The organism is Kitasatospora sp. NPDC087271 (assembly GCF_044744605.1).
In the GTDB taxonomy this organism is placed as follows: Bacteria; Actinomycetota; Actinomycetes; order Streptomycetales; family Streptomycetaceae; genus Kitasatospora.
Genome location: NZ_JBIUYQ010000019.1, coordinates 115,035 through 171,706 on the forward strand (window position 1 = coordinate 115,035; position 56,672 = coordinate 171,706).

At 72.9% G+C, this 56,672-nt stretch carries 44 protein-coding genes and 1 pseudogene (1 of these 45 only partly in view); 30 read left to right on the forward strand and 15 right to left on the reverse strand.

Annotation, left to right across the window (positions count from 1 at the left end; genetic code table 11):
• Positions 1-393 carry the 5' portion of a hypothetical protein gene (locus tag ACIO9K_RS27790; RefSeq protein WP_363624525.1) on the reverse strand. 351 nt of this gene lie to the left of the window's left edge, so the window shows 393 of its 744 coding nt (coding positions 1-393); the start codon lies at positions 391-393; its stop codon lies beyond the left edge, outside the window.
• A 168-nt stretch (positions 394-561) separates the two neighbouring features.
• Here ACIO9K_RS27790 and ACIO9K_RS27795 point away from each other — a divergent pair, with 168 nt between their 5' ends.
• A complete protein-coding gene (locus tag ACIO9K_RS27795) occupies positions 562-717 on the forward strand; it encodes a hypothetical protein (protein WP_400334038.1) in 156 nt (51 codons plus the stop codon).
• Between the two features lie 64 nt (positions 718-781).
• On the opposite strand, the gene ACIO9K_RS27800 is transcribed toward ACIO9K_RS27795, so the two are convergent.
• The 3 genes from ACIO9K_RS27800 to ACIO9K_RS27810 all read right to left on the reverse strand — a co-directional run bounded on the left by ACIO9K_RS27800 (position 782) and on the right by ACIO9K_RS27810 (position 4,126).
• Positions 782-2,482 (reverse strand): DUF885 domain-containing protein, encoded by a 1,701-nt coding sequence (locus tag ACIO9K_RS27800; protein ID WP_400334041.1) that lies wholly within the window; start codon positions 2,480-2,482, stop codon positions 782-784.
• 152 nt (positions 2,483-2,634) lie between these two features.
• Complete coding sequence (locus ACIO9K_RS27805) at positions 2,635-3,576, reverse strand: SDR family oxidoreductase (protein WP_400334044.1); 942 nt, start codon at positions 3,574-3,576, stop codon at positions 2,635-2,637.
• Between the two features lie 121 nt (positions 3,577-3,697).
• Complete coding sequence (locus ACIO9K_RS27810) at positions 3,698-4,126, reverse strand: DUF5997 family protein (protein ID WP_363624519.1); 429 nt, start codon at positions 4,124-4,126, stop codon at positions 3,698-3,700.
• A 67-nt stretch (positions 4,127-4,193) separates the two neighbouring features.
• Here ACIO9K_RS27810 and ACIO9K_RS27815 point away from each other — a divergent pair, with 67 nt between their 5' ends.
• From ACIO9K_RS27815 to ACIO9K_RS27825, 3 genes are all read left to right on the forward strand, one after another.
• Positions 4,194-4,994: a LysR family substrate-binding domain-containing protein gene (locus ACIO9K_RS27815; protein WP_400334134.1), complete on the forward strand. Its 801-nt coding sequence runs from the start codon at positions 4,194-4,196 to the stop codon at positions 4,992-4,994.
• Between the two features lie 107 nt (positions 4,995-5,101).
• Complete coding sequence (locus ACIO9K_RS27820; RefSeq protein ID WP_363624516.1) at positions 5,102-5,683, forward strand: YetF domain-containing protein; 582 nt, start codon at positions 5,102-5,104, stop codon at positions 5,681-5,683.
• A 113-nt stretch (positions 5,684-5,796) separates the two neighbouring features.
• Positions 5,797-6,255: a hypothetical protein gene (locus tag ACIO9K_RS27825; RefSeq protein ID WP_363585791.1), complete on the forward strand. Its 459-nt coding sequence runs from the start codon at positions 5,797-5,799 to the stop codon at positions 6,253-6,255.
• A 53-nt stretch (positions 6,256-6,308) separates the two neighbouring features.
• Here ACIO9K_RS27825 and ACIO9K_RS27830 read toward each other — a convergent pair whose 3' ends face one another.
• Positions 6,309-7,640: a cytochrome P450 gene (locus ACIO9K_RS27830; RefSeq protein ID WP_400334049.1), complete on the reverse strand. Its 1,332-nt coding sequence runs from the start codon at positions 7,638-7,640 to the stop codon at positions 6,309-6,311.
• Positions 7,641-7,880: 240 nt separating this feature from the next.
• Between ACIO9K_RS27830 and ACIO9K_RS27835 the strand changes: the two genes are divergently transcribed.
• Positions 7,881-9,284 (forward strand): amidase, encoded by a 1,404-nt coding sequence (locus ACIO9K_RS27835; RefSeq protein WP_400334052.1) that lies wholly within the window; start codon positions 7,881-7,883, stop codon positions 9,282-9,284.
• Positions 9,285-9,355: 71 nt separating this feature from the next.
• Here the strand turns inward: ACIO9K_RS27835 and ACIO9K_RS27840 are convergent, their stop codons facing one another.
• The gene (locus ACIO9K_RS27840; RefSeq protein ID WP_400334055.1) at positions 9,356-11,305 is read right to left on the reverse strand and encodes an FUSC family protein; all 1,950 of its coding nucleotides are present in this window, start codon (positions 11,303-11,305) and stop codon (positions 9,356-9,358) included.
• A gap of 453 nt (positions 11,306-11,758) precedes the next feature.
• Here ACIO9K_RS27840 and ACIO9K_RS27845 point away from each other — a divergent pair, with 453 nt between their 5' ends.
• From ACIO9K_RS27845 to ACIO9K_RS27870, 6 genes are all read left to right on the forward strand, one after another.
• Entirely contained in the window at positions 11,759-12,853 is a 1,095-nt protein-coding gene (locus ACIO9K_RS27845) for a YbiU family protein (protein WP_363624509.1), read from the forward strand.
• Complete coding sequence (locus ACIO9K_RS27850; protein ID WP_400334058.1) at positions 12,835-14,235, forward strand: DUF6271 family protein; 1,401 nt, start codon at positions 12,835-12,837, stop codon at positions 14,233-14,235. The genes ACIO9K_RS27845 and ACIO9K_RS27850 overlap by 19 nt, the downstream gene beginning before the upstream one ends.
• A gap of 114 nt (positions 14,236-14,349) precedes the next feature.
• Positions 14,350-15,528, forward strand: a complete 1,179-nt coding sequence (locus tag ACIO9K_RS27855; protein ID WP_363624577.1) for a type III PLP-dependent enzyme — start codon at positions 14,350-14,352, stop codon at positions 15,526-15,528.
• On the forward strand, positions 15,525-16,133 hold the full coding sequence (locus ACIO9K_RS27860; protein WP_400334061.1) for a GNAT family N-acetyltransferase: 609 nt from the start codon (positions 15,525-15,527) through the stop codon (positions 16,131-16,133). Before ACIO9K_RS27855 ends, ACIO9K_RS27860 begins: the two co-directional genes overlap by 4 nt.
• A 5-nt stretch (positions 16,134-16,138) precedes the next feature.
• Complete coding sequence (locus ACIO9K_RS27865; RefSeq protein WP_363624505.1) at positions 16,139-17,392, forward strand: MFS transporter; 1,254 nt, start codon at positions 16,139-16,141, stop codon at positions 17,390-17,392.
• Between the two features lie 195 nt (positions 17,393-17,587).
• On the forward strand, positions 17,588-18,337 hold the full coding sequence (locus ACIO9K_RS27870) for a PIG-L family deacetylase (protein WP_363624503.1): 750 nt from the start codon (positions 17,588-17,590) through the stop codon (positions 18,335-18,337).
• A 42-nt stretch (positions 18,338-18,379) separates the two neighbouring features.
• Here ACIO9K_RS27870 and ACIO9K_RS27875 read toward each other — a convergent pair whose 3' ends face one another.
• The 3 genes from ACIO9K_RS27875 to ACIO9K_RS27885 all read right to left on the reverse strand — a co-directional run bounded on the left by ACIO9K_RS27875 (position 18,380) and on the right by ACIO9K_RS27885 (position 19,613).
• Positions 18,380-18,550, reverse strand: a complete 171-nt coding sequence (locus tag ACIO9K_RS27875; protein WP_363624501.1) for a hypothetical protein — start codon at positions 18,548-18,550, stop codon at positions 18,380-18,382.
• A gap of 50 nt (positions 18,551-18,600) precedes the next feature.
• Positions 18,601-18,795: a DUF1918 domain-containing protein gene (locus tag ACIO9K_RS27880; RefSeq protein ID WP_363585780.1), complete on the reverse strand. Its 195-nt coding sequence runs from the start codon at positions 18,793-18,795 to the stop codon at positions 18,601-18,603.
• Positions 18,796-18,935: 140 nt separating this feature from the next.
• Positions 18,936-19,613 carry a TetR family transcriptional regulator gene (locus ACIO9K_RS27885; protein WP_400334066.1) on the reverse strand — a complete coding sequence of 226 codons (678 nt, stop codon included), beginning with the start codon at positions 19,611-19,613 and terminating at the stop codon, positions 18,936-18,938.
• Between the two features lie 363 nt (positions 19,614-19,976).
• Between ACIO9K_RS27885 and ACIO9K_RS27890 the strand changes: the two genes are divergently transcribed.
• The 7 genes from ACIO9K_RS27890 (at position 19,977) to ACIO9K_RS27920 (ending at position 29,593) form a co-directional block, all read left to right on the forward strand.
• Positions 19,977-20,774 (forward strand): phytanoyl-CoA dioxygenase family protein, encoded by a 798-nt coding sequence (locus ACIO9K_RS27890; RefSeq protein ID WP_400334069.1) that lies wholly within the window; start codon positions 19,977-19,979, stop codon positions 20,772-20,774.
• A gap of 80 nt (positions 20,775-20,854) precedes the next feature.
• The gene (locus ACIO9K_RS27895) at positions 20,855-21,445 is read left to right on the forward strand and encodes a DUF6309 family protein (RefSeq protein ID WP_363624497.1); all 591 of its coding nucleotides are present in this window, start codon (positions 20,855-20,857) and stop codon (positions 21,443-21,445) included.
• Entirely contained in the window at positions 21,442-25,764 is a 4,323-nt protein-coding gene (locus ACIO9K_RS27900) for an amino acid adenylation domain-containing protein (protein WP_400334072.1), read from the forward strand. The genes ACIO9K_RS27895 and ACIO9K_RS27900 overlap by 4 nt, the downstream gene beginning before the upstream one ends.
• Before the next feature lie 134 nt (positions 25,765-25,898).
• Positions 25,899-27,173, forward strand: a complete 1,275-nt coding sequence (locus tag ACIO9K_RS27905; protein WP_400334075.1) for an aspartate aminotransferase family protein — start codon at positions 25,899-25,901, stop codon at positions 27,171-27,173.
• 18 nt (positions 27,174-27,191) lie between these two features.
• Positions 27,192-28,052 (forward strand): TauD/TfdA family dioxygenase, encoded by an 861-nt coding sequence (locus ACIO9K_RS27910; protein ID WP_363624492.1) that lies wholly within the window; start codon positions 27,192-27,194, stop codon positions 28,050-28,052.
• A complete protein-coding gene (locus tag ACIO9K_RS27915; protein WP_363585773.1) occupies positions 28,049-28,819 on the forward strand; it encodes an SDR family oxidoreductase in 771 nt (256 codons plus the stop codon). Before ACIO9K_RS27910 ends, ACIO9K_RS27915 begins: the two co-directional genes overlap by 4 nt.
• A gap of 3 nt (positions 28,820-28,822) precedes the next feature.
• Positions 28,823-29,593, forward strand: a complete 771-nt coding sequence (locus tag ACIO9K_RS27920; RefSeq protein ID WP_400334079.1) for a class I SAM-dependent methyltransferase — start codon at positions 28,823-28,825, stop codon at positions 29,591-29,593.
• A gap of 102 nt (positions 29,594-29,695) precedes the next feature.
• Here the strand turns inward: ACIO9K_RS27920 and cpt are convergent, their stop codons facing one another.
• Positions 29,696-30,262 carry a chloramphenicol phosphotransferase CPT gene (gene cpt / locus ACIO9K_RS27925; RefSeq protein WP_400334082.1) on the reverse strand — a complete coding sequence of 189 codons (567 nt, stop codon included), beginning with the start codon at positions 30,260-30,262 and terminating at the stop codon, positions 29,696-29,698.
• Between the two features lie 250 nt (positions 30,263-30,512).
• On the opposite strand from cpt, the gene ACIO9K_RS27930 reads away from it, so the two are divergent.
• From ACIO9K_RS27930 to ACIO9K_RS27940, 3 genes are read left to right on the forward strand one after another with little or no spacing between them, the layout of a single operon-like run.
• The gene (locus ACIO9K_RS27930; RefSeq protein WP_400334085.1) at positions 30,513-31,664 is read left to right on the forward strand and encodes a terpene synthase family protein; all 1,152 of its coding nucleotides are present in this window, start codon (positions 30,513-30,515) and stop codon (positions 31,662-31,664) included.
• The gene (locus ACIO9K_RS27935; RefSeq protein ID WP_400334087.1) at positions 31,661-33,076 is read left to right on the forward strand and encodes a cytochrome P450; all 1,416 of its coding nucleotides are present in this window, start codon (positions 31,661-31,663) and stop codon (positions 33,074-33,076) included. Before ACIO9K_RS27930 ends, ACIO9K_RS27935 begins: the two co-directional genes overlap by 4 nt.
• On the forward strand, positions 33,073-34,470 hold the full coding sequence (locus ACIO9K_RS27940) for an FAD-binding protein (RefSeq protein ID WP_363585768.1): 1,398 nt from the start codon (positions 33,073-33,075) through the stop codon (positions 34,468-34,470). The genes ACIO9K_RS27935 and ACIO9K_RS27940 overlap by 4 nt, the downstream gene beginning before the upstream one ends.
• 150 nt (positions 34,471-34,620) lie before the next feature.
• On the opposite strand, the gene ACIO9K_RS27945 is transcribed toward ACIO9K_RS27940, so the two are convergent.
• Positions 34,621-34,845 (reverse strand): hypothetical protein, encoded by a 225-nt coding sequence (locus ACIO9K_RS27945; protein WP_363585767.1) that lies wholly within the window; start codon positions 34,843-34,845, stop codon positions 34,621-34,623.
• 243 nt (positions 34,846-35,088) lie between these two features.
• Here ACIO9K_RS27945 and ACIO9K_RS27950 point away from each other — a divergent pair, with 243 nt between their 5' ends.
• Positions 35,089-36,429: a GH1 family beta-glucosidase gene (locus ACIO9K_RS27950; protein WP_400334091.1), complete on the forward strand. Its 1,341-nt coding sequence runs from the start codon at positions 35,089-35,091 to the stop codon at positions 36,427-36,429.
• Between the two features lie 613 nt (positions 36,430-37,042).
• On the opposite strand, the gene ACIO9K_RS27955 is transcribed toward ACIO9K_RS27950, so the two are convergent.
• Positions 37,043-38,056: a hypothetical protein gene (locus ACIO9K_RS27955; RefSeq protein WP_400334094.1), complete on the reverse strand. Its 1,014-nt coding sequence runs from the start codon at positions 38,054-38,056 to the stop codon at positions 37,043-37,045.
• A gap of 175 nt (positions 38,057-38,231) precedes the next feature.
• On the opposite strand from ACIO9K_RS27955, the gene ACIO9K_RS27960 reads away from it, so the two are divergent.
• The 3 genes and pseudogenes from ACIO9K_RS27960 to ACIO9K_RS27970 all read left to right on the forward strand — a co-directional run.
• Positions 38,232-38,429 carry a hypothetical protein gene (locus tag ACIO9K_RS27960; RefSeq protein WP_400334097.1) on the forward strand — a complete coding sequence of 66 codons (198 nt, stop codon included), beginning with the start codon at positions 38,232-38,234 and terminating at the stop codon, positions 38,427-38,429.
• A 260-nt stretch (positions 38,430-38,689) separates the two neighbouring features.
• Positions 38,690-42,676: a CHAT domain-containing protein gene (locus tag ACIO9K_RS27965; RefSeq protein WP_400334100.1), complete on the forward strand. Its 3,987-nt coding sequence runs from the start codon at positions 38,690-38,692 to the stop codon at positions 42,674-42,676.
• A 229-nt stretch (positions 42,677-42,905) separates the two neighbouring features.
• A pseudogene (locus ACIO9K_RS27970) lies at positions 42,906-43,034 on the forward strand (family 1 glycosylhydrolase); the annotation flags it as partial.
• Positions 43,035-43,224: 190 nt separating this feature from the next.
• On the opposite strand, the gene ACIO9K_RS27975 reads toward ACIO9K_RS27970, so the two are convergent.
• Positions 43,225-43,854 carry a CGNR zinc finger domain-containing protein gene (locus ACIO9K_RS27975; protein ID WP_400334103.1) on the reverse strand — a complete coding sequence of 210 codons (630 nt, stop codon included), beginning with the start codon at positions 43,852-43,854 and terminating at the stop codon, positions 43,225-43,227.
• 128 nt (positions 43,855-43,982) lie between these two features.
• On the opposite strand from ACIO9K_RS27975, the gene ACIO9K_RS27980 reads away from it, so the two are divergent.
• The 3 genes from ACIO9K_RS27980 (at position 43,983) to ACIO9K_RS27990 (ending at position 49,056) form a co-directional block, all read left to right on the forward strand.
• Positions 43,983-45,050, forward strand: a complete 1,068-nt coding sequence (locus tag ACIO9K_RS27980; protein WP_400334106.1) for an alcohol dehydrogenase catalytic domain-containing protein — start codon at positions 43,983-43,985, stop codon at positions 45,048-45,050.
• A gap of 43 nt (positions 45,051-45,093) precedes the next feature.
• Positions 45,094-46,077, forward strand: coding sequence for an alpha/beta hydrolase (locus tag ACIO9K_RS27985; protein ID WP_400334109.1), 984 nt, complete (start codon positions 45,094-45,096; stop codon positions 46,075-46,077).
• Positions 46,078-46,398: 321 nt separating this feature from the next.
• Positions 46,399-49,056 (forward strand): SpoIIE family protein phosphatase, encoded by a 2,658-nt coding sequence (locus ACIO9K_RS27990; protein ID WP_363588520.1) that lies wholly within the window; start codon positions 46,399-46,401, stop codon positions 49,054-49,056.
• A gap of 76 nt (positions 49,057-49,132) precedes the next feature.
• On the opposite strand, the gene ACIO9K_RS27995 is transcribed toward ACIO9K_RS27990, so the two are convergent.
• Both ACIO9K_RS27995 and ACIO9K_RS28000 read right to left on the reverse strand, forming a co-directional pair.
• Positions 49,133-50,158, reverse strand: a complete 1,026-nt coding sequence (locus tag ACIO9K_RS27995; protein ID WP_400334112.1) for an alcohol dehydrogenase catalytic domain-containing protein — start codon at positions 50,156-50,158, stop codon at positions 49,133-49,135.
• Positions 50,159-50,555: 397 nt separating this feature from the next.
• Complete coding sequence (locus ACIO9K_RS28000) at positions 50,556-51,683, reverse strand: NADH:flavin oxidoreductase (RefSeq protein ID WP_400334115.1); 1,128 nt, start codon at positions 51,681-51,683, stop codon at positions 50,556-50,558.
• Positions 51,684-52,143: 460 nt separating this feature from the next.
• Here ACIO9K_RS28000 and ACIO9K_RS28005 point away from each other — a divergent pair, with 460 nt between their 5' ends.
• Together ACIO9K_RS28005 and ACIO9K_RS28010 are read left to right on the forward strand one after the other, a co-directional pair.
• Entirely contained in the window at positions 52,144-53,823 is a 1,680-nt protein-coding gene (locus ACIO9K_RS28005) for a DUF885 domain-containing protein (RefSeq protein ID WP_400334118.1), read from the forward strand.
• Between the two features lie 199 nt (positions 53,824-54,022).
• Positions 54,023-56,203: a DEAD/DEAH box helicase gene (locus ACIO9K_RS28010; protein ID WP_400334121.1), complete on the forward strand. Its 2,181-nt coding sequence runs from the start codon at positions 54,023-54,025 to the stop codon at positions 56,201-56,203.
• The last annotated feature ends 469 nt before the right edge of the window (positions 56,204-56,672 follow it).

The following is a 56,672-nucleotide window of genomic DNA, read 5'->3' on the forward strand; positions in this document are numbered from 1 at the left end:
CGGCGGGCGGATCGTCGAGGTGTAGCCGCCCGGTTTGCAGATGGTGTCGTTGATGTTGCCCTGGTTGACCGCCGGGCTGATCGCGCCCGGGGTGCACTTCGGGTCGGGCAGCGGCTGCTTGTCCGCGGTGTAGCGGTACGTGCAGCTGCCCGGCGCGGGCTGCGGCTGGACGTCGTAGGAGCTCTTCGGGCCGGCGCCGGTGACGATCGCCGCCGGGGCGGGCGGCGCTCCGGCGGCTGCGGCGTCGGCTGCGGGCGGGGCGCCGGCGGCGGAAGAGGCCGGGCCGTGTCCGGCCGGCCGGGCAGTGTGGCCGCCGCCGGACGAGCAGCCTGAGGCTGCGGCGAGCAGGGCGGCCACGGCTATGGCCAGGGCGGCGCGGGCGGGAGCCGGCACGGGTTCCTCCAGATCGGGGCGGTGGGGCGCGGGGCGGGCCGACGGACCTGCCGGTTGCCGCGCCAGCGGACACTACCGCCTGGAGGGGCCGAAGGGGTGACGGCACGTCCGGGCGCGGGAGGACCGCTCAGGGCGTGCGGAATCGTCGACCGGTACGGTCCCTGGGCCGTGCGCCTGGGCAGCCGAGGCGGCCGGGTTCTCGGCTACGACGCCGTCCAGCGGAAGTTCGCCGGTGCGGTGACCCTGACCGGCTACGAGGTGGCCGAGGTGTACCTGGTCGGGCCCAAGGGCGACGGCTCGTCCCTCCGGGTGGTCGGCTTCTGACCGCGGTGCCGCTGCGGGGCTGAACCCGGCCCCGCAGCGGTGGGCCCCACTGCGTCGACGGGCCCTACCGCGTCGCGATCCAGTCCGTGACCAGCGTGTCCAGCACTCCCAGCGGCAGGCTGCCGTGCCCGATCAGCTGGTGGTGGAACTCCCGGATGTCGAACCGGGCGCCCAGCGACGCCTGCGCGCGCTCGCGGTGCCGGACGATCTCCCGGCGGCCGATCAGGTACGCGGTCGCCTGGCCCGGCCAGGCGAGGTAGCGGTCGATCTCGTTGCGGACGTTGGCCTCGGTGGTGGCCGTGTTGTCCCGCATGAAGGCGATCGCCCGCTCCCGGGACCAGCCGTAGTGGTGCAGCCCGGTGTCCACGACCAGGCGCACGGCCCGCAGCGCGTCGAGCGACAGCATGCCGAAGCGGGAGAGGTCCGAGCTGTACAGCCCCATCTCGTCCGCGAGCCGCTCGGTGTACAGGCCCCAGCCCTCGACGTGGGCGGTCAGCTGGCCGCTCGGCCGGCGCCGGAACTCCGGCAGGTGGTGCAGCGTCTGGGCGACGGCGATCTGCAGGTGGTGCCCGGGCACGCTCTCGTGGAAGGCGATCGCCTCGTACTCGTACCTGAACCTGGTCTGCGGGCGCAGCGTGTTGATCCAGTGGGTGCCGGGCAGGCCGCCCGGGCCCGGCGGCTGGTAGTAGGCCAGTGGCCCGGTCTCCGCCTCGATCGGGTCGATCTCCCGGGTCACGCAGTCGGCGATCGGGTAGGCCCGGAAGTAGTCGGCCGAGGCGCGGCGGGCGCGCTCCAGCGCCTCGTCGACCAGGGTGATGATCTCCTCGGCGCTGTCGAAGCGCAGCGCGCGGTCCTCCCGCAGCGCGGCCAGCACGGCGTCGGGGGCGGTGATGCCGAGCACCTTGCCGCCCAGCTCGGCGAACTCCGCGCGCAGCTGCGCCAGGGTGTCCAGGCCGATCCGGTGGACCTCCTCCGGGGTGAGCCCGGGCCGGGTGTAGCGCGTGACGGCGTCGGCGTAGCCCTCGGTGCCGCCGGGCACGTGGCAGACCCCGGCCCGGTCGTCCGGCCGGGCGTCCGCGGCCAGCCGCTGGGCCAGGCCGGCCCGGTAGCGGGCCACAGCCGGGCGCACGCCGTCGCGGACGATCACCTGGCCCCGGTCGAACTCCGGGCGGCCGTGCAGTGCGCGCAGCAGCTGGTTGTCGTCCGGGCCGGTGACCAGGTACGCGTCGAGCTGGTCGAGGGCGGCGTCGACGCCGCTGCGCAGTGGCGTGCGGCCCTCGGCCGCGGCGTCCAGGTGGAGCTGCAGGGCGGCGTCGAAGTAGCCCGGCAGGCCGGCCAGCCGCTCCAGGTACGCGTCGGCGCCCTCCTGGTCGACGGAGGTCATGGCGAGCGAGGTGAAGGCCTCGTTCTGCGGCGCGGTGATGGTCGCCGAGATGCTGAAGTCGCCCAGCCCGTGGGTGATCCGGCCGGTGCCGTTGTCGATCAGCCGCCCGAGCACGCGGTGGGTGACCAGGTCCTCGCCGGCCAGCGCGTCCACCGGGATCGCGGCCAGTCGCGTCCCGAAGCCCGCCAGCGCGTCCCGGTGGCGCAGCGCGGCCGCGCGGGACGGGTCGGGCACCTCGTGGGCGTAGCCCTCGACCCCGCTCAGCGTCGCGTCGAACGGGGCGTGGGCGTTCTCGGCGGCGAAGTACTCCTCGGCCAGGGCGGCGAGTGCGGTGGGGGCGGTGAGCGCGGCGGGTCCGTCGTGGTGCGGTTGGTCGGTCATGCGCGCTCCCCGGTCCGGTGTGGTCAGAGTGACGGGGGTTGCCTGGGCGCCCCGGTGGCGCCGATTATTCGGAGTCGGCGGCGGCGCGGTCAATACGCGGCGCGGGGAAAGCGGTTCTCCCCGGCGCCCGGTGCGCCGCCGCCGACGCCCCGTCAGCGGTAGCCCTCCGGCGCGGCCGGCTTGCCCGCGTCCTGCACCTCGACCAGGTAGCGCCAGCAGTCCGGCCGGCTGCCGTCGCGGTCGGTGAAGCCGTACTCCAGGGCCAGCTGCCCGCTGGACACAGACCCGCCGTTCCAGCGGGAGACCTCGGGGTCGGCGGCGAGGGCGGCGACCGCCCGGCCGACGAAGTACGGGCTCTCGGAGATGCCGAAGTGCGGCTCCCGGGCCACGGCGTCGCGCCAGTTCTCCTCGGTGACCCCGAAGTGGCCCAGCATGATCTCCGAGCGCATCCAGCCGGGCGTGAGCGCCAGGGCGGTGGCGCCGCGCGGGCCCAGCTCGTGGCCGAGAGCGAAGGCCATCCGCAGCACGGAGGCCTTGGCGAGGTCGTAGAAGAACGAGTTGCGGTAGGTGTCGCGGTTGTACTCGGCGGTGCCGTCGGTCATCTCGACGACCAGGCCGCCCGGGCGGCGCAGCAGCAGCGGGAGGGCGTGGTGGCTGGTGACGGCGTGCGTCTCCACCGCGAGGCGGAGCAGCCGCAGGCCGTCGTCCAGGTCGTGCTCCCAGACCGGGACGTTCCAGCCGAACAGGTTCTCGCCGCCCCAGATGTCGTTCACCAGGACGTCCAGCCGGCCCTGCTCGGCGTCGATCCGCTGCACCAGGGCGGCCACCTGGGACGGGACCAGGTGGTCGGTCGGCACCGCGATGCCCAGGCCGCCGGCCGCGGTGACCAGGTCCGCAGTGTCCTCGATGGTCTCCGGCCGGTCGTACTCCGAGCGCTTCTCGCGGGTGCTGCGCCCGGTCACGTACACCGTCGCCCCGGCGGCGCCCAGCTCCACCGCGATGCCCCGCCCGGCCCCCCGGGTCGCCCCCGCGACCAGGGCGATCCGACCGTCCAGCACTCCCGCCGCCCCTGTTTCCCCTGCTGTCTGTGCCATCCGCAAGCTCCCTGTCCGCATGTCCGCCGACGACTGTGCCGACGCCCGTGGAACGGACGTCGGCACCAGCCTTGCGCAGGGGTCTGACAATCGGGCCCGGCCGGCGGCCGGAGCGCGCGGGTCAGCCGGCCTTGGCGGCCTTGGCAGCCTTGGCGGCAAGCGCCGCGGCGTCCTTCTCCTGCTTCTCCTTGATCCGGGCGGCCTCCTTGCGGACGTCCACCTGGTTGGCGCGCTCGTGCTGCAGCCAGAGCGGGTTCTCGGCCTTGACGGCCTCGATCTGCTCGGTGGTGAGCGCCTCGGTCACGCCGCCGCGGGCCAGGCCGGCGATGGAGACGCCGAGCTTGGCGGCGACCACCGGGCGAGGGTGCGGGCCGTTCTGGCGCAGCTCCTGGAGCCACTGCGGCGGGTCGGCCTGAAGCGCGTTGAGCTCCTCGCGGGAGACCACACCCTCCTGGAAGCCGGTCGGCGCCGCGTCGAGGTAGATCCCCAGCTTCTTGGCGGCGGTGGCCGGCTTCATGGTCTGGCTGGTCTTCTGCTTGAGCGATGTCATGGTGACAAGGGTAAGGGAGTGCGCGGGCGCTCCCGGTCACGGTCGGTAGCCTTGCCCTGTGACAGACATGCAGGTGAACCCGTCCTTCCGGCTCGCGTACGTCCCGGGCGTGACCCCCGGCAAATGGGTCCGGGTGTGGTCCGAGCGGCTCCCGGACGTGCCGCTCGACCTCCTCGCCGTCCCGGCCGGGGACGGCGAGGCGACCCTGCGCGAGGGCACCGCGGACGCCGGGCTCGTCCGGCTGCCCGTCGACCGGGACGTGCTCAGCGCGATCCCGCTCTACGCCGAGACCACCGTCGTGGTCTTCCCCAAGGACCACTGGCTCGCGGCCGCCGAGGAGGTCGCGCTCGGCGACCTCGCGGAGGAGGTGGTGTTCCACCCGCTCGACGACACCCTCGGCTGGCCGGGCGGGCTGCCCGGCCGCCCGGCGATCGAGCGCCCGGCGAGCACCGCCGACGCCGTCGAGCTGGTCGCGGCCAACGTCGGCGTGCTGCTGGTGCCGCAGTCGCTGGCCCGGCTGCACCACCGCAAGGACCTCACCTTCCGGCCGGTCGCCGAGGCGCCGCAGTCCCAGGTGGCGCTCGCCTGGCTGGAGGAGCGCACGACGGACCTGGTCGAGGAGTTCATCGGCATCGTCCGGGGCCGCACGGTCAACAGCTCGCGCGGGCGCGGCGCCCAGCCGGCGGCCGAGCCCCAGAAGGCCGCGGCGCCGCGCAAGTCCCAGCCGCAGAAGGGCGGCCAGCAGAAGTCCGGCCAGCAGAAGGCGGGTCAGCACAAGGGCGGCCAGCAGAAGGGCCGGCCGAAGCCCGCGGCGGGCGGCCGGGGTGCGGCCGCCGCCAAGCGCGGCAAACCGAAGCGCCGCTCCTAGTCGGAAGCCCGGGTTCGTCCGGGTGCTGGCCGGGGCCCGGCGGGGCGCGTACCGTCGGGCCCGGGCGCTGCCGCCCCGTCCGGCCGAGGGGTTGAAGGAGCGGGGCCATGTGGCACGACCTGGTGATCGTCCAGATTCCGATCGTGGAGAAGATCCTCCGCACGATCGCGGTCTACGCCCTGATCCTGATCCTGTTCCGGATCGCGGGGAAGCGCGGGCTGGCGGGCCTGAACACCTTCGACATGGTGGTCGTCTTCCTGCTGTCCAACGTGGTGCAGAACGCGATCATCGGCAATGACAACAGCCTGCTCGGCGGCGCCATCGGCGCGGTCACCCTGATCGCGGTGAACGCCGCCGTCACCCGCTGGCTGGCCCACGACCCTCGTGCCGCCCGGCTGTTGGAGGGCACCCCGACCACCGTGGTGCGCGACGGCAAGCTCGTCCCGGGCGCACTGCGCGGGCTGGCGCTGCGCGCGTCCGAGATCGAGCACGCCGTCCGCGTCCAGAACGGCGACACCATCCGCGACGTCGCGGTCGGGCGGCTGGAGCCCGACGGCCAGCTGGTGATCAGCCTCAAGCCCGCCGAGCAGAGCGCCACCCGCGGCGACGTCGAGGACCTGCACCGACGGCTGGAGGCCATCGAGCGGCTGCTCACCACCCTGGCGGCCGACCGGCGCAGCGAGGACTGACCCGGCGGCCACCCCAGAGGTCTGGGATGGGAACGGCCGCACCCGGCCCGGCAGGATCGGCGTAGACCACTTCCGTCCACACTCGCCGGACCGCCGTCCGGCCGGAGGAACGCATGCTGCGCAGACTCTCCTGGATCCCGGCCCTGACGGCCGTCCTGCTCGCCCTGGTGGCCGGGCCGACGGCCGGCACGGCATCCGCCGCGACCGAACGTGAATTCCTCCAGGGCTACGGGCAGTTGGTGCCGCTGCCGGCCCCGGTGACGCCGGCGCAGCAATGCGTCGAGCGGAGGCTGTTCCTGGACGCCGGCACGTACGCCTGGAGCTTCGGCACGCCGGGCGGCAACGTGCCGTCCCAGGACGTCCAGCTCTCCTCGGGCTGGTTCCGCTGGACGATCTGCGTGTACCCGCGGGCGTCCGTCTACGGCGCGACCACCTGGCTCGACCCGGAGACCCCCGGCCAGCCGCACCTGGAGCGGACCACCAGCTTCGACGTCACCTTCGCCTACACCTACACGTGGGACTCCATGCTCTACCGCTGGCAGGGCGTCCCCCGCCCGCCGCGCACCATGTGACGCATCGTCGGGCAAGGCTCCCGTCCGCCGCCCGCGCGGGGCGGGAGCCCCGGTCACCACGGCCGGCGGGCGAGGGTGGCCGTGAAGGGGCGGGGGGACAGCGAGGAGCTGCGGGTCGGGCGGACCGGGCGGCCGGGGGTGGGGGTGACGGTCCAGCGGGCCGCGATGGTGGCGATGGCGAGGGCGGCCTCGGTGGTGCCGAACACGTCGCCGATGCAGCGGCGGGGGCCGAGGCCGAAGGGGGCGTAGGTGCCGGGGGAGGGGCGGGTGTTGGTGAGCCAGCGGTCGGGGTCGAAGCGGGCGGGGCAGGCGAAGACGTCGGCGCGGCGGTGCAGCAGGTACGGGCTGAACAGGATGGTCGCGCCGGCCGGGACGCGGTGGCCGCCGAGTTCGGCGTCGGCGGCGACGACGCGGCTGAGGATCCACACCGGCGGGTAGAGCCGCAGCGTCTCGGTGACCACCCGGGCGGTGAGCGGCAGGGCGGGCAGGTCCTCGTGGCGGGCGGGGCGGCCGTCGAGCACGGTGTCCAGCTCGGCGTGCAGGCGGTCGCGGATGGCCGGGTGTGCGGCGAGCAGGGTCCAGGCCCAGGAGAGGGTGGCGGCGGTGGTCTCCATGCCGGCGAGCAGGAAGGTGACCACTTGGTCGTGGATCTCGGCGTCGGTGAGCCCCCGCCCGTCCTCGTCGCGGGCGCTGAGCAGCATGGACAGCAGGTCGTTGTGGTCGGTGCCGGCGGCGCGGTAGTCGGCGATCAGCCGCCGGGTGACCTCCTTCAGGTCCTGCCGGGCGCGGCGGAAGCGGCGGTTGCCCGGGGTGGGGATGCGGTCGGCGCCGGGCAGCGGCATCATGACGCGCCGGCCGACGCCGCGGGTGATGACGTCCATGCTGTCGTGGACGGGCAGCGCGCCGGCCCGCTCGTGGGCGGCGAACAGGCAGCGGGCGGTCACCGCGGTGGTGAGGCGGTACATCGCGGCGGGGACGTCGACCACGTCGCCGTCGCTCCAGGAGGCGGTGGTGCCGGCGATCTCCTCGGCCATCATCGCGGCGTAGCCGGGCAGCCGGTCGCGGTGGAACGCGGGTTGCAGCATGCGGCGTTGGCGCCGGTGCGCGGCGGCCGGGCAGGTGGCCAGGCCGCCGCCGAAGACCTCGCGGGCCTTGTCGAGGACGAGCCCGCCCTTGTCGTAGGTGCGGTCTTCGGTGAGCAGTTGGCGGACCAGCTCGGGGTGGCAGGCGACGTACGCGTCCAGCGGGCCGAGCCGCAGCCGGACGAGGTCGCCGTGGGCGGGCAGGCCGGCGACGAACTCCAGCGGCCGGCGGACGAAGGCGGGGGCGTGGCCGAGCAGGGGGAGGGCTCCGGGGGCGGTGGCCGAGGTGTACTGGGTGGGCACGGGCGTCACCTTGGGGTGGGGGGTGGACCGGATCGGTTCGTGATCCGGCCTTTCCCCGGGGCCGTCGGCGAAACGATCTCCGACCGGCGGGTGGGGTGAACACGGGGGCGCATGCCGAACGCCCGTGCGCCGTCGGGGTTCGGCGGCGGGTGCCGGGGGTGGGGTATCCCTCGGCGCGGCCCCGCGCCTACACTGCGAACTCTTGCGCGACTACCGGTCAGTAGGGATTGGGGAGTTCGGATGACCGACGAGCGGGCCCACGGGTTCACCGACGACGCCCTCGGCGCGCACGACGCCGTGGCCCTGGCCGCCCTCGTCCGCGCCGGCGAGGTGGCCCCCGCCGAACTGGCCGCGGCCGCCGCCGCCCGCGCCGCCCGGGTCGACCGGATGCTCACCCCCGTCGCCCACCCGTCCTACGACCGGCCCCGGCTCGGCCCGGACGGCACCGACGGCCCGCTGTACGGCGTCCCCACCTTCCTCAAGGACAACGTCGACCTGCGCGGCCTGCCGACCGGCATGGGCAGCGAGGCCTTCCAGGCCCGCCCGGCCCGGCGCAACTCCCGCTTCACCGACCAGTTCCTCGCCACCGGCCTGGCCGTCCTCGGCAAGACCCGGCTGCCCGAGTTCGGCCTCAACGCCTCCACCGAGTTCGCCACCGCCCAGCCGGTGCGCAACCCGTGGAAGCCCTCGCACTCGGCCGGCGCCTCCTCCGGCGGCTCGGCCGCGCTGGTCGCCGCCGGAGTGGTGCCGATCGCGCACGCCAACGACGGCGGCGGATCGATCCGGATCCCGGCCGCCTGCTGCGGACTGGTCGGACTCAAGCCCACCCGGGGCCGCCTGGTCACCAACGCCCAGGGCGGCAAGCTGCCGATCGACCTCGTCACCGACGGCGTGCTCACCCGCTCCGTCCGCGACACCGCCGCCTTCTACGCCGCCGCCGAGCGCCACCACCGCAACCCCGCGCTGCCCCCGCTCGGCCTGGTCGAAGGTCCGGGGCAGCGCCGGCTGCGGATCGGACTGGTCGTGGACTCGCCGCTCGCCACCACCGACGGACCCACCCGCACCGCCGTCGAGCAGACCGCCGCCCGGCTGGAGGCACTGGGCCACCACGTCGAGGAGACCACCCTGCCGTTCGGCGAGGAGTTCTCCCGCGACTTCGTCCTCTACTGGGGCTACATCGCCTTCGCCATCGCGGTCAGCGGCCGGCTGATGCTGGACCGCAGCTTCCGGATCAACCGGCTCGACGGCCTGACCACCGGGCTGCGCCGGCTCTACCAGCGGGAGTTCCTGCACACCCCGGCCGTGCTGCGCCGACTGCGCGGCGCCGAAGCCGCGTACGCGGGCCTCTTCCGCACCCACGACGTGATCCTCTCGCCGGTCCTCGCGCACGCCGCCCCGCCGATCGGCCACCTCAGCCCGAACGTGGCCTTCGACGAGCTGATCGAGCGCCTCCGGCGCTACGTGGCCTTCACCCCGGTCAACAACGTGACCGGCGGCCCCGGCATCGCCCTGCCCACCGGCGCCGCGCCGAGCGGCCTGCCGATCGGTGTGCACCTCTCGGCCGCGCACGGGCAGGAGCGGCTGCTGCTGGAGCTGGCCTTCGAACTGGAGGCGGACCGGCCCTGGCGGCGGATCCAGGACTGACCGGGCCTTCGGCGGGGCGGACGCCAGGGCGGGTGCTCCAGGACTGACCCGGCCCCCGGCCGGCCCGGCGCTCAGGCGGGCACCACCGCCCGCGCCGCCTGCACCTCGCGGTGCAGCCGGCCCAGCGCGCAGTCGGGCGGGAGGGCGTCCGGTCCGGCCTCGGGCAGCGGCCCGCCGCCGCGCAGCGCCCCGGCCAGGTCGCCCAGCTCCCGGACGACGGCGCCGACCTCGGCCGGGGACGGCGCCGGAGCGCCGTGCTCGACCCGGACCCGGGTGGCGGTCGTGGTGTCCACGATCCGCTCGACCGCGATCACCAGCGGCCACCAGGCCTCGGCCCGGGCCCCGACCGGCGGCGGTTCGGTGAGCGCCCGCTGGAACTCGCTGCGCACGGCGGACAGGTCCCGGTAGAGCCGCCGCCGGTACCGGGCGCGGGCCGGCTGGTCGGCCCCGGGCGCGGTGGTGAAGGCCAGCGAGACGTACGCGGCGGTGTCCGCGACGGCGTCGGCCAGCCGCTCCCCGATCCGGGTGTGCCAGGAATCCGGCCACAGCAGGTAGCCGGTCAGCAGCGCGATGCCGCAGCCGATCAGCGAGTCGTACAGCCGGGGCAGCACCAGGTGGAAGCCCCGGTGGTTGAGCAGGTCGGAGAGCAGCAGGATCACCGGGGTGATCGCCGCGGTCTGGAACGCGTACCCCTTCGCCGACAGCACCGGGATCAGGGTTGCCAGCGCCGCCATCACCGGCACGTCCCACCAGCCGTGCGGCACCTCGGCCAGCACCGGAATGGCGATCAGCAGCCCGGCGGCGGTGCCGAGCGCGCGCAGCACCGCCCGGGAGAACACCGAGCCGAAGTCGGGCTTCAGCACGAAGGTGACGGTCAGCGACACCCAGTACGAGCGGGGCACCGCGATCACCGACACCAGGATCTGGGCGAGGCCGATGCACAGCGCCAGCCGCAGCCCGTACCGCCAGGACGCCCGGGACAGCAGCAGCGCGTGGGTGGCCCGGCGGGCGCGGACCTGCAGTGCGGCGGGCCGGCCGAGCGGGTCGTCGCCGGCGTACGGGTCGGGTGCGGGCTCGTGCGCGACGGCCCGGGCGTGGCCGATCGCGGCGACCAGGGCGCGGGTGGACGGTCCGGCCGGATCGGGCAGTCCGGGCGGCGGGGTCGACCCGACGCGGCCCCGCTCGACGGCCGCGGCCAGCTCGCGCACCGCCGCCGGGTAGGCGGGCGGCAGCGGACCGTACTCGCGCGGGCGCAGCTGTGCCGCCGAGGCGGCCTCCACCACCGGGATGGCAGCGTTGAGCTGGGCGAGCAGCCGGACCAGGGTGGGGGAGCGGCCGTGCCGGCGGGCCCGCCGGGCGAGCAGCAGGTCGTAGGACTCGTTCAGCGACTGGGTGAGCGCCTGCCGCGCGTCGTCGGCTCCGGGGGTGCCGGCGGCCTCCAGGAAGTCGGCGACCGACCGGTAGGTGCCGGCCACGGCGAAGCGCTCCGGCGCGCCGCCGCGCAGCGGCCAGGCGAGCAGGGTGAGGCCGAGCACCAACAGGCCGCCGAGCAGCAGCAGTCCGGGCGGCAGCCACCAGGGGGAGGGCAGCGGCAGTCCGGCGCCGACCACCGCGTTGAGCAGCAGGAGCAGTCCGGACACCGAGGCGACCGCGCCGATCGAGGAGATCATGCCGGAGACCAGGGCGACGGCGGTCAGCACGGCGACGGCCGTCCAGCCCGCACCGTACACCAGGGTGCCGAGCAGGATCCCGAGGGCGCCGAAGAGCTGCGGCACGGCGATGTTGAACACCCGCATCCGGTACGCGTCCGCGGTGTCCCCGATGACACCGGACAGCGCACCCATCGACACCAGCGCGCCGTACCCGGGCCGGTCGGTGGCCGTGCCGACCGCGAGCGGCGCGGCCAGCGCCACCGAGGCCCGGGCGGCGGCGGCCCAGGGGACCGGCGCGGCCTTGGGGCGCAGGCTCGCGGTCAGCCAGCCGGGCGGGGTGAGCCGGGTGGCGGTGGGGCGGTGTGCCATAGGCCCAACGTACGGCGCGAAGGACGGGGCGCAACGCTGGGGAACTCGTTTCGGTTCACGTCCGGGTATGTCAATTCCCGAAACATACTCCGACTTATGTCACTCTCCGAAACATAAAGCGAACCCCGAGGGGCCATCTGAACTGCGCGGATTTCCCTATTGGTAACCAGCCGTCGAGGGTTGACACCATTAGTTGGTCTAGTCCAACGTATGAGGGGCGCGGTTCGGCCGGGGCTGAGGCAGGGTGAGAGGCCGTGCCGGACCGACGAGTTGGCCCCCTGACGTGGCGGAACCTTGCACGGTCGGGGCCCGGGCGAGGTGGAGCGCATGCGGACGGCATGCGGTCCACGGGCTGAATTCCACGTACGGCCGGTGACGGGCCGTCGGCTCGCCGTGCCCGCACTGTGCGTCCAGGAAGCGCTGCGTCGACTACGAACCATGGAGTGACTGCCCATGCCGAGCCCTGACGGATATCTGCACCGAGCCGCCTCGGCGCGCCCCTACTTCAGCGAGGACGGGGAGAGCTACCTCGCGCGCACGGCGCTGCGCGAGGTCCGCAAGGAGCGCCCACTGCGGGTGCTCTCCGAGGAGGACTTCGCGTTCTGGCAGACCTACGGCTACATCGTGGTCAAGGAGGCCATCCCGGCCGAGGCCGCACGGCGCCTGCTCGACTTCGCCTGGGACTTCCAGGGCCTCTCGCCCGACCGCCCCGAGGACTGGTACCGCGAACGCGACTACCGCGACGAACTCGACCGGGAACTGCACATCTACGGCTTCGTCGAGGCCTACCACCACCAGCTGATCTGGGACAGCAGACAGGCCCGGAGGGTCTACGACGCCTTCGTCGACGTCTGGGACTGCGAGGAGCTCTGGGTCACCCTCGACCGGCTCAACCTCAATCCACCGAACGTCCGCAACCGCGACCGCGCGCTGATCGAGCCCACCGACCGGGGCTTCGACATCGAACTGCACTGGGACGTCGACACCACCCAGGGCATGCTGCCCCAGCGCGTCCAGGGCATCATCGCGCTCGACGACACCCGGCCCGACCACGGCGGCTTCCAGTGCAACCCGGAGCTGTTCCGCCGCTTCAACGAGTGGCAGGCCGCCCAGGCCGCCGACCGCGACCCGATCCGCCCGGACGTCGACCGCACCGAGTTCCCGGTGGTGCGGCCCGAGTTGAAGGCCGGCGACCTGCTGATCTGGAACGGCCTGCTCGCCCACGGCGTCGCCCGCAACACCTCCGAGAACGGCGTCCGCGCCGTGCAGTACCTGTCGATGATGCCCGCGCTGGAGGAGGCCGCGCAGATGCGCCGCTCCCGGGTGGAGTCCTGGCGCACCCTCGCCACCCCGGACTGGAACCGCACCCTGGTCGGCGACGCGACCCGCCACGAGTCGCTGCGCTACGGGCCCGCCGAACTCACCGAACTCGGTGAGCGGCTGCTCGGACTGCGCTCCTGGCACGACCCGGATTCCACGGGCGACCGGCCCGCCCCGCAGCAGCCCGCCGAGTCCGCGGGGGAGCCGGCATGCGCGCCGTCTGCCTGACCCTGCCCACCAACCGCGAGTGCGCGGCCACCATCGCCGCGGTCGGCGCCGAAGCCGCCTACGCCGCACGGCGGTTCGGCGTCCGGGTGCACCTGCTGGTCCTGGACTCCGCCGACCCGGCCACCTACCGGCGGCACGCCGAGGCCGTCGCCGCGCTGCCCGCCGTCGGGTCCGGTGCCGCGTCAGGTGCCGCCTCCGGCACCGATTCCGGCGCTGCTTCCGGCACCGCGTCCGGGGCCGGGGAGGTGGTCGTCCACCACCTCGACGAGGCCGCCCAACGCGGCTTCCTGCGCGACGTGATCGAGCGCTCCGGCGCCGCCGGCCCGGACGGGCCGCTCGGCGACCAGCTGCTCGACCTGATGCTCCCCGACGCCGTCTCCTACGGCGCCTGCACCAACCGGGCGTTCCTGCTCGCCGGCGCGCTCGGCTGCGCCTCCGTGCACCGCCGCGACTCCGACAGCGCGTACCAACTGCTCGACGGCGACGCGGTGTTCCCGATCGAGCACGAGCTCGCCACGCTCGGCCTCAAGGCGGCCGACGCGGCCGCCGCCGTCACCGAGGTCACCCTCGACCCGGTGCACGCCGACAAGCCCGTCGCCCTGGTCGGCGGCTCCTTCGTCGGTGAACTCTCCGTCGACATCGGCGAGATCCGCGAACTCGACCCGGACGCCTACCACCAGGTCGTCGCGCTCTGGGCGCCCACCGGCGCGAGCGAGCAGGAACGCCGCGAACTCGTCGCCGACTCCTTCACCGGCGGCGGCACCGACCCGTTCCGCCACGACCGCGCCGTGCTCGACCTGCCCGACATCTGGCGGATCGACATGTGCAACGTCGCCCTCGACCACGAGGTCTACGACCGCGTCCCGCTGCCGCCCGCCACCGCCACCATCGGCAGCGACTACTTCCTGCTGCACCTCGTCCGCGACGCCACCCTGCCCGGCGTCGTCCACAACCGGCACATCGTCAACTACTACACCCCGGAACGGCGCACCGGCGCGGGCTTCACCGCCTACCAGCTGCGCTACGCCAAGTTCCTGCTCTCCATGCTCTACCTGTACCCGGTCTACTCCGAGATGGAGGCGGCCGGCGGGGCCCTCCTCGACGAGGCGAACCACATCCGCGCCGACGTCATCGCCGACTCCGCCCGCCGCAGCGCCGCGACGGACCGCGCGGAGAACCACCGACGGCTCGACGCGCTGGACCACTGCTACCGGCGACTCGGCGGGAAGTACGCCGAGTTCGCCGACCACCTGGCGCCCCAGCGGGCGCGTCTGCTCGACGAAGCGCAGGCGGACATCGAGGACTTCGCGCTGCTGATCGACGCGTGGGGCCCGCTCATGCGAGCGAGCAAGGCCACGCCCGCCGACCGGCTGCCGCGGTAGCCGCACCGGGAGCCATTCGTGATACGTCAGACCATCGCCCACCGCGCCCCGGCGCACCACACCACCGCCCACACCGGCGCCGCGCCCGACCCGGCCGCGCACGACCGGACGGCGATCCGCGCCGCCCTCGCCGCCGCCACCGACGACCGGATCATCTACGACCTCGACGGCATCGAGCGCCAGTACACCGACCTGATCGGCGAACTGCCCGATGTCGCCGTCCGGTTCGCCATGAAGGCCTGCCCGGTGGACGAGGTGCTCGGGCGCCTCGCCGCCCTCGGCTCCGGCTTCGACGCGGCCAGCCCCCAGGAGATCGCCCAGGCCCTGCGCACCGGGGTGAGCCCCGACCGCATCCACTACGGCAACACCATCAAGTCCGACCGCAACATCGCCGAGGCCTACCGACTGGGCGTGCGCGACTTCGCCACCGACAGCCTGGAGGACGTCGCCGCCATCGCCGAACACGCCCCCGGCTCCCGGGTGTTCTGCCGGGTCGCCACCTCGGGCGACGGTGCCCTGTGGGGCCTGAGCCGCAAGTTCGGCTGCTCGCCCGAGGACGCCCTGCGCGTCCTGGACGCCGCCCGCTCGGCCGGCCTCACCCCGTCCGGACTCTCCGTGCACGTCGGCTCCCAGCAGATGACCGCCGAAGCCTGGGGCGCCGCCGTGGACTCGCTCGCCGCCGTCCTGGAGGCGCTCAACTGGCGCGGCATCACCCCGCGGCGGATCAACCTCGGCGGCGGCCTGCCCGCCCTCGGCGTCCTGGACCGGCACGGCCGCCCGCTCGACCCGCCGCTGGACAAGATGTTCGCGGTCATCCGCGAGGGCATGGACCGGCTGCGCACCGTCAACGCCGCGCCGCTGGAGTTCCTGCTGGAGCCCGGCCGGCACCTGGTCGCCGACCACGGCGCCATCCGCGCCCACGTCGCCCGGCTCTCCTCCCGGCACCAGCTCGACGGCACCCGCGAGGACTGGCTCTTCCTGAGCTGCGGCAAGTTCAACGGCCTGTACGAGATGGACGAGCTCCAGTACCGGCTCGAATTCCCCACCCACCCCGGCGGCCAGTTCGTCAACGCCGTCGTCGCCGGCCCGACCTGCGACAGCGACGACGCGTACGCCCAGGAGGACGGCCTGGTCCGCGTCCCGCGCGCGATCGCCTCCGGCGAACCGGTCTGGATCCACTCCTGCGGTGCCTACGCCACCGCCTACACCACCCAGGGGTTCAACGGCTTCGAGCCGCTGCCCTACACCTGCATCGGCGGGACCGGCGGCCCGGACGGAGACACCGGCAGATGACCGACCTCCGCATCCGGCTGCTCCAGGAGGACGACTGGGACGGCGTCGTCGCGCTGGAGGAGCGCGCCTACGCCGCCAGCGGCCTGTCCGAAGGCCGCGAGGCGCTGCGCTCCCGCCACCGCGCCTCGCCCGACACCTGCTTCGTCCTGGAGCACGCCGACGGCCTCGGCGGCTACCTGCTGGCGCTGCCCTACCCGCTGTTCCGGTGCCCGGACCTCGGCCGGGCCGAGGCCGGCGGCGTCCGCGCGACCAACATGCACCTCCACGACCTGGTCGTCGCCGAGGAACTGCGCGGCCGCGGCCTGGCCCACCGGATGCTGCGCGGCCTGGAGGAGACCGCCCGGGCCCGCGGCTACCGCACCATGTCCCTGGTCGCCGTCCGCGGCTCGCAGGTGGTGTGGGCCCCGCTGGGCTACCGCGCCCGCCCCGAGATCGGACTGCCCGGGAGCTACGGCCCCGAGGCGCTCTACATGGCGATGCCGCTGAGCCCGGCCGCTGCTTCTGTCGCCGTCCAGGCCCCGGCCGCCGTCCAGGCCGCCGTCCAGGAGTTGACCCCCTCCACCGACCCGTCCCCCGGGTTCCCACCCAGAGCCGAAGTGGGCTGATGCACATGTCCCCCGTTCGCGACGACTTCCGCCGGTCCCAACTGGCCATCGCCGCACTGTTCTTCCTGCTCGGATTCCAGTACGCGACCTGGGTCTCCCGGATCCCCGCGCTGAAGACCAGGCTCGACCTCGGCGAGGCCCAGATCGGCCTGCTGCTGATGACCTGCGGGGTCGGCGCCGCGGTGTCCTTCCCGCTGGTCGCGGTGCTGATGCGGCGGTTCGGCTCCCGCCTGCTGTCCGTGCTCTCCGCGCTCGCCCTCGGCGTCGTCCTGGTCGCCCTGTCCGTGGTGCCCGACTACCCGCTCACCCTGCTGGTGCTGTTCTGCGACGGCGTCGCCGTGGGCTGCCTGAACGTCGCGATGAACGCCCAGGGCGCGGCGCTGGAGGCCCGCTACGCGCGGACCACCATGTCCCGCCTGCACGCCACCTTCAGCGCCGGCTCGCTGCTCGCCGCGCTGCTCGCCTCCGGCGTCACCGCCTTCACCGGCACGCTCGCCGTGCACTTCGGGGTCGCCGCCGCGCTGCTCGCGGTGCTGGTCGTGGCCGCCCGGCCCGGACTGCTCACGGACGACGCGCCGGCCGCGGCGCAGGACGGGCCGGACCAGGAGCAGGCACCGGCCGCGAAGAAGGACCGCCGCCGCTTCGTCCTCCCGGCCGCGGCGACCCTCTGGATGGGCCTGGCGATGGTGTTCGGCACCGTCACCGAGGGCGCCATGAACGACTGGTCCGCGCTCTACCTCAAGGACGTCGTGAACGCCGGTGCCGGGCTCGCCCCGCTGGGCATCGCCGTCGTCTCGGTGATGATGGTGCTCGCCCGGATCTTCGCGGACGGCTGGCGCACCCGCTTCGGCGACGGCCGGATCGTGCGGACCGGCAGCCTGCTGGCCGGCGCCGGACTGGCCCTCGCGCTGCTCGTCGGCGGCGTCGTGCCGACCCTGATCGGCTTCGCCTGCGTCGGCCTCGGCGTCGCGGCGGTCACCCCGTGCGTCTACGTCGCCGCGGCCCGCCAGGGCTCGGACGCGCTCTCCCTGGTCGCCGCGATGGGCACCACCGGGCTGCTCGCCGGGCCCGCCGTGATCGGCTTCATCGCCGACGCCACCAGCCTGGTGTGGGGCATGGCCGCCGTCGCCGTCTCCGCCGCGGTCGTCTCGCTCTGCGCCACCCGGATCGGCTGGCCCGCCCCGGAGCCCCGCCCCGAGCCCAGCCCCGAGCCCCATCCCGAGCCCCTCGACGGCCGACTCGCCCCGGACGCGAGCTAGCCTCCCCACAGACCTCGCCCGGAACGCCGCGCCTCCCCCGTCGCGGTGTTCCGGGCGAGCCGTGCTGCGTCAGGGGCGACCCCGCCGGCCCGGGGTGGTGTCCGGCGGGGTGTCGGTGTGGGGGTCTTCTAGAGTCGCCTGCGAAACGACCGTAGGACCATGCGACTGTGAGCCGCACCGAGAGGGACGAGCACCATGAGTGAGCAGGCCGTCGAGCCCTACCAGCCCGTCGACGAGGACTGGCGGACCGCGCTGGCCGTCGTCGCGCACCCGGACGACATGGAGTACGGCGCCGCCGCGGCCGTCGCACGGTGGACGTCGCAGGGCAAGAAGGTCGTCTACGTGATGGTCACCAGCGGCGAGGCCGGGATCGACTCGATGGACCCCGAGGAGTGCGGGCCGCTGCGGGAGGCGGAACAGATCGCCTCGGCGCGGGTGGTCGGCGTCGACGTGGTCGAGTTCCTCGGGTACCCGGACGGGATGGTGGAGTACGGGCTGCCGCTGCGCCGCGACATCGCCCGGGCGGTGCGCCGGCACCGGCCGGACATCGTGATCACCAGCAACTTCCGGGAGACGTACGGCGGGACCGCCCCCAACCAGGCCGACCACATCGCGGTCGGTCGGGCCGCCCTGGACGCGGCTCGGGACGCCGGCAACCGGTGGGTGTTCCGGGAACTGCTGGCCGAGGGCCACGAGCCGTGGAACGGCGTCCGGCAGGTGTGGGCGGCGGCCTCGCCGGAGTCGGGCCACGCGGTGGACACGACCGAGCACTTCGACCTGGGCGTGGCCTCGCTGGAGGAGCACAAGGCGTACCTGGCCGGGCTGGGCGGGTTGGGCGGTGCGATGGCGGACGCACGCGAGTTCCTGGAGGGTGCCGGGCGGGGAGCGGGCGGCCGGCTCGGGGTGCGGTTCGCGGCGCCGTTCGAGGTGTTCCCGCTGCGCTGAGCCGCCCGGCCACCCGGACGGGGAGGCTGCCCGGCTGCCCGGCTACTCGGTGTCGGCGTACACGGAGGCGAGCACCAGGACGGTCTGCCCGGGCACCGGGACGCCGCAGTCGTCGAGCAGCACGAGCAGCGCCACCGCGAGGTACCCGTAGTGGTCCAGCAGTGGCGCGAGCCCGGCGAGCGCTCCGGGCAGCGGGGCCGTGGGGACGGACACCGCTGCTCACCACCTCGCCCGGGTGGGGTGCGGGGCGGCGGGGGAGTCGGTCAGCGGTCCGCCGGGCGGTGCTCGATGGCGCAGTCGGGGCCGGGGTAGATCAGACCTTCGTGGCCGTCCTCGAAGCGGACCATGTACGGCGGTTCGCCGTCGACGCCGCGCACCTCGACGATCTCTCCCTTCTGGTCCGTCATGCCCACCGACCTGCTGTGGATGTGGAGCTGGTCACCTACCGCTGCGTGCATGGTCTGCTCCTCGGGTCGTGGCGGCCGCCTCCGCGGCCGTTCCGCTTTCCACTGTGCTGCTGCGGCGACGGGCTCGCAACGGCGCGGGCGGGCGGGACACGGGGGCGGGGCGGGACCCGAGGGGCGTGCGGGGACCGGTCTCAGCCAACGGGCGGCTGCTCCGCGAGGTAGGCGCGGACCAGCCGCTTGCACTCGGCGATCAGCGCCGGATCGCCCTGCGGATCGCCGCGGAAGGCCAGCTTGAGCACCGCGTCGGCGGCCTCCAGGGCGACCCGCAGGGCGAGGGTGAGCGCCGCCGGGTCGCCGGTGGCGAACACCTCGCCGCCGAGCGCCTGGAGGCGCAGCGCGACGGCGGTGTTGTTGTCCACGCCCGGGTCGAGCAGGTGCCGGTCGTCCCGCAGCCCGGCGGGGGCGGGCGCGTCGGCGAGGCCGAAGTCGAGCTGGCCGAATCCGGGCACCGCGCGCTTCATCGCGACGAACTCCTCCACCGCGAGGTCGGTGAACCCGGCCGGGCCGAGGGGCGAGGCGGTCGCCAGCCGGTGGTCGAGCCGCTGGAGGTAGCGGTCGAGGTTGCGGCCGGCGAGGGCGGCCAGCAGGTCCTCCTTGCCGGCGAAGAACTGGTACAGGGTGCCGATCGGCACCTGGGCGCGCTGGGCGACCTGCTTCGTGGTGAGCGCGGTGGCGCCGACCTCGTCGAGCAGCCCGGCGCAGGCGTCGAGGATCCGGCCGTACCGCTCCTGGCTGCGCTGCTGGACCGGACGGCGCCTGGTCACGGGGCCCCGCCCGGCGCTCTCGTGACTCCTGGTGTCGCCGCTCATGACGTCACTGTGCCGCATCCGCTGTGCCAGCGGCGAATCACCGGGGCTCAACGGGTCCGGAGTTTCGGGTGGGGAACGAGTCGATCGGTGGCTGGAGCTGAACGTCACGGTGGCGGGAAGATGTCCAGGAGTCGGCGATGGTCTTGTGGTGGACACGAACAACGGTTCATACTCCTCAGCGGACTACCTTGCGTGATCAACTCGTGCCCTTTCGTGGTGAACGTGTGTCAGCTGTGGCGACGACGGACGAACCCGGCGCCACCCGAGGTCTGGATGATCCCGTGCGTTTCATAGAACCCGTTCAGGTCCCATCCGCCGTGCCCGACTGTGCGACCCGTCATCCGGAAGGAGGGGGCCGGTTCGGTGACGCAGACTTCCGGAGGGCGTGAAGCCCTAGACACCGAGCAACACCGCCAGTTCCTGGAATCCGGATACCTGGTCCTGCCCGGCCTGGTGCCGGAGCCGCTCAGGGCCAGGCTGGCCCCCGAGGTCGACCGCTGGGTGGACGAGGGCCTACGGGCCCGCTCGATCGCCGCCTGCACCGACCCCGCCCGGCACGGCCCGCCCCCGGTGCTGGAACTGGAACTGCCGGCCCACGGTGAACTCCTCACCCACCCACCGCTCTTACGGACGCTGTCCGGTCTGATGGGGCCGTCCTTCGTCTTCCACCACCTGCACAGCGACCGCCAGGCCCCGGGGATCCCCGGCAAGGCCTGGCACCACGACTGCGAGCCCAACGACCGCGCCGACCCGTCGCTGCTGATGGTCCACGCGCTGCACTACCTCGGCGGCCTCGACGAGAAGGTCGGCAGCCTGGCCGTCCTGCCCGGCTCGCACCGGCGTACCGTCGGGAAGACGGCGTACGCCCACCACGGCACCGCCGAACTGCCCGGCGAGGTGGTCATCGACCGGCTGCCGCCCGGCTCCACGGTGCTGCTCAACTCGGCGCTGTTCCACACCCGCAGACCGGCGCCGGACGGCCCGGGCAGGCCCCGGTACTTCATCGACGCGTCCTACTGCCAGGTGGGGGCGCGCTGGCGCCCGGTGAAGCCGCACTGGCGGCTGATGCTCGCCCGGGCCCGTGAACTCGGCCTGGCGGAGGGCCGGTGGCCGGAGCTGTTCGCGGAACGGCACTTCACCGAGTACGTCGGAACCGCCTGACCGGAACTGTTCGATCGGAACCGCCTGACCGGAACGCCCTGGCCGGAACAGCATGATCGGAACTGTCTGAGGAGCACCGCGTGGAGATCGTCACCGCCGTCGCCTACGCCGAGGTCCACCACGCCTACCTGCGGGACCACCCGGTGGAGCGCGCCCACGAGGCGAACAGCAACCGGGACGGCGAGGAGAACGTCGAACGCGCCGGCCGGATCCCCGGCGGCTGGTGGCGCGTCCGGCTCTCGCGCTCGGACGTCCTCGGCGTCGTCCTGCCCTGGCACCTGAGCGAGGGCGGCGCGCGCGAACTCGTGCCCCGCTCCGGCCTGACCGTGGCCGAGGCGGCCGAGCGCATCCGCTCCGACGAGGCCGCCTGGTCGGCCGCGAACCCGGTCTGCGCCGCCAAGCTCCGGCTGCTGCGGTGGGCCCCGTTCACCCCGGTCTACCTGAGCACCGGCGCGGTCGACCACCCCGACTACACGGACCTGCTGGTCCGGGAGGGACTGATCCACATCGACGGCCTGCACCGCATGCTGGCCTGGGAGCTGGCCGGACGCCTGCCCGACCGGCCGCGCCTGGACGCGTTCCTCGCGGGCGATCCCCTGGTCGTGGACCCGCACGCGACGGGGCCGGTCCGCGCCGGGCGGGCGGCCCGGACGGGAGGCGAGCCGGAGTGACCTTCGCGACGCAGCACGTCCGGTCCACGCCGTCCGCACCGTCCGCATCGTCCACGCCGTCCAACCGGGCCGCGTCGTCCGCCCGGTCGCTGTCCGGGTTCCTGTTACGGCTCGCCCGGGAGCACCCGGACCGGACCGCCCTGACCGACGGCGACCGCACCCTCGACTACCGCACCCTCGACGCCGCGGCCGGCCGGATCGCGGCCCGGCTGGCCGCGTCCGGCACCGGCCCGGGCGACCGGGTCGCCCTGCTCGGGCCCCGGGACGCCCGCATGCTGGTGCTGCTGCACGGCGTGCTGCGCTCGGGCGCGGCGGCGGTGATGGCCGACCCGGACTGGTCGGCGGCCGACCTCGCCCGGAGGCTGGCGGCCGTCCGGATCGGCCGGGTGCTCAGCACCGAGGCGGCCTTCCCCGGGCCGGAGGGCCATCCGGCCGAGGTGGTGGACGTCGACCGGCTGGCCGGGCCCGAGGGCCTGCCCGACGCGCCGGGCAGCGTGCCCGCCACGACCGGTGACCTCATGCCCGGCGGGGCCGGTGACCTCATGCTCTGCGGGGCCGAGGAGCTGATGCTCGGTGCGGCCGAGGACCCCGCGTACCTGTCCTTCACCTCGGGGTCGAGCGGCGAGCCCAAGGCGGTGGCCGTCACCCACGCCAACGCGGTGCACTACGCGCGGGCGCTGGCCGACCGGCTGGGCTTCACCGAGGCCGACGCCCCGTGCGTCGCGCACGTCACCACGCTGGCCGCCGACCTCGGCCACACCGCCTGGCTGCTGGCCCTCGCGGTCGGCGGTTCGGTGCACGTGGTGCCGGACGGCGAGGTGCGCGACCCGGAGGCGTTCTGGGCGTCGCTGCGGCGCGCCGGGGTGTCCGTGCTGAAGACCACCCCCTCGCACCTGACCGTCCTGCTGGAGGGCCGGCCCGGCGACGCCCCGCCCCTGCACACCGTGCTGCTCGGCGGTGAGGCGCTGCCGCGCCCGTTCGCGGCCGCCCTGCTCGACACCGGCGTCACCGCCCGGCTGGTCAACCACTACGGCCCGACCGAGACGACCGTCGGCGCCACCTGCTTCCTCGCCGCCACCGCCCGCCAGCTGCCGGCCGAGGAGCCGACCGTCCCGATCGGCACCGGGATCGGAGAGGTGCGGCTCGCCCTGCTGGACGGCGACGGGCGGCCGGTGCCCGACGGCGCGGTGGGGGAGCTGCTGATCGGCGGCCGGGGCGTCAGTGCGGGCTACTTCGGCCGGCCCGCCGAGACGGCGCGCGGCTTCGTCCGCCACGACGGTGAACGCATGTACCGCACGGGCGACTTGTGTCGACGCCGGGCGGACGGGAGCCTGGTCTTCCTCGGCCGGGTGGACCGCCAGGTCAAGATCCGGGGCTACCGGGTCGACCTCGCCGAGATCGAGCGGGCGATGGACGACTTCCCGGGCGTCGCCCGGTCCGCGGTGCTGGTCCGGGAGACCGCCGTGGGGAACCAACTCCTGGCCGCCGTACGGTTGTCGGCCGACGGCGCCGGGCTGGCCGGGATCGGCTCCTACCTGCGCGACCGACTGCCCGGCTACTCCGTGCCGCAGCCGATCCTGACCCTGCCGGAGTTCCCGGTCGGGCCGAACGGCAAGCTCGACCGGGATCGGCTGGCCGAGCTGGTCGCCGAACTGGTCGAGGCCCGGGCGGAGTCGGGGCCGTCCTCGGACGGGGACGCGCTGGCCCGGTCGATCGCCGGGTTCTGGGCGGCCGCACTGGGCCTGCCCGGGGTCGGGCCGCACACCGACGTGCTGGACCTCGGCGGGGACTCCATCCTCGCCATGCGCACCGTCGCCTTCCTGCGCCGGTCGGGCCTGCGCGTCCACTACGACGACTTCTACCGGCACCCGACGGCGCACGGCCTGGCCACGGCCGCCGCAGCCGTACCGGTTCCGGCCTCCGCTCCGGCCGGGCGGACCGGAAGCGGCGACCGGGGGAGTCAACTCGCCCCCGCGCAGCGGTGGCTGTACCTCCAGCGGTCCGTCGACGACCTGCGGCACTGGAACCAGTCCGTCCTGCTGCGCTGCCGGACGGCCGTCGACCCGGCCGCGCTCTCGGCCGCGCTCGCGGCCGTCCTGGAACGCCACCCGGCGCTGCGGCGGCCCGTCTCGCCGGAGGGCTACGACGCACCCCGGCCGGTGGCCGACCTCGACCCGCTGTCCTTCTCCCGGATCCCGCGCGGGACGGCCCCGATCGCCGAGACCGTCGCCGGGGCCTGCACCGAACTCCACCGCAGCCTGGACCCGTTGGCCGGCCGGCTGCTGCGCGCCCACCTGTTCACCGGCCCGCCCGGCACCGACGACCGGCTCGCCCTGATCGCGCACCACCTGGTGGTCGACGGGCTGTCCTGGCGCATCCTGCTGGACGACCTCGCCCACGCCTACCGGGCGGTGCTCGACCAGAAGCCGGCCGACCTGCCGCCGACCCCGGACTTCTACCAGTGGGCCGCTGCCGCGCCGCCGCCCCCGGCACCGGCGTCGCCTTCTCCGGCGTCCGCGCCGGAGTCCGCACCGGAGTCCGCGGTCCGCGCGCAGCCGGCGGCCGTCGGCTGGACGCTCGACGAGGACGGCACCGCCCGGCTGGTCGGCCGCCACGGTGGCGGGACCGGCCTGGAGGCCTTCCTCCTGGCCGCCTTCGCCGACGCCGTGACCGGCTGGAGCGGCCACCCGCGGCTGCCCGTCGAGGTGGAGACCCACGGCCGGGACACCGCCGGCGATCCGGGCGAATTCCTGGACACCGTCGGCTGGTTCACCGCCGTCAAGCGGCTGGTGGTCGAGGCGTCGGCCGGCCCCGAGGGGGCCGCTCAGCGCCTGCGCGAGGCCCCCGTCCAGCCGATGGACGCACCAGGCACCCGCCCCGCCGCCGGGTTCAACTTCCTCGGCACCTTCCGGCTGCCCGACGAGCCCGCACTGGACTGGACCGTCGCGGACGAGCAGGCCGGAGTGGCCCGTTGCACCGGCGGAGACCCGCTGTACGACCTGCGGCTCACCGCCCGCATCGTGGAGAACCGGCTGGTCGCCGACCTGGTGTACGGGTGGCCCGGTCTGCCGCACCCCGCCGCCGAGCGGATCGTCGCCGCGTTCGCCGGGACGGTGGCCGCCGAGGCCGGTACCGGTGCCGGTACCGCCACCCGTCCCGTCCGGGCGCCGCTGTCGACCTCCGGCCAGCTGCTCCACCCCGGCACCCGGGCACCCGCCGTACCGGCGGCCCGCACCACGGTGCGCGAACCCGCCCGGGTACTGCTCACCGGCGCCACCGGCTACCTGGGGCGGCACCTGCTCGACGCCTTCGTCCAGCGGGGCGCCCACGTCACCTGCCTGGTCCGGGCCGAGCACGACGCCGGCGCCGTCCGGCGGTTGGGCGCGGGCGCCGGCGACGGCCGGATCCAGGTCGTCGCCGGGGACATCGACCGGGAGGGGCTGGGCCTGTCCCCGGCCGGACTGGCGTGGGCCCGGGGCGCGCAGCTCGTCGTGCACGCCGCCGCGGACGTCCGGCTGGTGGCCTCGCCCGACGACCTGGAGCGGACCAACCACGCCGCGGTGCGGCGGCTGCTCGGCTGGATCGACGAGCACGCCCCGGCGGCCCGCGTCCACCACGTCTCCACGCTCGCCGTCGCGGGCGGCGTGGACGGCCCGCCCCGTCGCTTCAGCGAGGCCGACCTGCGGATCGGCCAGCACTTCCGCACCCCGTACGAGCGGACCAAGTTCGCCGCCGAGCAGACCGTCCGCGCCTGGGCGGCCACGGGGCGGGCCGCCTACCTGTACCGCAGCGGCCACATCGCGGCGCACAGCCGGACCGGCGCCTTCCAGGCCAACATCGGCGACAACCGGATCTACCAGCTGATCCGCGGCTACCTGCTGGCCGGCGCCGCCCCGCGCCGGCCGCGCACCACCTACGCGTTCTCCTACGTCGACACCGTGGCCGCCGGGATCGCCGCGATCGCGCTGGACCCGTACGCCGCGCCCGGCGCCTACCACGTCGAGAGCCCGCACGAGACGCCGCACGACGAGCTCGTCCGCTGGCTCGCCGGCCACGGCCACCCCGTCCGGCTCACCGACGACGAGGCCTTCGCGGCGGCGATCGCCCGGGCCGAACGCGACCACCCGACGGCGGCGGGGCTGGCCGCCGCGTGGTCCCTCCAGGAGGAGCGCAACGTCCTCGTGGACCGCGCGTACACCACCTCCGTGCTGGACCGGCTGGGCATCCGGTTCGCCGAGCCCACCCCGCAGTGGTGGTCGGCCGCGCTCACCCGGGCCGCCGAGGCCGGCTACCTGCCGCCCGTCGCACCGCCGCACTGACCCCCGTCCGCCGCACTGACTCCCGTGCGTAGGACCGACCCCCGTCCGACGTACCGATCCGTCCGCCGCGCCGGCGCCCCGTGAGCCGCGCCCCCACCGACCCGTACCCCCCAGACCCATGGAAGGCGGACCTCGTGTCCCAGCTCTCCCCGGTGCTCAAGCAGGCCACCCCCCTCGTCGCCACCCGCGGCGAAGGGCTCCACCTCTTCGACGCCGACGGCCGCCGCTACCTCGACTTCACCTCCGGCGTGGGGGTGACCAGCACCGGCCACTGCCACCCGCGCGTGGTGGAGGCGGTGCGCGAGCAGGCCGGCCGGCTGATCCACGGCCAGTACACCACCGTGCTGCACGACCCCCTGCTCACCCTCACCGAGCGGCTCGGCGAGGTGCTGCCGCCCGGCCTGGACTCGCTGTTCTACGCCACCGCCGGCACCGAGGCGGTGGAGGCGGCGCTGCGGCTCGCCCGGCACGCCACCGGCCGGCAGAACGTGATCGTCTTCGAGGGCTCCTTCCACGGCCGCACCATGGGCGCGGCCGCGCTCACCACGGCCGGCAGCCGCTTCCGCGCGGGCATCGGCCCGGTGATGCCCGGTGTCGCGGTGGCGCCGTTCCCCGACGCCTTCCGGCTCGGTCTGAGCCTCGGGCTGAGCGAGGCGCAGGCCGTGGAGCACGCCCTGCGCGGACTCGACCAGGTGCTCGCGACCGTCAGCGCCCCCTCCGAGACCGCCGCGATGTTCGTCGAACCGGTGCTCGGCGAGGGAGGCTACGTGCCCGCGCCCGCCGGGTTCCTCGCCGGGCTGCGCGAGCGCGCGGACCGGCACGGCATCCTGCTGGTCGTCGACGAGATCCAGACGGGCTTCGGCCGCACCGGCCGGTTCTGGGCCCACCTGCACCACGAGGGCGTGGTGCCCGACGTCCTGATCACGGCCAAGGGCCTGGCCAGCGGCTTCCCGCTGTCCGCGATCGCCGCGCCGACCGACCTGATGCGGCGGGCCCGGCCCGGCTCGCAGGGCGGCACCTACGGCGGCAACCCGGTGGCCTGCGCCGCCGCGCTGGCCACGCTGGACGTCATCCGGGACGAGCAGCTGGTCGACAACGCGGCCGAACAGGGATCGCGGCTGCTGGACGGCCTGCGGGCGGTCGCCGCCGGAGCGCCGGGCGTCGCGGACGTCCGGGGCCTCGGGCTGATGATCGGCAACGAGTTCTGCCACCCGGACGGCTCCCCGGACCCGGACACCGCCAAGCGCGTCCAGCAGGCGGCGGCCGACCTCGGTCTGCTGCTGCTGATCTGCGGTATCCACCTGAACGTGGTCAGGATGATCCCGGCCCTGACCGTCACGGCCGGGCAGGTCGACGAGGCGCTGGCGCTCTGGTCCAAGGCGGTGGCGGCGGCCACCGCCCAGCGGTAGAGAGGAGTGGTTCCGCACATGTACGACGACACGGTGTCCGAAATCGGCTGGAGCAGCGAGGAGTTGGAGGCGCGGCGGGAGCAGTGGTCGCTCCCGCTCGACGAGGGCGAGCGACAACTGCTCTGGGCGGACGCGCGGGCCGGGCGGTGGGGCGCGGCCGAGCCGGTCCGGGCGAAGCTGCGCGCGCTCGTCCAGGGCGGTGCCCGTTCCGTCGGCGTCGCCCACGTCACCGGGCTGATGGATCCGACCGCCCCGGAGGAGGAGGTCGCGGCGGCCCTGTCCTTCCTGCTGCGGGACTTCGGCGAGATCGTCCCGCAGAACGGGCGCGGCGACCTCACCCAGGTGCTGCACGACCAGGACGGCGACGGCAACACCGAGCTCGGATTCCACTGCGACACCTGCGACCTGCTCGTCCTGCTCTGCATCCAACCCGCCTACAACGGTGGAGGGTTGACCAAGCTGGCGAGTGCGCGGCACGTCTACGACCTGATCAAGCGGGAGCGGCCGGACGCCCTCGCCACCCTCACCGAGGACTGGACGTTCGACCGGACCGGTCGGGCCGGGCCGCAGGTCGTGGTCTCCCCGATCCTCTACACCCAGAAGGACGGGACCATCGCCTGCTACTACCAGACCCGCACCGTCCGCTCCTCCCCCGACCGCGGCGGCCCGCCGCTGACGGACCGCCAGTGGGACGCGCTCGGTGTGCTCGACGAGGTGCTCTACCGGCCCGAGATCGCCTTCGGCCTCCCGATGGCCGCCGGAGACCTGCTGATCATCCGCAACAGCCGAGTCCTGCACGGGCGTTCGGCCTATGTGGACGAGCCTGCGCCGAACTCCCGGCGGATGCTGCGGATCTGGATGAACGCGGAGGACATGTGACCGGGAGCGTACAGGCACCACACGGGCGGACGGCCGTCGTCACGGGCGGTGGCAGCGGGCTCGGCCGGGCCGTGTCCCTGGCCCTGCTGGGCGCAGGCTGGTCCGTCGCGCTGGCCGGGCGACGCAAGGACGCCCTCCAGGAGACCATCGCCCTCGCGGAGGTCGACCCCGCCCGGGTGCTGGCCGTCCCGACCGACATCCGCCAACCGGAGGAGGTCGCGGCCCTGTTCGACGCCGTCCGCGACCGCTTCGGCCGGGTCGACCTGCTGTTCAACAACGCCGGCGCCGCCGCCCCGCGCCGACCCATCACCGAGACCCCGTTCGAGGACTGGAACCGCGTCCTGGACACCATCGTCACCGGCGGCTTCCTCTGTGCCCGTGAGGCCTTCCGGGTGATGAGCACCCAGTCCCCGCAGGGCGGGCGCATCATCAACAACGGCGCGCCGTCCGCCCACGTCCCGCGGCCCAACTCCATCGCCTACACGGCCGCCAAGCACGCCGTCCTCGGCCTCACCAAGGTGCTCTCCCTGGACGGCCGCGCGCACGGCATCGCGGTCGGCCAGATCGACGTCGGCAACGTCACCCCGGTCGACGGCGGCCCGCAGCCCGCCGCCATGCAGGCGGACGGCACGATGGCGGTCGAGGCGACCATCCCGGTGGAACGCTTCACCGAGGCGGTCCTGCTGATGGCCTCGATGCCGCCGGACACCAACGTCCAGTCCCTGACCGTCCTGCCCACCACCATGCCGTACATCGGAAGGGGCTGAACCGTGCTGGTCAGCGCACGTTCCTTCGACGAGTACCGCGCGATGTTCGCGCTCACCGACGGCGACCTCGCCCCCGGCCGGCGCATCCTGGACTGCCCGGGCGGCGCGGCCGCCTTCACGGCCGAGGCCGGCCGGCGCGGCATCGACGCGGTGGCCGTCGACCGCGAGTACGCCCACCACCGGGAGGACCTCGGCGTCCTCGTCGAACGGGAGACCCGGCACAAGCGCGACCAACTGGTCCGAGAGGCATCGGACTTCGTCTGGACGTGGTACGGCGACCCCGACCGCCTCACCCGGCAGTGGATCGCCAACGCCCGCGACTTCCAGGCCGACATCGCCGCCCGCCCGGACCGCTACGTCGCCGGCTCGCTGCCCGAACTCCCTTTCGCCGACGACTCCTTCGACCTGGTTCTCAGCTCGCACCTGCTCTTCTCGTACGGCAACCGGTTGGACGGGGACTTCCACCTGGCGGCCCTCCTGGAACTCGCCCGGATCGCCCGCCGTGAAGTCCGGCTCTTCCCCGTCATGGTGTACGACACCGGTGTCCGCTACGGGGAGCTGGACGGGCTGCGCCAACACCTGGACGTCCTCGGGATCACGAGCCGCGTGGAGCGGGTGGACTACGAATTCCAGCCCGGGGACAACGAGTTGCTCGTGCTGTCGTGCGCCGCCTACCGGCCGCTGGCGCGGACCGGGGCGGGAGCGCCGGGAGCCGACGCGTCGGTGCCGAGCGCCGCCGACCCGGTGCGGTGGCGGCACCGGGAGCACCCCTGACCTCAGGCCTGAGCCCTGCCCGTGCCCCTGGCCCTGGCCGACGCCGACTCCGCGTCGGTCAGGGCCAGGGGCCTGACCTGGGCCAGGGCCCACAGGCCCAGGTCACCCGCCCACGGGGGCGGATCCGGTGGTGCCGCCCCCGAGGTGGGCGGCAATCCTCCGCGCGCACTCCAGCGACTCGGTGCGCGAGGTGTCCACCTCCAGGTCGTAGCGCACGCCCTGGTGGACCAGCTCCGCCTGCGAAGCGGCCATCCCCAGGATCCGGTTCCCCCGGGCAAGCTCCCGGCCGGTGGCCACCGCCGCCTCGCAGCGGACCCCGACCCACAGCACGTCCAGGCCCACGAGTGCCTTCTCCCAGCGGAGTTGGGACTCCGACCGGCCGAGGAAGACCTCGTCGACGATCACCCTCGCGCCCGCCCCCGCCATGGCCGCGACCCCCGCGATCCACGCCGCCTCCAAGGCCCGGAACGCCGCCCCGACGCTCACCCCGCCATCGGCCGCGAAGCCGATGCCCCCGTCCGTATCGTGCAGGGACGCGGGCGCCGCCTCGATCAGGGTGTCGACCCCGACCGTCAGCCAGGGCTCCGGCAGCACCGCCTGCAGACACCGGGCGATCCCGGACTTGCCCGAGCTGGAACCACCGTTCAGCACAATCACCTGAGTCGCCATCCCGCCACCGTAGCCACTCCGGCACCACGTCCCAACCGGTTATCGGACGCCCGGCGAGAGCCTGGCCGTCGAGGGGTGGGGCGCGTCGGGAGGGGGTGGGATCGGTCACGGTCCGTGTCGACGTGGTGACGGCGCGATCACTCGTGCGGGGGAAAAGCGATGGTTGCGCTTTGAACAGTCGCGGTGGCTGGCCAGACTGGTCCTTCTCCGACCGGCCGGTCGGAGGTGGTGAGCGAGGGGGAGCACGGGCATGGGCATTTCGCCGTACCGCGGCATGTGCGGCCTCGCCGCCGAGCACCCTGGAGGCCCGGACCTCCTCGCGGGAGTCGCCAGACCGGCGCCGCACGGCGAGGCCGACGCCCTCCGCAGGGACGTCGGGGCGTGGCTGGTGGCGAGCGGCGTGCTCGGCGGTGACGTCCAAGGGTTCCTGGCACAGGGCCACCTGGACCTGGTGGCGGAGGCGTGGGGCGACGTTCCCCGGGGTCCGCGGCTGGTCGCGGCGGCGAAGTGGCTGGTGCTCACCTGGATCCTCGACGACCGCTTCGACGACCAGTGGATCGGCGGGCCCGTCACGGCGGCCCGGCGGACCGTCCGGGCACTCACGGACGTCCTGGGCGGCGGTTCGGACGGCGTTCTGGGTAGCGTTCCGGGCGGCGGTTCGGGTGGTGCTTCGGGCGGCGTTCCGGGCGGCGGTTCGGATGGCGGCTCGGATGGCATCGAGCCGCCCGGCGACGCACTCGTCGAGGCGTTCGCGGTGCTGTGGCGGGAGACGGTCGAGCTGACGCCGCCGCAGTGGCGGGCGCGCTACGCGGCGTACTTCCGCGCGTACCTGGACACCTCGCTCGGCTACCTCGACGAGGCCTCGCTCCGCGACACCCCCTTCCGTGGCACCGCCTTCCGCGACCCCCCCTTCCACGACCTCGGGGCCGCCGCCCCGGCCGGCGCCGTGCAGACCGTCCCCGAGTACCTGCGCCGACGGGACCAGGACGGCGCCGTGTCGTGCGCGGCGGGCTGGATCGAGCTCGCCCACGGCCTGGACCTCGCCGACGAGGTGTTCCGGCACCCGAGGGTGGCGGACCTGCTGATGCGCTTCAACCACGTCGTCTGCTGGGTCAACGACCTCTACTCCGCCGAGGGGGAGTCCGCCGCCGGGAACGGCAAGAACCTGCTGCGCTCGTTCACCGTCCACGAGGGCCTGGCCCCCGAAGAGGCGTCGGCCCGGCTCGGGGCGCTGTGCGAGGCCGAGTCGACGACGCTGGAGTTCCTGGCGGACGGCATCGCCCGCGACCCTTCGTCGCCCGGCGAGGTGCGGGCTTTCGCCCTCGGACTGGTCCGCTTCACCCGCGCGCTCATCCACTGGACGGCGACGGCCGCCCGCTACCGTACGGAGTCACCGCGATGATCCCCCGTCCGCCCGGCGGCCTGCCGCTGCTCGGGCACCTGGTGCCGTTCCTGCGCGACCCGCTGGCGTTCCTGCGTTCCCTGCCCCGGTACGGCGGCCTCGTCCAGATCAGACTGGGGCCGGTCTCGGCGGTGGTGGTCTGCGACCTGGAGCTGACCCGGCACGTCCTGCGCGAGGACCGGGTCTTCGACAAGGGCGGGTTCCTGTTCGAACGGGTCCGCGACTTCGCCGGCAACGGCCTGGTGACCTGCCCCCACGCCGACCACCGCCGCCAGCGCCGCTACGTCCAGCCCGCCTTCCGCGCCGACCGGATCGCGCGGTACACGGAGGTGATGGCCCGGGAGGCCCGGCGGCTGGCCGGGTCCTGGAGCGACGGGCAGGAGGTCGACATCACCGCCGAGTTGAGCCTGGCCGCCGGGCGCAGCCTGGTCTCGACCCTGTTCACCCGGCTGCCGTTCACCGGCCTACAGGAGACCGTCGACGACTTCGTGCTGCTGATCGGCGGCTCCTACCGGCGCATGCTGCTGCCCCACCGGCTCAACCGGATCCCGCTGCCGGCCAACCGCCGCTACGACGCCGCCCGCACCCGGCTGGTGCGCCTGGTCGACGAGGTCGTCACCGCCTACCGCGCGGATCCGGAGGACCGGGGCGACCTGGTGTCGACGCTGGTGGCCGCCGACGCGGGCGGGCAGGCGCTCTCCAACGCGGAGGTCACCGACCAGGTGATGACGATCTTCGCCGCCGGCTTCGACACCATCGCCAACTCCACCGTGTGGGCCCTGCACCTGCTCGCCCAGCACCCGGACATCGCCGATCGGGTCCGGGCCGAGGTGGACGCGGCCCACGTGGGCGCGGCCGGGGTGAACGTGCTCGGGGTGAACGCGCCCGAGGCCGACGCGCTCGGTGTGGGCGCGGCCGAGACCGACGCCACCCCGGCGGCCGGCACGTCGGCGAGCGTGGACGGGCTGGAGCTCACCACCCGGGTCGTCCGCGAGGCCGTCCGGCTGTACTCCCCGGGCTGGCTGCTCACCCGCGTCACGGCCACCGACACCGAACTCGGCGCGCACCGCCTGCGCGAGGGCACGACGGTCGTCTACAGCCCCTACCTCCTGCACCGCCAGTCCGCCCTGTTCCCCGACCCCGACCGCTTCGACCCCGAGCGGTGGGTGGGCGTCCACCCGCAGCGCGGCCCGTTCATCGGCTTCGGCGCGGGACCGCGCCGTTGCGTCGGCGAGCAGTTCGGCATGACCGAGTCCGTCCTGCTGCTCGCCACGATCATGCGGGCCTGGCGGCTGGAGCACGTCCCCGGCCGGACCGTCCGCGAGTTGCCGCTCGCCACGCTGCGCCCCGGCCCGGTGTGGATGCGCGCGACCCGCCGGGACGGCCTCGCCTCCACCGGAGCCGCCGGGTGAGCACGGCCCTCGTCCTCGGCGGCGGCCTGGCCGGCACGCTGGCCGCCGCCGCCCTGGCGCCGCACGCCCGGACCGTCACCGTTCTCGAACAGGACGTCCTGCCCGTCCTGCCCGGCCCGCGCCGGGGCCTGCCGCAGGGCGAGTTCAGCCACATCCTGCTCGGCGGCGGCGCGGACGCCGTCGAGGAGGTCCTGCCCGGAACGCTCGACGCCCTGCTCGCCGCCGGCGCCCACTACCGCTCGATCCCCGCCGGCCTGCTGATGCGCCTCGGGCCGGGCTGGCTCCAGGGCTTCGACTCGCCGGCCTACCTGATCGCGTGCAGCCGCCACCTGCTCGACCACGTCGTGCGGCGGCGGCTGCGCGAGCAGGCGAACGTGACGGTCCGCGAACGCACCTCCGTCCTCGGCCTGGTGGGCGGCCCGGGCCGGATCGTCGGGGTCCACATCGAGAACCCGGACGGCTCGCGGGAGACCCTGCGGGCCGACCTGGTCGTGGACGCGACCGGCCGCCGCTCCCGCGCCCCGGAGTGGCTGCGCGCGCTGGGGGTCAAGGGCCTGTGCGAGGAGACGGTGGACGCCGGACTCGCCTACGCCGCCCGGGTGTTCGAGACGCCGGGCGGAAACGAGGGCTTCCCGGTGGTGAGCATCGTGCCCGTCCCGGGGCGTGGCCGGCCCGGTCGGGGCGCCACCATCATCCCGATCGAGGACGGGCGCTGGATCGTCACGCTCTCCGGCACCCGGGGCGGCGAACCCGCCCGGGGCGAGCGCGAGTTCCACGACTTCCTGAAGGCGCTGGACCACCCGGTCGTCCACGACCTCGCGCGCGCCGCCCGCCCGCTAGGCCCGATCCGCACCTGCCACGGGACACTGAACCGCCGGCGCCGCTACGAGTGCTACGAGGGCGGCCCGCTGGCCGGGTTCGCCGCCACCGGCGACGCGGTGGCGGCACTGAACCCGGTGTACGGGCACGGCATGACGGTCGCCGCCCAGTGCGCCGCCGCCATCCGCGCCGCCGTCGACAGCGAAGGCCTGCACCCGGGGGTGAGCGCACTGATCCAGCGGCGGATCGCCAGGGTCGTCGACACGCCCTGGGACATGGCCAAGGACCAGGACGAGGGCTTCCCGGACGCGCTGTCGAGCCACCCCGCCACCGCCGCCGGGCCCGCCGCCGTGTTCACCCGCTGGTACACCCGCCGGGTGCTGGGCGCGGCCCTCACCGACCCCGCCGTCTCGGCCGCCTACTTCGAGGTGTTCTCCCTCGCCGCCAGACCCGCCCGGCTGGCCAGGCCCGCGGTGGCCCTCGGCGCACTGCGACCCCGGCGCGCCCACCCGCCGACCGCCGGCCAGGCGATCGCCCGCTTCCCGGGGGTGGCCGCACTGGCCGGGCCGTACTGACCGGCCCGGACGGTCGGAACCGCCCGACCTCCCGCTCCGGCACTCCTGTTCACGCCCTCGCCGTTGCCGTTGCCGTCGCCGCCCTCGGACGCCCAGGTCCCGTCCCGCCAAGATCGGTCGGACGGACCTGGGGCGACCTGACGGCGTCGGTCACCGAGCCGCCGCGGCCATGGCCTCGCGAACGGTGATCAGGCATGGATCGCAGTAGCGGTCCGGGCCCGCCGACTCCCCGCCGCCCGCGGCCGGCGCGACGCGCTGGGCGGGTTCGAGGAAACGTCCGCACAGGGACGTCGACGAGTCGTTCTTCGTCACCACGTGCCACACCACGGCCGGCGGTGACACCGCCGGGTCGTGCTCGGCCCACATCTCGTACACGGCAGCCTCCCGAATCGCTGGGGCCCGGTCACCCCATGCAACCTCCCTCCCCGGCGGTCGGCCACCGGACGGGGCCCGGTGGGATGGCGCGCGGGCGGTCGGGGCCCGTCCGACCGCTCCCGCCGGGGCGCGCGCCGCGCTCCTCCGGCCGGGTTTCCCTTGTCGTGGTGGCCGGTTGCCCCTGGCGTTTCGGTGTCGCGTCAGTAACATGAGTTCCCCTCACGTTCACGTCAGGAGGCAGTCATGCCGGACCGCTACGACCTGCCGACGGGGTTCCGCTGGGGCGCCGCCACCGCCGCCTACCAGATCGAGGGGGCGGTGACCGAGGACGGCCGCGGGCCCTCCGTCTGGGACGTCTTCGCGGCCCGCCCCGGCACCGTCCGCGACGGCCACACGGGCGCGGTGGCCTGCGACCACTACCACCGGTACCCCGAGGACATCGCGCTGATGAAGAACCTCGGGCTGGACGGCTACCGCTTCTCCATCGCCTGGCCCCGCGTGCTCCCCACGGGCAGCGGTCCCGTGAACCCCGCCGGACTCGCCTTCTACGACCGCCTGGTGGACGCCCTCCTCGACGCCGGCATCACCCCGCTCCCCACCCTCTTCCACTGGGACCTCCCGCAGGCCCTGGAAGACGGCGGCGGCTGGTTGAACCGCGACACCGCCCACCACTTCGCCGACTACGCCGCGATCGTGACCGACCGCCTCGGCGACCGCGTCCCCGCCTGGATCACCCTCAACGAGCCCTTCGTCCACACCGTCTTCGGCTACGCCCTGGGCACCCACGCCCCCGGCCGCACCCTGATGCTGGAGGCCCTCCCGGCCGCCCACCACCAGCTCCTCGCCCACGGCCTGGCCGCCTCGGTGCTCCACGACCGCGGCCTGGAGGTGATGCTCTCCAACAACCTCACCCCGGTCGAGCCGGCGACCTCCTCCGACGCCGACCTCGCCGCCGCCCAGGCCTACGACGCCCTCCACAACCGCCTGTTCACCGACCCCGTCCTCCTCGGCCGCTACCCCGACCTCTCCGCCCTGGGCGTCCCCGACGACCTCTACGGCGCCATCCACCCCGGCGACACCGACCTCATCGCCGCCCCCGGCCTCGACGGCCTCGGCCTCAACTTCTACAACCCCACCCGCATCGCCGCCCCCACCGAGCCGGGCCTCCCCTTCGACTTCGTCGACATCCCCGACGTCCCCCACACCGCCTTCGGCTGGCCCGTCGTCCCCGACGCCCTCCGCCAACTCCTCCTCTCCCTCCGCGACACCTACGGCAAGACCCTCCCACCCATCACCATCACCGAGAACGGCTGCTCCGTCACCGAGTCCACCACCCCCGACCAACCCCGCATCGACTTCATGTCCGCCCACCTCGACGCCCTCGCCGCCGCCACCGCCGAAGGCATCGACATTCGCGGCTACTACACCTGGTCCCTCCTCGACAACTACGAGTGGGCCGAGGGCTACCACCAACGCTTCGGCCTCGTGCACGTCGACTTCGCGACCCAGCGGCGCACGCCGAGGGCCTCGTACGCCTGGTACCGCGACCTGATCGCCGCCCACAGGGTCCTCCGTGCCCGGTAGTTGGCGTCCATTCGCTGCGGGATGGGTGGCCTCTCGACAACGGCCGAGCGCCTGGTTGAATGACGCGGACCGTAGCTGCTGCGCCTGGGGTTTGCGCAAATGACAGGATGTTCGACAAGTCCGCAGCCCATCGCCAGTGGTTCAGCCATCGGCCGGTTGGGCCGGGACGGTCCGCCTCAGAGTCGGATGGGGGCAGCTCGTCGGTGCGCGATAGTAGGGCTCCATGCCAGCCAGCGCATGACCGGCGGCGCAGGCAAGGTCCTCCAGGTGAAATGCACGTGACACCCACGGCCAGCGCGCCATCGGCAGCCTTGATCTCCTGGACGACCGGCTTGCAGGCATTCGTACAGGTCGGCCACGGCTACGGCGAGGCCGTCGGCAGTAGCCGCTTGGCGACGCCGCGCCGATGCCACGGGCGGGCCAGCACCGCCGTTAGGTTCCGGCGAGCCGTGCTGCCTCTGCCAGACCTTCGGGCTCAAGAGCTGGCCCGGCACACCGGAGATCGAGGAGTTGCTGGACTCAGGCTCGGACGGCTCCGAGCAGCTGTTCCGCGGCTCCAGGCGTCCTCCGCGGCTATTTCCGCGGTATGCGCCACCGTGGCGCTACCGAGCTTTCATGGCAGGGTGGTTATCGATGCCTGTGAGGCGGTGGAGACGGTTCCCCGACCACGTCCTTGCAGAAAGCACGTGAGACCCCACCCCGTTTCGGGAGTGAGGCGTTCCTCGTCCTCCGAGCCGATTCCAAGCTGGCGGGCGAGCGCGCGGGCATGCAACTGGGTGCTCGCCTCGATGAGCTGCGCGTAGGTGTCGGCGGCATCCCGGGTGCGGCGCCAGGCGGTGGCCGCAGTGACACACGCGATGACGAGCCCCGGCCACCAGATCACCGTAAGCGAGAGATAGAGCAGGGACCAGCCGGCCAATGTGGTGGCACGCGTCAGGGCCTCACGGGCCGCGTTGATCTCGGTGCGTTCGACTTCGGGCAGGGTGAACCAGAGCGATGGCCAGACGACTCCTAGATCGAGGCGGTAGGCCTCGTCGAGATGGACCGTGACGGCATGTATGCGGTCACCGGTCCACGTGGGACATTGGGGTTCGAACTTGGAGACGCGAGCGATGCGTTGGTACGCGGTGTCGAGCGGCGCATCTCGTCGGACCGGCACCTGGTCGGCCGTATCGATGTGTGGATCGGTCCGCGCGGCCAGAGCTGTGCGGCGTGCAGCGGCGTTCCATTCCCGCGCATAGGCGGCCTGTTCGCGTTCCCACCTGCGGCGCCGCCTGTCGACGCATCGCCGAGCTACCCGCCGCAATGGGGGTAACCAGGACTCCCATCGGCTCGCCAGCACGACGTACTCGCACATCGAGCCAAGGGTTTGGGCGGCAAGCCCGGCTGCAGCGGAGGCAAGTAGAAGCGCCAGCATGGCTGCGGTCAGGCCGGGAAGGCCAGCTGCCTTGACGGTGGTCGTCCCGTGCTTCACCTGGCGCACCAGTATCGCGAAGTCAACGGCATGGCCGTGACCGAGGATCCAGGCAGCCGATGCGCCCGACACAAATAGCGCGCCGGGAAGGACCAGCAGGGACAGCCAGCGTTCTGCTAGCTTGCCGCTGAGCGTCGCCAACAAACCGCCCATGTCAGAGCCACGTCTGGCGCAGCGCCAGTCCGTCGATGGCGCAAGTCGGGGCGGGAGTGACCGGATCGGGCTGGTCGTACCGGCTGCAACGTCCTGTCGGGCAGATCAAGAGAGCCTCCCTTGGTCGGGAGGCCACAGCACCGGCAAGCCGTAGTCCACTTGCCGGGGATCGGTTGTGGCCATACACGCCCAGGGCATCACCTTCTGCCTGCAGGGCGACGTGGAGGTTGTTCAGGGCAGCGGTGATGTTCCCGCCGGCGCGCACAGCTTCCAGGAGGCGGTCCAGCGGTTCGGCGTCAGGTCCCAGTGCGTCGCGTATCCCCGCCGCATCCCCGCAAACGTGTGCAACCGCGTCCGCGAGCTCATCGTCTGACCCGTCGGCCACTTGCCCTCCCAGAAGTCGTTGGTCCACCCGTGTGGCGTCTATGGCGGCAGTTGACGCGTGGGGCTGACCCGAGAGGACGATATCGCAAGAGGGCTGTCGATTACGTCGGTACGCAGGGATGGCGTTGACAACGGCTCATGGTGGAAGGAGATCTGATTGACACTCAGTTCAGGTGTTAGCCCAGGATGCTGCCTCGCTGGCTGCCATCATCGCCGGAGAGCCAGATGTAGCACCAGCCGGGAGCTGACTTGTACCAGGATCACTTGAATACTGCGCTGGGGCAGCTGAGTTCGATCCGCTTGGCCGCTGATCCCAGAGTCGCGCTTGGACCCGAGGTCCTAGCAAACGCGCGGCTGCTCAAGCAGAGCCTGCGGAACGGTGAGGGCGGCGTCGAGGGGTGGTTGGTGCTGGGATGGGTGCACTTCTATCGCATCAGGGCTCAGGAGTCCGGGGCAGGCCTAAACGACTGGATCGCCGCCGCCGAGGCGTTCGCGCCCTGCTTCATAGCTGATGCAGAGCCCCTGCCCGAGGTTTTGCTCCCCGTTATTGTCGACCATGCCGTGAACAGTGCGACCTCGATGCTCGGGAGAGTCGACCGATCCGATGTTGGCGCAGTTGTCCGACTGTGGCACCGCATCGTTGCGGCCACCGCACCTGATGACCCTATGCGAGCCCGGCGCCTGTCACATCTGAGCATTGCCCTGCAGCGGCAGTTTGACCTGCTCGGTGACCCAGCGGACCAGGACGCTGCCCTCGCTTTCGCCGAGGAGGCGGTGAGGATCACTCCAACGAATCATTCCCCGCCCGTGGAGATTCTGTTCAACGCAGGCTCCTTGGCGTGGAGCAGGTTCGTTCGGACCCAGGAGCCTGCCGATCTCGACAAGGCTCTTGACTGCATGCAGCGGGCGGTGGCCGCGGGCCTTCCTGAGTCACCGATCCGGGGAGAGGCTCTGATGACGCTCGCGGTGGCTCTTCAGGAACGCTTCCAACGTCGCACAGACCCATCCGACCTCGATGAAGCTATTGCTGTCTTCAGGCAGGCAGCTGCGGCTCTCCCGGCCGGAGAGCCGGGGCACCGCACTGCGCTGGCGCTACTGAGTCAGGCACTGTTGGACCGATTCAGATCTGCCGGTGCGTCAGCAGATTTGAAGGACTCCATCGGTGCTGCTCGGCAAGATGTGGACCGAGCCATCCGCGAAGACGCCCTCACTCCGAACCTGCCCGCGAACCTCGGTGAGGTGTTGCTGGTCGCTTTCGGACACAACGGGAACCTGAACGACCTGGATGAGGCCATCCGCAGGCATCGACAGGCGATGGAACTCACAGATCCGGAAGACCCGGCATTTGCCGGATACCTGTCCAACCTCGGAGCCGCTCATCGGATCAGGTTTGAGCAATCCGGGAAGGCGGAGGACCTGGCTGAGGCTGTACTGCTGAGTCAATGTGCGGCCGACAGAGCGCCGACCGACTCCCGGTTGTTGCGCGGGATTCTCGGCAACCTTGGACACACCATGCAGACCAGCTTCGAAGCTGGCGGAGTGGTACAGGACATCGACGATGCCATCGACGCCCTGGGGAGAGCCCTGGCGGTCACTCCGATCGGACACTCCGATCGACCAGCGGCGCTGTCCAACTACGGCGGTGCGTTGCAGGCGCGGTTTCGGCTGACAGCAGTGTCCGCCGACATGGAGCTTGGCATCGAAGCTCTGAGAGAGGCGGTCGAGCTAGCGCCGAACCGTCACGTCGATCGCGCGAACCACTTGTCTAATCTCGGCATCGCGTTGAGTACCCGGTTTCGATTCTTTGGAGAAGTCGCGGATCTGGAAGCGGCGATCACTTTTGGGGAACAGGCAGTCGAGGCGACACCTGAGAGCCACCCGGGCCTGCCGGGTTACTTGGCCAACGTGGCCCTTGCCCTGGCGGAGAGATTCAGGCGGTCAGGCACAACGGCGGACCTGGACGCTGCGATCTCGTACGGAGAGCGAGCTGTCGCGGCCACTCAGCCGGACCACCCGGACCGACCCAGATACCTGTCCAATCTCTCGGGAGCACTGCAGACGAGATTCTGGCGTACCGATGCGGAAGCAGACCTGGAGGCGGCGATTCAGGCGAACGCCGAGGCCGCGGGCCGTGCGGTGGCCGACCATCCCGATCGTGGGTTGCTTCTGTCCAACCACGCGATGTCCTTGGAGGCCAGGTACGGGCTCACCGGCGACCTGCGGGACCTGGATGACGCCGTCGAGCTGCTTAGGGAGGCTGCGGATGTCACGCCGGTCGGCCACCCCGACCGCGCATGGTTCATTTCCAATCTGGGAGGCGCACTGCGCTCGAGGTTCACGGCCACCGGTGATCTGCGGGACCTTGAGTCCGCGATCGAAGCCGGCCGGCAGGCAGTGGCATCCAGCTTGGCGGACCAACCCTCCAGGACGGCTGTGCTGGCAAATCTCGGGATCTCCCTGGGCGCCCGATTCCAAGCGACGGGCCATGGCAGGGAGGAGGCCGTCAAGGCCTTCGAGGCGGTGCTTAAGCTCACCTCAGGTGCGCCGTCCACTCGGATCCGCGCGGCGAGGTCGGCGACGGCACTGCTTGCCGAGTCGGAACCTGCCCGGGCGGCCGAGCTGCTCGCTGCCGCAGTCGAGCTGTTGCCGATCGTGGCAGAACGGTGGCTCAGACGAAGCGACCAGCAGCACGAACTCGGTGAAGTGTCCGGGCTTGCTAGTGATGCCGCAGCGCTGCTGCTGGGTTGCTCGGGTTCGGAGTCGCACTCCCTTCCGGCGCTCGAGCGAGCACTGGTCGTACTGGAGTCGGGGCGTGCGGTCCTGCTCGGCCAAGCATTGGAGAATAGGACAGACCTGACAACCCTTAGGCAAGCTCACCCACGCATGGCCGATCGATTTGTTTACCTGACCGACGTGCTCGATTCCGATGTTCCTCCGCCACCGACTGCGGCCTCCGAGGCTTCCACGCGCGTCGGCGCGTTGGGAACGCCGCAACCACCCGGCAGGCATCGGGCGGCCTTGGATCTTCGCGATCTGATCGACCAGGTGCGCGAGTTGGACGGCTTCGCGGATTTCCTTCGTCAACCGTCTGCCGACGACCTGATCAAGGAAGCTCGTCTGGGCCCCGTTGTGCTTTTCAATGTCAGCAGGTACGGCAGCGATGCCATCGCGGTGACGGCGAGCGGTGCTAGCAGGGTCTGCCTCGGTGGACTTGATGCCGAGTCGCTCATCGTCCGGATCAATTCCTTCTATGCTGCTCTTGCCACGGCCAGCGACCCGCAGGCTACCCGAGGCGCGAGAGTCCAGGCGCAACGTGATTTGTCGGCGGTCCTGGAATGGCTCTGGGACGTTGCCGCCGAACCGGTTCTCACGAGCCTCGGCCTGGATTCCCTGCCGTCCCCCGATTCGCCGATCCCGCGCGTCTGGTGGCTTCCAGGTGGTGCTCTCGGGCTCTTGCCTCTCCATGCCGCGGGGTACCACCGAGATGGGCGGGACAGCCGCACTGTGTTGGACCGTGTGATCTCCTCGTACGCGCCGAGTGTGCGTTCGCTGCGGTACGCCCGGAGAGCCACGCGCGGAGTCTCGATCGTCGACCGTTGTTCGCTGGTCGTGGCCATGCCCGTCACACCCGGTCTGCCGAACGGCGCCCCATTGAGTAGGGCTGCGGCCGAGGCCGAATGGGTGGGTGCTCGCCTGCCCTCCCCGCGGACCTTTATCGCCACCGCGCCTTCTGGCGGCAGTGTCGGCGCTGATGGCCCGACGAGGGAGGAGGTCCTCGTTGCGCTGGAGCAGAGCGCGGTCGTTCATTTTGCCTGTCACGGGATCACCGACAGGACGGATCCATCACGGAGCCAGCTCTTGCTCAGCGACCACCAGTCCGCCCCGCTGACTGTGGCGAGTCTCGCTCGGATCAATCTCGACTCCGCAGAGCTTGCCTATCTCTCGGCCTGCAGCACCGCGGCGAACACGAACACCGATCTCATCGACGAAGCCATCCAACTGACCAGCGCATTCCAGTTGGCGGGCTTCCGGCATGTCATCGGAACACTCTGGGAGATCGATGACGCCGTCGCGGAACAGGCCGCGCGATCGTTCTATGACATCCTCAGGGGAGAGCAGGGCGGCCTTGACATCCCGCGATCCGCTGAGGCCCTGCACCGGACGGTGCACACGCTGCGGGACCGATACCGCGCTGCGCCGTCGCTCTGGGCCGCGTACGTGCACTCCGGTGCATGACGCTGACGAGCGCCGCGGGTCACGACCTGGTTCCGGTGGGCTTCGGCACTCGTCGCCGAGTGTCGAACGCTTTGTACGGGCGGGTACCGGGAATGCACTGCGGCGCATGGCGAACTGGAGACCGGGTCGCGCTTACGCAGGGGTGGTCGAGATTGGCCAATGGCCTCTGCTACCAAAAGGGTTGATGGTCGCTGTTGCTGCGTGTCTAGAATGACAGCCTGTTCGACGGGCTGAGGGCTACCACCAGCGCTTCGGCCTCGTCCACGTCGACTTCGCGACCCAACAGCGCACCCCGAAGGCCTCCTACACCTGGTACCGCGACCTGATCGCCGCCCACCGGGACCGGCGCGTGCGGTAGTTGGGACGTCGTTCGGACGTAGCGCTCGGCAGGCCCAGTGCGGGTTCGGCGGGGATCCGAAGGCTGGGAGCCCATGTCTGCGCGGTGCGCTTGCGAATGCCTGGTGACATAGTCGGGTAGCCGGGTCACGGCAATGTGACCCGGCTACCCGACTTACTGCTTCTTGATTGTCCGTGCGGCGGCCTATGCGCTACCGGGGGCCGTCGGCGGGAATCTGTTGCCTGGCCCGGTAGGCGCGCTTCTTGACGAGGGCGCCGCAGGTCTTCATCGAGCACCAGCGGCGGGCGCCCGCGCGGGAGGTGTCGACGAAGGGGGCGCCGCAGTCGGGGTTGCCGCAGATGCGGACGCGGGTGCGGTGCTCCGATGCGCAGAGGGCGATCAGATCCCGGGCGACCATCGAGAGTACTGCCGCGAGCGCATCGCCGTGCCAGCGCACGGTGGTCGCGTCGGGGGCGAGCTCGGGTGTCGAGGGGGGCTCGGCGGCGGCGCGGTTGACGAGCGCGATGTCCTCGGGCGCGGGCGGCGTGGTGTCCGCCAGAGCGCGGCCGGTCCGCTGGATCGCCTCACGCAGTTGCCTGGCGCGGTCGAGGTCGGCCTCGGTGCAGGGCGGTGCCGCTGTCGTGCAGTCGCTTTCGACGGCCCAGCGGCTCAAGTCCTCCGGCCGGGCCAGCCGTTCGAAGGGCGTGTCCGCGCCGCGGTCGGCCAGGGTGCCGGCGAAGGCGAAGCACAGCCGCGCGTCGTCGAAGCGGAAGTCGGCCTTGGCGCGCTGGCGCCCCTCGCGACTGCCGTCCCCGCCGTCCCTGCTGGCCCTGTCATCCATGTCCACCACTCTATGTGGTTGACATGATTCCGGGCAAACGGCTAGCTTCAAAGTCCACCACTTGAACCGGTGGACTTCAGGCGGTTGCTCCCCGCTCCCGTCGACTCCCAGCACGAGGAGGCCGCGCCATGCGCGCCGCAGTCATCGAGGAACTCCACAAGCCGCTCGTCATCCGCGACGTGCCCGATCCCTCCTGCCCGCCGGACGGCGCGATCGTGCGCGTCGGGGCGAACGGGATCTGCCGGACCGACTGGGCCCTGTGGGCCGGGGAGTTCTGGACGGGCGGGCCGCGTGTCGAGGCCCCGTTCGTCCTCGGCCACGAGTTCGCCGGCACCGTCGTGGAGGTCGGCCGCGAGGTGCGGGGGTGGAAGGAGGGCGACCGCGTCATCTTCCCGATGAACCCCGGCGAGGGCGCGTGCGAGATGTGCCGCAGCGGTAATCAGCACGTCTGCGAGCACGTGGACTCGCTCGTACCCGGGGTGTCCTACTGGGGTGCCTTCGCCGAGTACGTCATGGTCCGCTTCGCCGACGTCAACCTGGTCGAAGTGCCGGAGGGCGTCGGCTTCGTGAACGTCGCCGCGCTGGCCTGCCGCTACATGACCGCCTTCCACGGCGTCGTCGACCAGGCGAAGGTCCGCGGCGGCGAATGGGTCGCGGTGTACGGCGCCGGTGGCGGCATGGGGCTGTCGACGGTCGAGATCGCCGCGGCGACGGGCGCCAACGTCATCGCGATCGACATCACGGACGACAAGCTGGACGCCGCCCGCGCACTCGGCGCCGTCCACACCGTCAACGCGACGACCGATGACCCTGCCGAAGCGGTGAAGACCCTCACCGGCGGCGGTGCGCACGTGTCGGTCGACGCCGTGGGCATCGCCGCCGCCTGCCGCAACTCCGTCCTCTCCCTACGCACCCGCGGCCGCCACCTCCAACTCGGCCACACCACCGCTGCGGAACAGGGGGACGTCGCGCTGCCGGTCGACGTCATGATGGTCAAGGAACTGGAGTTCCTGAGCGCCTTCGGCATGCAGGGCCAGCGCTTCGGCACGATGTTGAACATGATCGCCGCCGGTCGCCTCGACCCCGGCCGCATCGTCTCGCGCACCGTCGGCCTCCACGAGGCGAGCGGGGTCCTGGAGTCCCTGGAGACGTACGGACCCACCGGCGTGGTCGTCATCGACGCGTTCCGCCCCTGAAACGCCTCCCGCCGAAACACCTCCCCCGAAAGCAGGAACGGCCATGCCCGCATCCCGTCAACTGATGGACCAGGAACTGAGCCTGGCCCTCGACGCAGTCCCCATGACCCCCAACGGCGCGTTCGACCTGACGGACCTCGCCGCAACGCGCGCGGCGTTCCGCGCCCTGGCCAAGGCCGCCGCCGACGCGCAGCCCGGCGACCCGTCGGTCACCATCGAGACGCACCTCGCGCGCCGAACGGGCGGCCCCGACGTACCCATCCGCCTTCTGCGCCCCACCGAAGCGCCCGGACCCCTGCCGGTCCTGCTCTGGTTCCACGGCGGCGGACAGGTCCTCGGCTTCGCGGCCCAGGACGACCCGTGGCTCACCCAGCTGGGCGCGAGCCTCGGCTGCGCCGTCGCGGTGGTCGACTACCGGCTCGCCCCCGAGACACCCGCCCCCGGCGCCGCCGAGGACGGCTTCACCGCCTACCAGTGGCTCGGCCGCGAGGCGGAGGCCCTGGGCCTGGACGGCACCCGCATCGGCATCGGGGGCCAGAGCGGCGGCGGAGGCGTCGCGGCGGCCACGACCCTCCTGATCCGCGACCGAGGCGGCGTGGCACCGCTGTTCCAATCACTCACGTATCCCATGCTCGACGACCGCAACCGCACCGCATCGAGCCACGAGATCACCGACATCGGCATCTGGGACCGCTCGACCAACCTCCTCGCCTGGCAGGCGATCCTGGGCGACCGCGCCGGCACCGACGACGTCTGCCCCTACTCCGCCCCCTCCCGCACCACCGACCTCAGCGCCCTGCCGCCCACCTTCATCACCGTCGGCGACCTCGACTGCTTCCGCGACGAGAACCTCGACTACGCCACCCGCCTGCGGGCCCACGGCGTCCCGGTCGAATTCCACCTCTACCCCGGCGCCTACCACGCCTTCGACCTCATCGCCCCCCACTCCCGGCTCGCCACCACCTTCCACCAGACCTGGTCCAACTACCTCACCCGCCAGTTCCACACCGCTCCGTCCCCCACCTGACATCCGCGCCGACGACTGTTCGACCGTGGAGGAGATGAGAGGAGACGAGAGGAGACGAGAGGAGATGAACGGCGTGCGCCCGGCCGGTCGCGGGGCGGGTGAGCCGTTCGGTGTTGCGGCGGGACATGCTGCCACCTGCGCTTCGCCCCCATCAGCGTAGTGTGGCCCGCCCGTGCCCGGGGTGCGGTGGATCATGGGTGTATGGCCAGAGACACGGGCCGCTCCTCCTGGCTGCCCCTGCGCCGATCGGGTAGCCGTCGTGAGCGGCGACACCCACGCTCAGCCCCGCGGGAGCAGTCGGCGCATCGCCTGTGGTCGGTGATGAGCATCCGGAGTGTCGCCGGTCAGATGTTCGTCCTACAGGTGCTCATCGTGCTGTTGCTCGTGGTGACGGCCGTCGTCGTGCTGCTGGTCCAGTCCCGCAGCGACCGGTTCGACGCGGCGCGCGGTCGCACGCTCGCCGCGGCCCAGGCGTTCGCCCACGGTCCCGGCCTGGTGGCGACGATGCAGGGCCCCGACCCCAGCGCGGTGCTCCAGCCGCTGACCGAAGAGGCCCGCACGGCTGCCGGGGTCGACTTCATCGTGGTGACCGACCGCAACGGCATCCGGTACACCCACCCCGATCCGGAGCTGATCGGCAAGATGTTCATCGGAACCATCGGGCCGTCGCTGCACGGCCAGGTCACCGTCGAGGACGTGCATGGCCCACTCGGCTCCGAGTACCAGGTGGTCGTCCCGGTGGAGGACTCCCACGGGGCGGTCGTGGGCATCGTCTCGTCCGGGATGAAGGTCTCCAACGTGAGCAGCGCGTTCAACCGCCAGCTGCCGGTCGTCCTGGGCGTCGGCGCCTTGGCGCTCGGCCTGGCCACGGCCGGTACGGCGCTGGTGGGCAGGCGTCTGCTGCGGCAGACCCGCGGCCTGGGGCCGGAAGAGATGACCCGGATGTACGAGCACCACGACGCGGTGCTGCACGCGGTGCGCGAGGGCGTGGCCATCGTCGGCGGCGACGGCCGGGTCCTGCTCGCCAACGACGAGGCGCGCCGCCTGCTCGACCTGCCCCCCGACGTGGAGGGGCTTCCCGTCGCCGACCTCGGCCTCGCCCCCCGTACGGCCGAACTGCTGATCTCCGACCGTGCGGTCACCGACGAGGTGCTCCCCGTCGGAGACCGCCTGCTGGCCGTCAACAGCCGCCCCACCGACAGCGGGGGAGGCCCGGCGGGCAGCGTCACCACCCTGCGCGACTCCACCGAACTGCGCGCCCTCGCGGGGAAGGCCGAGGTCGCCCGCAGCCGGCTCAGGCTGCTGTACGAAGCGAGCCTGGCCATCGGCACGACCCTGGACGTCCGGCGCACCGCGGAGGAGCTCGTCCGGACGGCCGCCCACGAATTCTGCGACTACGCCACCGTCGACCTCGCCGAGGCGGTCCTGGACGGCGAGGAGCCGCGGGCCCTGGTGGTCGATGCCCCGGTGGAGCTGCGGCGGGTGGCGCTCGCGGGCGTCCGGGACGATTCGCCGCTGTACCCCCAAGGGGAGCTGGTCAGGTGGGATCGGGGTACCCCGCAGGCGGCGGGTTTCGTCAGGGGGCGTCCCACGCTGGTCGCCGAGCTGGCGACCGACGCCGGCTGGCGCATGCAGGACACCGAGCGCACGCAGGCGGTGCTGGAGTTCGGCCTGGCATCGCTGATCGCCGTTCCGCTGTCGGCACGGGGCGTGCTGATGGGCATCGCCTGCTTCTGGCGCAGCCGTGACCGAGGTCCCTTCGAGGACGAGGACCTGTCCCTGGCCGAGGAGCTGGCCGCCCGGGCCGCCGTGTCCATCGACAACGCCCGCCGCTACACGCGCGAGCACACGATGGCCGTCACCCTCCAGCACAGCCTGCTGCCGCGCGCGTTGCCCGAGCAGAGCGCCCTCGACATCGCCTACCGCTACCTCCCCGCCCAGGCGGGGGTCGGCGGCGACTGGTTCGACGTCATCCCGTTGTCGGGCACCCGGGTCGCGCTCGTCGTCGGGGACGTGGTCGGCCACGGCCTGCACGCGGCCGCGACCATGGGCCGTCTGCGCACCGCGGTCCAGAACTTCTCCACCCTCGACCTGCCGCCGGACGAGCTCCTCGGACACCTGGACGAACTGGTCGCCCACATCGACCAGGAGACGGCGGCAGCCGAGGGCGAGCTCGCGATCACCGGCGCCACCTGCCTCTACGCCATCTACGACCCCACCACCGGCATCTGCGCCCTGGCCCGGGCGGGCCACCCGCCGCCCGCCCTCGTCCATCCGGACGGCACGGTGGAGGTCCTCACCCTTCCCGCCGGTCCGCCGCTCGGCCTGGGCGGGATGCCCTTCGAAGCCACGGAGGTGCGGGTGCCGCAGGGCAGCAACCTGGTCCTCTACACCGACGGCCTCATCGAGGACCGCACCCGCGACATCGGTGTCGGCCTGGACGTCCTCACCGCCACCCTGGCCCGCGCCGACCGATCGCCCCAGGAGGTCTGCGACGCCGTGCTCGACGCCCTGCTGCCCGTCCGCCAGACCGACGACATCGCCCTGCTCGTCGCCCGTACCCGGGTGCTGGCGCCCGATCGGACCAGTGAGTGGGACGTGGCCGCGACCCCCGAGGCCGTGGGCAGGGCGCGGGCCGAGGCGACCCGGCAGCTCACCGAGTGGGGCCTTGAGGAGGCCGTGTTCGTCACCGAGCTGGTGCTCAGCGAGCTGGTGACCAATGCCATTCGCCACGGGACCGAACCGATCAGGGTGCGGCTGCTGTACGACCGCACGCTGATCTGCGAGGTCGCCGACACCAGCAGCACCGCCCCGCACCTGCGCTACGCGGCCGCCGAGGACGAGGGCGGCCGCGGCCTGTTCCTCGTCGCCCGGCTCGCCGAGCGCTGGGGCGTGCGCTACACCCCCTGGGGCAAGATCATCTGGGCCGAGCAGTCGCTGCAGCCGAGCGCCTCGATGGCCTGGCCCGTGATCGAGTAGCCCGAGTAGCCCGAGTAGCCGGGGGAGGCCTGTGGTGGTCGAGTAGCCGGGGGAGGCCTGTGGTGGTCGAGCCGGGTCAGCCGGTGGTGAGCACCATCCGGAAGCGGGCCTTCCCGGCGAGCATCTTCTGGTACGCCTCCTCGGCGTGGTCCAGCGGCACGGTCTCGGTCATCGGGCGGATGCCGTGCAGGGCGCTGAACGCCATCGTGTCCTCCACGTCCTGCGCGGTGCCGGACGGGTGGCCCCGGATGAGGTTGGCACCCATGAGCAGTCCGGCCGGACTGATCGCCATCGGAGCGGTGTCCGCCCCGATCACCACCAGCTCCCCGCGGGGGGCCAGCCCGTCCAGGGTGGACGCGATGGCCTCGGAGTTGCCGGCGGTGGCCAGCACGGCCCTGGCGCCGCCGAAGGACTGCAGCGCCTCGGCGACCGGGGTGCCGGCGGTGCTGTCGACGTAGTGGTGGGCGCCCAGTTGCTCGGCGAAGCCGGCCTTCTCGGCGCCCCGGGCGATCGCCACGGTCTCGAAGCCCATCGCGACCGCGTACTGGACCCCGAGGTGCCCGAGGCCGCCGAGCCCGAGCACCGCGACCAGGTCGCCGGGCCGGGCGCTGCTGCGCCGCAGCCCGTTGTACGTGGTCACGCCCGCGCAGGCCATCGGCCCGGCATCGCCCGCCGCCAGTTCGTCGGGGATCCGGGCCAGCGCGTCGGCGGGCGCGATCACCTTCTCGGCGAAGCCTCCGTCGTACGCCCATCCCGGGACCTTCAAGTTCCGGCACACGATGAAGTCGCCCTGGCGGCACGGCTTGCAGTGGCCACAGCTGCCGCCGAACCAGCCGACCGCCACCCGGTCACCGATCTGCCATCCACGGTCCCGAGTGCCTTCGCCGAACTCCTCGATGTGCCCGGCGATCTCGTGTCCGGGCACCTCGGGGAACGACACGCCCGGTAGCGCGGCGTTCACGAAGAGTGTGTCGGAGTGGCAGACGCCGCACGCCTCCACGGCGATCCTCACGTGGCCGGGTCCCGGCTGCGGCACCTCTCGCTCGGCCGGTCGGAGCGCACCGCCCGGGGCGGTCGCCTGTGCCACTCGATAGGTACTCATTGTCAGCGCTCCTCCGGGAAGATGATCAGCGCTCCTCCGGGAAGTCGCCGCCGTGCGTCGGCAGGCTGCTCAGGGGTTCGTCCGGGAGGTCTTTTCTTCACCATAAGGCCGCACGGGACCCTTCGCAGGGCAGTGGGAGCAGCAGGCCGAGGAGGCATTCGGCCGGGTCGGCGGGGCGAGTTGGCGGTGTCGGCTTTGATGACGGCCTGTTCGGCGGACCGAGGGCCACCACCGGCGCCACGGCCTCGTCCGTGTCGACTTCGTCCGAAAACGCGGCTCGCGCAAGCTTGTTGACATCTCGTACGGCCGGCGCGATCCTGCGGGACTCCGAAGGGACCCGGCCCTGCTGTACTTGCCGCTGTACCTGCCGCGCGGCCGGGTCCTCGGGGGCTGGTGGTCAGCTGAGGGTGCGGAGCGCGTCGGCGTCGTACGGGCGCAGCTCGGCATGGCGGCCGGAGAGGACCTTGGCGGCCCACTGCGGGTCCTGGAGGAGGGCACGGCCGACGGCGACCAGGTCGAACTCGTCGCGCTCCAGCCGGTCGAGCAGGTTGTCGATGGCCTGGACCGGGGAGCCCTCGCCCCTGAAGGCACCGACGAAGTCGCCGTCCAGGCCGACCGAGCCGACGGTGATGGCGGGGCGGCCGGTGAGCTTCTTGGTCCAGCCGGCCAGGTTGAGGTCCGAGCCGTCGAACTCGGGGACCCAGTAGCGGCGGGTCGAGGCGTGGAAGGCGTCGACGCCGGCCTCGGCGAGCGGGGTGAGGACCGCCTCCAGCTCCTGGGGGGTCTCGGCGAGGCGGGCCTCGTAGTTCTCGGACTTCCACTGCGAGTAGCGGAAGATCACCGGGAATTCCGGGGAGACGGCCGCTCGCACCGCGGCGACGAGCTCGGCCGTGAACTTCGTCCGGGCCACCGGGTCGCCGCCGTAGGCGTCGGTGCGGCGGTTGGTGCCCGCCCACAGGAACTGGTCGAGCAGGTAGCCGTGGGCGCCGTGCAGCTCGACGCCGTCGAAGCCGATCCGCTCGGCGGCCGCGGCGGCCTCGGCGAACGCGCCGATGACGGCGTTCAGATCGGCCCGGGTCATCGCCCGGCCGGTTCCCTCGGTGCCGTCCAGCCGGATCCCGGACGGGCCGACGGCGGGCGCGTCGGCGAACGGCGGGTCGCCCTGCCGGCGCACCATGCCGATGTGCCAGAGCTGCGGCACGATGGTGCCGCCCGCCGCGTGGACGTCCTCGGCGACGCGGGCCCACCCGGCCAGCTGCTCCTCGCCGTGGAAGCGCGGGATGTCGTCACTCTGGCCGGCGGACTCGTGGCCGACGTACGTCCCCTCGGTGATGATCAGGCCGACGCCCGAGGCGGCGCGGCGGGCGTAGTACGAGCGCACGTCCTCGCCGGGCACGCCGCCAGGGGAGAACCTGCGCGTCATCGGCGCCATCGCGATGCGGTTGGGAACGGTCAGCCCGTTGAGCGTGACGGGCCGGGACAGGATTTCGGCCGCGCGGGAGGCTGCGGGCTCGGTGACGGTCATGGGATCCCTCGTGGGTGCCGGTGGAGTGCGCCGGGGCGGAATTGGTTGCCTGTGCAAACAACCCGGGCGGCCCCTGCATTTCGCCGACGGCGCGAAACCCGCTGTGATCAGCGCCACTGCGCGCCGGAGGGGGCGGCCGTCTCGTCCGGCCCGGCCGTCTCGTCGGGGCCAGCCGTCTCGTCGGGGCCGGCCGTTCGTGCCCGGCCGTTCGTGCCCGGCCGTGGCCCAACCCGTCTGCTGCGGTGCGGGCTTGGCGGCCGTCCGGGGCGGGCGGGCGGAGCCTGGCTACAATGCACGACGTGTTCGACGGCCTGAGGGCTTCCGTCGGCGCTCCGGACTCGTCCACGTCGGCTTCGCGGCGCAGCGACTTCGCGGCGCAGCGACTTTGTGGCGCAGTGGCGCACCCTGAAGGCCTCCTACGCCTGGTACCGCGACCGATCGCCGACCGAAGGAGCTGACGATGACTCCACGACAGATCGCCGACGACTACGTGGCCCGGGTCGCCGCACACGATCCCGTCACCTCCACGTCCCTGGGCCTGGCCCCGGGCGACGACCGGATGCCCGACCTGTCGCCGGACGGCGTCGAGGAGACGGTCCGGCTCGCGCGGGAGGCGCTGGCGCGCCTGGACGCCGTCCCCGAGGCCGGGCCCGACGGGGATCCGGCGGAGCTCGTGTGCGCGCGGCTGCTGCGCGAGCGGCTCGACGCCGAGGTGCGGGTGCACGAGGCCGGCGAGAACTTCCGCGCCGTGCGGAACCTGCACACGCCGGTGCACCAGCTCCGGGGCATCTTCACGATGATGCCCACCGCCACCGACGACGACTGGGCCCCGGTCCTGGGCAGGCTGCGCAACCTGCCCGCCGCGCTGGACGGCTACCGGGCCACGCTGGCGGAGGGCGTCGCCCGCAAGCTGCTCGCCGCGCCCCGCCAGGCCGACGTGCTGTGCGCGCAGCTCACCGCGTGGACCGGCGAGACGGCCGGGGGCCCCGGCTGGTTCGCCGAGTTCGTCACCCCCGCGCCGCAGCGGCTCCGCCCCGAACTGGACACCGCCGCGAACGAGGCGACCGCCGCCGTGGCCGCGTTCCGGGACTGGCTCCGCGACAGCTACCGGTCCGCTGCGGAAGGCACGCCCGACGCCGTCGGCCGCGAGCGCTACCTGCTCGGGGCCCGCCGGTACACCGGCGCCGACCTGGACCTGGACGAGACCTACGACTGGGCCTGGGAGGAGTTCCACCGGGTCTGGGCCGAGCTGCGCACGGAGGCCGAACGGGTGCTGCCCGGCGCCACCGTCCAGGAAGCCCGGGCCCACCTGGACCAGCACGGACACACCGTGCGCGGCGCCGAGCAGATGCGCGGCTGGCTGCAGCAGCTCACGGACGACGCGATCGAGGCACTCGACGGGCGCCACTTCGACATCACCGGCCCGCTGCGCCGGGTCGAGACCAGGATCGCCCCGGCCGGCAGCGCCGCCGCGCCGTACTACAGCGGGCCGAGCCTCGACTTCGCCCGCCCGGGCCGGACCTTCCTCCCGCTGGCCAACGGCGACGCGCAGGAGCGGTTCCGCACCTGGCGCCTGGTCAGCACCTGGTACCACGAGGGCGTCCCCGGGCACCACCTGCAGCTCGCCTCCTGGACCGCGGCGGCGGAACAGCTGTCCCGCTACCAGGTCACCCTCGGCAAGATCAGCGCCAACGTGGAGGGCTGGGCCCTGTACGCGGAGCGGCTGATGGACGAGCTCGGCTTCCTCACCGATCCCGGACGCCGCCTCGGCTACCTCGGCAAGCAGATGATGCGCGTCGCCCGCGTCATCGTCGACCTCGGCATGCACCTGGAGAGCGTCGTTCCGGCGGGCTCCCCGTTCCACCCGGGCGAGCGCTGGACCCCGGAGCTGGCCACCGCCTTCATGGCCGACTACGTCGGTCTGGCGCCCGCCCACCTGCACAGTGAGATCGTCCGCTACCTCGGCCGGCCCGGCCAGGCCATCGGCTACAAGCTCGGCGAGCGCGCCTGGCTGGCCGGCCGCGAGGCGGCCCGCCGCCGGCTGGGCGCCGACTTCGACCTCAAGCGCTGGCACATGACGGCCCTCCGGCAGGGCTCCCTGGGCCTGGACGACCTGGAAGCCGGCCTGGCAGTGCTGTGACCCCCGGCTGACGGCCCTGTGCCCGAAGTCGGTCGAGACGGACGCACGGACGCACGGACGCACCCGGCCCGGAGACTCCGCCGGGGCAGTGGGCGGCCGGGGTGTGGTCCGGAATCCGGGGCGGTCGGCGGTGCCTGGATGGAATCATGTGGACGCCCGGAGAGGGTGCCGCATGGTCGAGTCGGGACAGGAGCCGTAGGTGGGAGAGAGGCAGCGGGCCGTCCGGAAGCCCAAGGTCGTGCTCGCGGACGGGGAGCGGCTCCGCGCGGTCGCCCGCGCGGTCGTCGACGATCACCAGGGCGCTGTCGAGCACGTGCGCCGGGCCGCGGCCGGTCTGCGGGGCCAGTTGGTCCGTGACGAACTGGACGGCATTCCCGTGGCCCGGCTGAAGGACGTCACCGAGGGGCGTCTGCGCGTCGGAGCGTTGGAGGCCGCCGGGATCAGGACCGTGCGGCAGGTGGTGGACGCCACGCCCTACACGCTCCAACTGCTGCCCGGAATCGGAGCCCAGAGCGCTCTCCAGGCCATCGCCGCCGCCGGGCAGATCGCCCGGGCCGCCGAGCAGGCCGTGGCGATCCGGCTGGACGTCGACCACCAGGACGCGGCCGGCACCGCGCTGGTCGTCGCACTCCAACGGCTGGTCGCCGCCGGGCCCGAGGCGAGACGGGCCAGGGAACTGGCGGAGCGTGTCGCCGACGAGGCCGCCGCCCTGATCGCTGCCGCCCAGCCGGCCCGGGGCGTTGTGAGAGGCCTGTTCGCCGGGCGGCAGCGCCGACAGGAGGCATTCGCCGCGGTCGATCGGTTGGACGCCCTGCTCGCGGAGACGGAGGACCGGGGAGCGTCCATGCTCTTCGCCCAGGCCTCGGTGGACCTCCTCCGCCCACTGGCCACGGACGTCGAGGCCTGGGGGGAGTTCGAGGTCCGCTCGGCCGAGTTCTACGGCATTCTGGGCGAGTTCGTCGGATCCGGCTCCGACGGGCTCACCGCCTCCGAGGGCTTCCTCCCGGAGAGCCTGTCGGACCGGGTCCGGGCCGAGCCGCTGGACGACACCCGGTGCACGGTCTCGCTCCGTGGCTACCAGGCGTTCGGTGCCCGCTTCGCCCTCGCACAGAAGCGGGTGATCATCGGCGATGAGATGGGCCTCGGGAAGACGATCCAGGCGATCGCCGCGCTCGCGCATCTCCGGGCGCACGGGAGCGCACACTTCCTCGTCGTCTGCCCGGCCAGCGTCCTCATCAACTGGATCAGGGAGATCGAGTCGCGCAGCACGCTGAGGGCGTTCCGATTCCACGGCCAGGAGCGGGAAGTAGCGCGCACCGAATGGCTCGGCAGCGGAGGTGTCGCCGTCGTGACCTTCGACGGACTGCGTCGCCTGGAGGTCCCGGAGGACGTCACGGTCGGCATGGTCGTGGTGGACGAGGCCCACTACGTCAAGAACCACAGCGCGAAGCGCTCGCAGGCGGTGGCCGAGTGGACCGACCGCGTCGACCGCGTCCTGTTCCTCACCGGCACCCCGATGGAGAACCGGGTGGAGGAGTTCCGGAACCTGGTCCGCTATCTGCAGCCTGATCTTCTGCCCGGAATCCACAGCAGCTCGGCCGCCGCAGGCCCGACGTCGTTTCGCAAGGCAGTGGCACCGGCCTACCTGCGCCGCAACCAGCGGGACGTCCTGACGGAACTCCCCGACGTCGTTCATGTCGACGAATGGGAGGAACTGTCCGCGTCCGATCTCGTCGCCTACTGCTCGGCGGTCGCCGAGGGGAACTTCATGGCCATGCGCCGTGCCGCGTACGCGGACCCGGCAGGGTCGGCGAAGCTGCTGCGGCTGATGGAGGTCGTCGACGAGGCTGCGGAGAACGGGTTGAAGGTCGTTGTCTTCTCGTTCTTCCGGGATGTCCTGCGGGTCGTCCAGGACGCTCTGGGGCAGCGTGCTTTCGGCCCGCTCGACGGAGGCCTGGACGCTGTCCGACGACAGGACGTGGTGGACGAGTTCGCCGCCGTGCAGGGCCATGCGGTGCTGCTGAGCCAGATCCAGGCTGGCGGTGTGGGACTGAACATCCAGGCGGCGTCGGTCGTCATTCTCTGTGAACCCCAGGTGAAGCCCACCCTGGAGAGCCAGGCGATAGCCAGAGCCCATCGAATGGGCCAGGTCCGGCGTGTACAGGTGCACCGCCTGCTGGCCGCGGACAGCGTCGACCAGCGGATGGTGGAGATTCTTCGCGCGAAGAGCCAGCTGTTCGACGACTACGCGCGCCGCAGTGACGTGGCCGAATCGACTCCTGAAGCGGTCGACGTCTCGGAGCAGTCGCTGGCTGCGCTGATCGTGGAGGAGGAACAACTGCGCCTCGCCCGGACGGCTGCCGACGGTGCTGCGACCTGACGCCGTGACCGGGGGCGGTCGCACGTCCGTCGCTCGACGTTGCGGCGGGGGCTGCTGGGGCTGGGCGTTTGTTTCGGGCACTGAATTGGGGGTACTGTCTCCCAGTCGCTCGGCAGGGAGCACCGGACACGCATCGGCGCGGACGGTCCCGGGGCGGCCAATCCTCTGAAACACCACCTCCTGGTTCGGGCCGGGTCGCGCCTTGTCGCGGCTTGGGTCCTATTCGGCGTGCTTGTTTTATCGGATTGCGGCCGATTCGCTTTTCGAAGCGGGGCTCGGCTAGAGTTTGAAACGTCGGACGGGGCATACAGCCGTAGAAGACACCAGCGAATTGGATGAACGAAGCGCCGGAAAACGGAGCGGAAAACATCTGATAAGCTGGGAACACGAAAGAACGAAGCGCCCGGAGGGCCCGCTGGAAGGCGGTCCGAAGGAAGTGTCCGTTCCTTGAGAACTCAACAGCGTGCCA

What these genes read in the sequence shown, in the direction of transcription:
- ACIO9K_RS28005 (WP_400334118.1), top strand. Translation starts at nt 52,144, where the DNA reads ATGACTCCACGACAGATCGCCGACGACTACGTGGCCCGGGTCGCCGCA.
- ACIO9K_RS27975 (WP_400334103.1), bottom strand. Translation starts at nt 43,854, where the DNA reads ATGGATGACAGGGCCAGCAGGGACGGCGGGGACGGCAGTCGCGAGGGG.
- ACIO9K_RS28000 (WP_400334115.1), bottom strand. Translation starts at nt 51,683, where the DNA reads ATGACCGTCACCGAGCCCGCAGCCTCCCGCGCGGCCGAAATCCTGTCC.
- ACIO9K_RS27835 (WP_400334052.1), top strand. Translation starts at nt 7,881, where the DNA reads ATGACCGACGAGCGGGCCCACGGGTTCACCGACGACGCCCTCGGCGCG.
- ACIO9K_RS27865 (WP_363624505.1), top strand. Translation starts at nt 16,139, where the DNA reads ATGTCCCCCGTTCGCGACGACTTCCGCCGGTCCCAACTGGCCATCGCC.
- ACIO9K_RS27810 (WP_363624519.1), bottom strand. Translation starts at nt 4,126, where the DNA reads ATGACATCGCTCAAGCAGAAGACCAGCCAGACCATGAAGCCGGCCACC.
- ACIO9K_RS27950 (WP_400334091.1), top strand. Translation starts at nt 35,089, where the DNA reads ATGCCGGACCGCTACGACCTGCCGACGGGGTTCCGCTGGGGCGCCGCC.
- ACIO9K_RS27930 (WP_400334085.1), top strand. Translation starts at nt 30,513, where the DNA reads ATGGGCATTTCGCCGTACCGCGGCATGTGCGGCCTCGCCGCCGAGCAC.
- ACIO9K_RS27880 (WP_363585780.1), bottom strand. Translation starts at nt 18,795, where the DNA reads ATGCACGCAGCGGTAGGTGACCAGCTCCACATCCACAGCAGGTCGGTG.
- ACIO9K_RS27985 (WP_400334109.1), top strand. Translation starts at nt 45,094, where the DNA reads ATGCCCGCATCCCGTCAACTGATGGACCAGGAACTGAGCCTGGCCCTC.
- cpt (WP_400334082.1), bottom strand. Translation starts at nt 30,262, where the DNA reads ATGGCGACTCAGGTGATTGTGCTGAACGGTGGTTCCAGCTCGGGCAAG.
- ACIO9K_RS27910 (WP_363624492.1), top strand. Translation starts at nt 27,192, where the DNA reads ATGTACGACGACACGGTGTCCGAAATCGGCTGGAGCAGCGAGGAGTTG.
- ACIO9K_RS27955 (WP_400334094.1), bottom strand. Translation starts at nt 38,056, where the DNA reads ATGGGCGGTTTGTTGGCGACGCTCAGCGGCAAGCTAGCAGAACGCTGG.
- ACIO9K_RS27870 (WP_363624503.1), top strand. Translation starts at nt 17,588, where the DNA reads ATGAGTGAGCAGGCCGTCGAGCCCTACCAGCCCGTCGACGAGGACTGG.
- ACIO9K_RS27850 (WP_400334058.1), top strand. Translation starts at nt 12,835, where the DNA reads ATGCGCGCCGTCTGCCTGACCCTGCCCACCAACCGCGAGTGCGCGGCC.
- ACIO9K_RS27840 (WP_400334055.1), bottom strand. Translation starts at nt 11,305, where the DNA reads ATGGCACACCGCCCCACCGCCACCCGGCTCACCCCGCCCGGCTGGCTG.
- ACIO9K_RS27820 (WP_363624516.1), top strand. Translation starts at nt 5,102, where the DNA reads ATGTGGCACGACCTGGTGATCGTCCAGATTCCGATCGTGGAGAAGATC.
- ACIO9K_RS27995 (WP_400334112.1), bottom strand. Translation starts at nt 50,158, where the DNA reads ATGAGTACCTATCGAGTGGCACAGGCGACCGCCCCGGGCGGTGCGCTC.
- ACIO9K_RS27860 (WP_400334061.1), top strand. Translation starts at nt 15,525, where the DNA reads ATGACCGACCTCCGCATCCGGCTGCTCCAGGAGGACGACTGGGACGGC.
- ACIO9K_RS27805 (WP_400334044.1), bottom strand. Translation starts at nt 3,576, where the DNA reads ATGGCACAGACAGCAGGGGAAACAGGGGCGGCGGGAGTGCTGGACGGT.
- ACIO9K_RS27935 (WP_400334087.1), top strand. Translation starts at nt 31,661, where the DNA reads ATGATCCCCCGTCCGCCCGGCGGCCTGCCGCTGCTCGGGCACCTGGTG.
- ACIO9K_RS27800 (WP_400334041.1), bottom strand. Translation starts at nt 2,482, where the DNA reads ATGACCGACCAACCGCACCACGACGGACCCGCCGCGCTCACCGCCCCC.
- ACIO9K_RS27885 (WP_400334066.1), bottom strand. Translation starts at nt 19,613, where the DNA reads ATGAGCGGCGACACCAGGAGTCACGAGAGCGCCGGGCGGGGCCCCGTG.
- ACIO9K_RS27845 (WP_363624509.1), top strand. Translation starts at nt 11,759, where the DNA reads ATGCCGAGCCCTGACGGATATCTGCACCGAGCCGCCTCGGCGCGCCCC.
- ACIO9K_RS27980 (WP_400334106.1), top strand. Translation starts at nt 43,983, where the DNA reads ATGCGCGCCGCAGTCATCGAGGAACTCCACAAGCCGCTCGTCATCCGC.
- ACIO9K_RS27990 (WP_363588520.1), top strand. Translation starts at nt 46,399, where the DNA reads ATGAGCATCCGGAGTGTCGCCGGTCAGATGTTCGTCCTACAGGTGCTC.
- ACIO9K_RS27815 (WP_400334134.1), top strand. Translation starts at nt 4,194, where the DNA reads ATGCAGGTGAACCCGTCCTTCCGGCTCGCGTACGTCCCGGGCGTGACC.
- ACIO9K_RS27825 (WP_363585791.1), top strand. Translation starts at nt 5,797, where the DNA reads ATGCTGCGCAGACTCTCCTGGATCCCGGCCCTGACGGCCGTCCTGCTC.